The sequence below is a fragment of the Helcococcus sp. SA-HE-C1 genome, from assembly GCF_985670335.1.
Genome location: NZ_OZ484652.1, coordinates 346029 through 402330, shown reverse-complemented (window position 1 = coordinate 402330; position 56302 = coordinate 346029). Strand labels below are relative to the sequence as shown.

74 protein-coding genes, 2 tRNA genes, 6 pseudogenes and 1 other annotated feature (2 of these 83 only partly in view) are annotated in these 56302 nt (G+C 29.3%); of the genes and pseudogenes, 13 read left to right on the top strand and 69 right to left on the bottom strand.

The features are described 5' to 3' along the window. The 54 genes and pseudogenes from AC4KN9_RS02220 to AC4KN9_RS01955 all read right to left on the bottom strand — a co-directional run. Positions 1-285, bottom strand: partial view of an energy-coupling factor transporter ATPase gene (locus AC4KN9_RS02220; protein ID WP_491017036.1) — the 5' portion only. The gene continues 525 nt to the left of window position 1, outside the view; the window shows 285 of its 810 coding nt (coding positions 1-285); the start codon lies at positions 283-285; its stop codon lies beyond the left edge, outside the window. Between the two features lie 6 nt (positions 286-291). Continuing rightward, complete coding sequence (locus tag AC4KN9_RS02215) at positions 292-1713, bottom strand: L,D-transpeptidase family protein (RefSeq protein WP_491017035.1); 1422 nt, start codon at positions 1711-1713, stop codon at positions 292-294. A gap of 104 nt (positions 1714-1817) precedes the next feature. Continuing rightward, positions 1818-2158, bottom strand: a pseudogene (gene rplQ / locus AC4KN9_RS02210) (50S ribosomal protein L17). A gap of 8 nt (positions 2159-2166) precedes the next feature. Further along, positions 2167-3133 (bottom strand): annotated as a pseudogene (locus tag AC4KN9_RS02205) (DNA-directed RNA polymerase subunit alpha). Between the two features lie 25 nt (positions 3134-3158). After that, positions 3159-3746 carry a 30S ribosomal protein S4 gene (rpsD, locus tag AC4KN9_RS02200; RefSeq protein WP_491017034.1) on the bottom strand — a complete coding sequence of 196 codons (588 nt, stop codon included), beginning with the start codon at positions 3744-3746 and terminating at the stop codon, positions 3159-3161. Positions 3747-3761: 15 nt separating this feature from the next. Then, positions 3762-4168, bottom strand: a pseudogene (rpsK, locus tag AC4KN9_RS02195) (30S ribosomal protein S11). Between the two features lie 10 nt (positions 4169-4178). Beyond that, the gene (gene rpsM, locus AC4KN9_RS02190; RefSeq protein ID WP_491017033.1) at positions 4179-4523 is read right to left on the bottom strand and encodes a 30S ribosomal protein S13; all 345 of its coding nucleotides are present in this window, start codon (positions 4521-4523) and stop codon (positions 4179-4181) included. A gap of 12 nt (positions 4524-4535) precedes the next feature. Continuing rightward, positions 4536-4649, bottom strand: coding sequence for a 50S ribosomal protein L36 (rpmJ, locus tag AC4KN9_RS02185; RefSeq protein ID WP_005398614.1), 114 nt, complete (start codon positions 4647-4649; stop codon positions 4536-4538). 8 nt (positions 4650-4657) lie between these two features. Next, positions 4658-4876: a translation initiation factor IF-1 gene (infA, locus tag AC4KN9_RS02180; RefSeq protein ID WP_491017032.1), complete on the bottom strand. Its 219-nt coding sequence runs from the start codon at positions 4874-4876 to the stop codon at positions 4658-4660. Beyond that, a complete protein-coding gene (locus AC4KN9_RS02175) occupies positions 4866-5165 on the bottom strand; it encodes a KOW domain-containing protein (protein WP_491017031.1) in 300 nt (99 codons plus the stop codon). The genes infA and AC4KN9_RS02175 overlap by 11 nt, the downstream gene beginning before the upstream one ends. 5 nt (positions 5166-5170) lie before the next feature. Next, positions 5171-5812, bottom strand: coding sequence for an adenylate kinase (locus AC4KN9_RS02170; RefSeq protein ID WP_491017030.1), 642 nt, complete (start codon positions 5810-5812; stop codon positions 5171-5173). 12 nt (positions 5813-5824) lie between these two features. Further along, positions 5825-7111 (bottom strand): preprotein translocase subunit SecY, encoded by a 1287-nt coding sequence (gene secY / locus AC4KN9_RS02165; protein WP_491017029.1) that lies wholly within the window; start codon positions 7109-7111, stop codon positions 5825-5827. Beyond that, positions 7112-7561: a 50S ribosomal protein L15 gene (gene rplO / locus AC4KN9_RS02160; RefSeq protein WP_491017028.1), complete on the bottom strand. Its 450-nt coding sequence runs from the start codon at positions 7559-7561 to the stop codon at positions 7112-7114. It abuts the gene before it with no gap. A 10-nt stretch (positions 7562-7571) separates the two neighbouring features. Continuing rightward, positions 7572-7754 (bottom strand): 50S ribosomal protein L30, encoded by a 183-nt coding sequence (gene rpmD / locus AC4KN9_RS02155; RefSeq protein ID WP_491017027.1) that lies wholly within the window; start codon positions 7752-7754, stop codon positions 7572-7574. 9 nt (positions 7755-7763) lie between these two features. Next, complete coding sequence (gene rpsE, locus AC4KN9_RS02150; protein WP_491017026.1) at positions 7764-8264, bottom strand: 30S ribosomal protein S5; 501 nt, start codon at positions 8262-8264, stop codon at positions 7764-7766. A gap of 12 nt (positions 8265-8276) precedes the next feature. Continuing rightward, entirely contained in the window at positions 8277-8639 is a 363-nt protein-coding gene (gene rplR / locus AC4KN9_RS02145) for a 50S ribosomal protein L18 (protein WP_491017025.1), read from the bottom strand. A 13-nt stretch (positions 8640-8652) separates the two neighbouring features. Continuing rightward, entirely contained in the window at positions 8653-9189 is a 537-nt protein-coding gene (gene rplF, locus AC4KN9_RS02140) for a 50S ribosomal protein L6 (RefSeq protein WP_491017024.1), read from the bottom strand. 21 nt (positions 9190-9210) lie between these two features. Then, positions 9211-9603, bottom strand: coding sequence for a 30S ribosomal protein S8 (rpsH, locus tag AC4KN9_RS02135; RefSeq protein ID WP_491017023.1), 393 nt, complete (start codon positions 9601-9603; stop codon positions 9211-9213). A gap of 15 nt (positions 9604-9618) precedes the next feature. Continuing rightward, positions 9619-9804 carry a type Z 30S ribosomal protein S14 gene (locus AC4KN9_RS02130; RefSeq protein ID WP_491017022.1) on the bottom strand — a complete coding sequence of 62 codons (186 nt, stop codon included), beginning with the start codon at positions 9802-9804 and terminating at the stop codon, positions 9619-9621. A gap of 13 nt (positions 9805-9817) precedes the next feature. Beyond that, complete coding sequence (gene rplE, locus AC4KN9_RS02125) at positions 9818-10360, bottom strand: 50S ribosomal protein L5 (protein WP_491017021.1); 543 nt, start codon at positions 10358-10360, stop codon at positions 9818-9820. A gap of 12 nt (positions 10361-10372) precedes the next feature. After that, the gene (gene rplX / locus AC4KN9_RS02120; protein WP_491017020.1) at positions 10373-10684 is read right to left on the bottom strand and encodes a 50S ribosomal protein L24; all 312 of its coding nucleotides are present in this window, start codon (positions 10682-10684) and stop codon (positions 10373-10375) included. Between the two features lie 10 nt (positions 10685-10694). Then, positions 10695-11063, bottom strand: coding sequence for a 50S ribosomal protein L14 (gene rplN / locus AC4KN9_RS02115; RefSeq protein WP_491017019.1), 369 nt, complete (start codon positions 11061-11063; stop codon positions 10695-10697). Between the two features lie 28 nt (positions 11064-11091). Further along, entirely contained in the window at positions 11092-11346 is a 255-nt protein-coding gene (gene rpsQ / locus AC4KN9_RS02110) for a 30S ribosomal protein S17 (RefSeq protein ID WP_491017018.1), read from the bottom strand. Between the two features lie 13 nt (positions 11347-11359). Further along, positions 11360-11557, bottom strand: a pseudogene (gene rpmC / locus AC4KN9_RS02105) (50S ribosomal protein L29); the annotation flags it as partial. After that, on the bottom strand, positions 11557-11991 hold the full coding sequence (gene rplP / locus AC4KN9_RS02100; RefSeq protein ID WP_491017017.1) for a 50S ribosomal protein L16: 435 nt from the start codon (positions 11989-11991) through the stop codon (positions 11557-11559). The pseudogene rpmC and the gene rplP, both read right to left, overlap by 1 nt. A gap of 41 nt (positions 11992-12032) precedes the next feature. Then, positions 12033-12749 carry a 30S ribosomal protein S3 gene (gene rpsC / locus AC4KN9_RS02095; protein WP_491017016.1) on the bottom strand — a complete coding sequence of 239 codons (717 nt, stop codon included), beginning with the start codon at positions 12747-12749 and terminating at the stop codon, positions 12033-12035. A gap of 12 nt (positions 12750-12761) precedes the next feature. Continuing rightward, positions 12762-13097: a 50S ribosomal protein L22 gene (gene rplV, locus AC4KN9_RS02090; protein WP_491017015.1), complete on the bottom strand. Its 336-nt coding sequence runs from the start codon at positions 13095-13097 to the stop codon at positions 12762-12764. 9 nt (positions 13098-13106) lie between these two features. Beyond that, positions 13107-13394, bottom strand: a complete 288-nt coding sequence (rpsS, locus tag AC4KN9_RS02085) for a 30S ribosomal protein S19 (RefSeq protein WP_491017014.1) — start codon at positions 13392-13394, stop codon at positions 13107-13109. 16 nt (positions 13395-13410) lie between these two features. After that, positions 13411-14244 (bottom strand): 50S ribosomal protein L2, encoded by an 834-nt coding sequence (gene rplB, locus AC4KN9_RS02080; RefSeq protein ID WP_491017013.1) that lies wholly within the window; start codon positions 14242-14244, stop codon positions 13411-13413. A gap of 16 nt (positions 14245-14260) precedes the next feature. Further along, positions 14261-14554 carry a 50S ribosomal protein L23 gene (gene rplW, locus AC4KN9_RS02075; RefSeq protein ID WP_491017012.1) on the bottom strand — a complete coding sequence of 98 codons (294 nt, stop codon included), beginning with the start codon at positions 14552-14554 and terminating at the stop codon, positions 14261-14263. After that, positions 14554-15176, bottom strand: a pseudogene (rplD, locus tag AC4KN9_RS02070) (50S ribosomal protein L4). Before rplD ends, rplW begins: the two are co-directional and overlap by 1 nt. A gap of 14 nt (positions 15177-15190) precedes the next feature. Further along, positions 15191-15823, bottom strand: a complete 633-nt coding sequence (gene rplC / locus AC4KN9_RS02065; protein ID WP_491017011.1) for a 50S ribosomal protein L3 — start codon at positions 15821-15823, stop codon at positions 15191-15193. Positions 15824-15873: 50 nt separating this feature from the next. Continuing rightward, positions 15874-16185: a 30S ribosomal protein S10 gene (rpsJ, locus tag AC4KN9_RS02060; RefSeq protein ID WP_491017010.1), complete on the bottom strand. Its 312-nt coding sequence runs from the start codon at positions 16183-16185 to the stop codon at positions 15874-15876. Positions 16186-16579: 394 nt separating this feature from the next. Then, the gene (rplL, locus tag AC4KN9_RS02055) at positions 16580-16960 is read right to left on the bottom strand and encodes a 50S ribosomal protein L7/L12 (protein ID WP_491017009.1); all 381 of its coding nucleotides are present in this window, start codon (positions 16958-16960) and stop codon (positions 16580-16582) included. A gap of 17 nt (positions 16961-16977) precedes the next feature. Beyond that, entirely contained in the window at positions 16978-17511 is a 534-nt protein-coding gene (rplJ, locus tag AC4KN9_RS02050; protein ID WP_491017008.1) for a 50S ribosomal protein L10, read from the bottom strand. A 38-nt stretch (positions 17512-17549) separates the two neighbouring features. Beyond that, positions 17550-17672 (bottom strand) — a sequence feature (ribosomal protein L10 leader region). Positions 17673-17706: 34 nt separating this feature from the next. After that, positions 17707-18405 carry a 50S ribosomal protein L1 gene (gene rplA / locus AC4KN9_RS02045; protein WP_491017007.1) on the bottom strand — a complete coding sequence of 233 codons (699 nt, stop codon included), beginning with the start codon at positions 18403-18405 and terminating at the stop codon, positions 17707-17709. A gap of 38 nt (positions 18406-18443) precedes the next feature. Next, a complete protein-coding gene (rplK, locus tag AC4KN9_RS02040; RefSeq protein WP_491017006.1) occupies positions 18444-18869 on the bottom strand; it encodes a 50S ribosomal protein L11 in 426 nt (141 codons plus the stop codon). Between the two features lie 60 nt (positions 18870-18929). After that, the gene (gene nusG, locus AC4KN9_RS02035) at positions 18930-19478 is read right to left on the bottom strand and encodes a transcription termination/antitermination protein NusG (protein WP_491017005.1); all 549 of its coding nucleotides are present in this window, start codon (positions 19476-19478) and stop codon (positions 18930-18932) included. 12 nt (positions 19479-19490) lie between these two features. Beyond that, positions 19491-19676, bottom strand: coding sequence for a preprotein translocase subunit SecE (secE, locus tag AC4KN9_RS02030; protein WP_491017004.1), 186 nt, complete (start codon positions 19674-19676; stop codon positions 19491-19493). Positions 19677-19685: 9 nt separating this feature from the next. Next, positions 19686-19835, bottom strand: coding sequence for a 50S ribosomal protein L33 (gene rpmG / locus AC4KN9_RS02025; protein ID WP_491017003.1), 150 nt, complete (start codon positions 19833-19835; stop codon positions 19686-19688). A gap of 219 nt (positions 19836-20054) precedes the next feature. Next, complete coding sequence (thiD, locus tag AC4KN9_RS02020) at positions 20055-20846, bottom strand: bifunctional hydroxymethylpyrimidine kinase/phosphomethylpyrimidine kinase (protein WP_491017002.1); 792 nt, start codon at positions 20844-20846, stop codon at positions 20055-20057. Positions 20847-21241: 395 nt separating this feature from the next. Further along, positions 21242-22624: an LPXTG cell wall anchor domain-containing protein gene (locus tag AC4KN9_RS02015; RefSeq protein WP_491017001.1), complete on the bottom strand. Its 1383-nt coding sequence runs from the start codon at positions 22622-22624 to the stop codon at positions 21242-21244. Between the two features lie 28 nt (positions 22625-22652). Further along, complete coding sequence (locus AC4KN9_RS02010; RefSeq protein WP_491017000.1) at positions 22653-24164, bottom strand: hypothetical protein; 1512 nt, start codon at positions 24162-24164, stop codon at positions 22653-22655. Between the two features lie 305 nt (positions 24165-24469). Then, on the bottom strand, positions 24470-25708 hold the full coding sequence (locus AC4KN9_RS02005; RefSeq protein WP_491016999.1) for a shikimate kinase: 1239 nt from the start codon (positions 25706-25708) through the stop codon (positions 24470-24472). 57 nt (positions 25709-25765) lie between these two features. Then, positions 25766-26284, bottom strand: a complete 519-nt coding sequence (locus AC4KN9_RS02000) for an adenine phosphoribosyltransferase (RefSeq protein ID WP_491016998.1) — start codon at positions 26282-26284, stop codon at positions 25766-25768. 61 nt (positions 26285-26345) lie between these two features. Continuing rightward, entirely contained in the window at positions 26346-27167 is an 822-nt protein-coding gene (locus AC4KN9_RS01995) for a metallophosphoesterase (protein ID WP_491016997.1), read from the bottom strand. 11 nt (positions 27168-27178) lie between these two features. Further along, positions 27179-27526 carry a type II toxin-antitoxin system PemK/MazF family toxin gene (locus tag AC4KN9_RS01990; protein ID WP_491016996.1) on the bottom strand — a complete coding sequence of 116 codons (348 nt, stop codon included), beginning with the start codon at positions 27524-27526 and terminating at the stop codon, positions 27179-27181. A 10-nt stretch (positions 27527-27536) separates the two neighbouring features. After that, positions 27537-28643: an alanine racemase gene (gene alr / locus AC4KN9_RS01985; RefSeq protein WP_491016995.1), complete on the bottom strand. Its 1107-nt coding sequence runs from the start codon at positions 28641-28643 to the stop codon at positions 27537-27539. Between the two features lie 19 nt (positions 28644-28662). Further along, positions 28663-29025 (bottom strand): holo-ACP synthase, encoded by a 363-nt coding sequence (acpS, locus tag AC4KN9_RS01980; RefSeq protein WP_491016994.1) that lies wholly within the window; start codon positions 29023-29025, stop codon positions 28663-28665. 95 nt (positions 29026-29120) lie between these two features. After that, positions 29121-29369: a hypothetical protein gene (locus AC4KN9_RS01975; RefSeq protein ID WP_491016993.1), complete on the bottom strand. Its 249-nt coding sequence runs from the start codon at positions 29367-29369 to the stop codon at positions 29121-29123. A gap of 63 nt (positions 29370-29432) precedes the next feature. Continuing rightward, positions 29433-30548: a tRNA 2-thiouridine(34) synthase MnmA gene (gene mnmA, locus AC4KN9_RS01970; RefSeq protein WP_491016992.1), complete on the bottom strand. Its 1116-nt coding sequence runs from the start codon at positions 30546-30548 to the stop codon at positions 29433-29435. Positions 30549-30551: 3 nt separating this feature from the next. Further along, on the bottom strand, positions 30552-31637 hold the full coding sequence (locus tag AC4KN9_RS01965) for a cysteine desulfurase family protein (protein WP_491017923.1): 1086 nt from the start codon (positions 31635-31637) through the stop codon (positions 30552-30554). A 550-nt stretch (positions 31638-32187) separates the two neighbouring features. Beyond that, complete coding sequence (locus AC4KN9_RS01960) at positions 32188-32502, bottom strand: hypothetical protein (RefSeq protein WP_491016991.1); 315 nt, start codon at positions 32500-32502, stop codon at positions 32188-32190. Between the two features lie 123 nt (positions 32503-32625). Then, on the bottom strand, positions 32626-32838 hold the full coding sequence (locus tag AC4KN9_RS01955) for a hypothetical protein (protein WP_491016990.1): 213 nt from the start codon (positions 32836-32838) through the stop codon (positions 32626-32628). 323 nt (positions 32839-33161) lie between these two features. On the opposite strand from AC4KN9_RS01955, the gene AC4KN9_RS01950 reads away from it, so the two are divergent. Both AC4KN9_RS01950 and AC4KN9_RS01945 read left to right on the top strand, forming a co-directional pair. After that, entirely contained in the window at positions 33162-33770 is a 609-nt protein-coding gene (locus AC4KN9_RS01950; RefSeq protein ID WP_491016989.1) for an NADPH-dependent FMN reductase, read from the top strand. A gap of 136 nt (positions 33771-33906) precedes the next feature. Then, positions 33907-35052, top strand: coding sequence for a PAS domain-containing protein (locus tag AC4KN9_RS01945; protein ID WP_491017922.1), 1146 nt, complete (start codon positions 33907-33909; stop codon positions 35050-35052). A 96-nt stretch (positions 35053-35148) separates the two neighbouring features. On the opposite strand, the gene AC4KN9_RS01940 is transcribed toward AC4KN9_RS01945, so the two are convergent. Both AC4KN9_RS01940 and AC4KN9_RS01935 read right to left on the bottom strand, forming a co-directional pair. Further along, the gene (locus AC4KN9_RS01940) at positions 35149-35673 is read right to left on the bottom strand and encodes a DUF1836 domain-containing protein (protein WP_491016988.1); all 525 of its coding nucleotides are present in this window, start codon (positions 35671-35673) and stop codon (positions 35149-35151) included. A 24-nt stretch (positions 35674-35697) separates the two neighbouring features. Further along, complete coding sequence (locus tag AC4KN9_RS01935) at positions 35698-36195, bottom strand: pentapeptide repeat-containing protein (protein WP_491016987.1); 498 nt, start codon at positions 36193-36195, stop codon at positions 35698-35700. Between the two features lie 164 nt (positions 36196-36359). Here AC4KN9_RS01935 and AC4KN9_RS01930 point away from each other — a divergent pair. Further along, positions 36360-36436, top strand: a tRNA-Pro gene (locus tag AC4KN9_RS01930). 131 nt (positions 36437-36567) lie between these two features. Here the strand turns inward: AC4KN9_RS01930 and AC4KN9_RS01925 are convergent. From AC4KN9_RS01925 to AC4KN9_RS01890, 8 genes are all read right to left on the bottom strand, one after another. After that, positions 36568-36732 carry a hypothetical protein gene (locus tag AC4KN9_RS01925; protein ID WP_491016986.1) on the bottom strand — a complete coding sequence of 55 codons (165 nt, stop codon included), beginning with the start codon at positions 36730-36732 and terminating at the stop codon, positions 36568-36570. Positions 36733-36993: 261 nt separating this feature from the next. Beyond that, positions 36994-37431, bottom strand: a complete 438-nt coding sequence (locus AC4KN9_RS01920; RefSeq protein ID WP_491016985.1) for a type II toxin-antitoxin system HicB family antitoxin — start codon at positions 37429-37431, stop codon at positions 36994-36996. Between the two features lie 54 nt (positions 37432-37485). Continuing rightward, the gene (locus tag AC4KN9_RS01915) at positions 37486-37629 is read right to left on the bottom strand and encodes a type II toxin-antitoxin system HicA family toxin (RefSeq protein ID WP_491017921.1); all 144 of its coding nucleotides are present in this window, start codon (positions 37627-37629) and stop codon (positions 37486-37488) included. A 250-nt stretch (positions 37630-37879) separates the two neighbouring features. Continuing rightward, complete coding sequence (locus AC4KN9_RS01910; protein ID WP_491016984.1) at positions 37880-38077, bottom strand: hypothetical protein; 198 nt, start codon at positions 38075-38077, stop codon at positions 37880-37882. Between the two features lie 680 nt (positions 38078-38757). After that, the gene (locus tag AC4KN9_RS01905) at positions 38758-39123 is read right to left on the bottom strand and encodes a WDGH domain-containing protein (RefSeq protein ID WP_491016983.1); all 366 of its coding nucleotides are present in this window, start codon (positions 39121-39123) and stop codon (positions 38758-38760) included. A gap of 68 nt (positions 39124-39191) precedes the next feature. Then, positions 39192-39386: a hypothetical protein gene (locus AC4KN9_RS01900; protein ID WP_491016982.1), complete on the bottom strand. Its 195-nt coding sequence runs from the start codon at positions 39384-39386 to the stop codon at positions 39192-39194. After that, entirely contained in the window at positions 39386-40408 is a 1023-nt protein-coding gene (locus tag AC4KN9_RS01895; RefSeq protein ID WP_491016981.1) for a minor capsid protein, read from the bottom strand. The genes AC4KN9_RS01900 and AC4KN9_RS01895 overlap by 1 nt, the downstream gene beginning before the upstream one ends. Before the next feature lie 80 nt (positions 40409-40488). Then, positions 40489-40752: a terminase large subunit gene (locus tag AC4KN9_RS01890; RefSeq protein WP_491017920.1), complete on the bottom strand. Its 264-nt coding sequence runs from the start codon at positions 40750-40752 to the stop codon at positions 40489-40491. Positions 40753-40901: 149 nt separating this feature from the next. Between AC4KN9_RS01890 and AC4KN9_RS01885 the strand changes: the two genes are divergently transcribed. From AC4KN9_RS01885 to AC4KN9_RS01845, 9 genes are all read left to right on the top strand, one after another. Further along, complete coding sequence (locus AC4KN9_RS01885; protein WP_491016980.1) at positions 40902-41996, top strand: metallophosphoesterase family protein; 1095 nt, start codon at positions 40902-40904, stop codon at positions 41994-41996. Next, positions 41993-43819, top strand: coding sequence for an ATP-binding protein (locus AC4KN9_RS01880; protein ID WP_491016979.1), 1827 nt, complete (start codon positions 41993-41995; stop codon positions 43817-43819). Before AC4KN9_RS01885 ends, AC4KN9_RS01880 begins: the two co-directional genes overlap by 4 nt. A gap of 179 nt (positions 43820-43998) precedes the next feature. Next, a complete protein-coding gene (locus AC4KN9_RS01875; protein WP_491016978.1) occupies positions 43999-44229 on the top strand; it encodes a hypothetical protein in 231 nt (76 codons plus the stop codon). Continuing rightward, positions 44213-44455, top strand: coding sequence for a hypothetical protein (locus AC4KN9_RS01870; protein ID WP_491016977.1), 243 nt, complete (start codon positions 44213-44215; stop codon positions 44453-44455). Before AC4KN9_RS01875 ends, AC4KN9_RS01870 begins: the two co-directional genes overlap by 17 nt. 94 nt (positions 44456-44549) lie before the next feature. Beyond that, complete coding sequence (locus AC4KN9_RS01865) at positions 44550-44738, top strand: hypothetical protein (RefSeq protein ID WP_491016976.1); 189 nt, start codon at positions 44550-44552, stop codon at positions 44736-44738. Between the two features lies 1 nt (position 44739). Continuing rightward, entirely contained in the window at positions 44740-44862 is a 123-nt protein-coding gene (locus AC4KN9_RS01860) for a hypothetical protein (protein WP_491016975.1), read from the top strand. A gap of 161 nt (positions 44863-45023) precedes the next feature. Next, positions 45024-45221, top strand: a complete 198-nt coding sequence (locus tag AC4KN9_RS01855) for a hypothetical protein (RefSeq protein WP_491016974.1) — start codon at positions 45024-45026, stop codon at positions 45219-45221. Positions 45222-45336: 115 nt separating this feature from the next. Continuing rightward, positions 45337-45738 (top strand): hypothetical protein, encoded by a 402-nt coding sequence (locus AC4KN9_RS01850; RefSeq protein WP_491016973.1) that lies wholly within the window; start codon positions 45337-45339, stop codon positions 45736-45738. A gap of 88 nt (positions 45739-45826) precedes the next feature. Then, positions 45827-47041 carry an IS256 family transposase gene (locus AC4KN9_RS01845; protein ID WP_491016972.1) on the top strand — a complete coding sequence of 405 codons (1215 nt, stop codon included), beginning with the start codon at positions 45827-45829 and terminating at the stop codon, positions 47039-47041. A 187-nt stretch (positions 47042-47228) separates the two neighbouring features. On the opposite strand, the pseudogene AC4KN9_RS01840 reads toward AC4KN9_RS01845, so the two are convergent. The 3 genes and pseudogenes from AC4KN9_RS01840 to AC4KN9_RS01830 all read right to left on the bottom strand — a co-directional run. Beyond that, positions 47229-47507 (bottom strand): annotated as a pseudogene (locus tag AC4KN9_RS01840) (DDE-type integrase/transposase/recombinase); the annotation flags it as partial. A gap of 117 nt (positions 47508-47624) precedes the next feature. Further along, positions 47625-47780 carry a hypothetical protein gene (locus AC4KN9_RS01835; RefSeq protein WP_491016971.1) on the bottom strand — a complete coding sequence of 52 codons (156 nt, stop codon included), beginning with the start codon at positions 47778-47780 and terminating at the stop codon, positions 47625-47627. A 50-nt stretch (positions 47781-47830) separates the two neighbouring features. Continuing rightward, entirely contained in the window at positions 47831-54241 is a 6411-nt protein-coding gene (locus tag AC4KN9_RS01830; RefSeq protein WP_491016970.1) for a G5 domain-containing protein, read from the bottom strand. 349 nt (positions 54242-54590) lie between these two features. On the opposite strand from AC4KN9_RS01830, the gene AC4KN9_RS01825 reads away from it, so the two are divergent. Next, positions 54591-54666 (top strand) — tRNA-Thr (locus tag AC4KN9_RS01825). A 4-nt stretch (positions 54667-54670) separates the two neighbouring features. Here the strand turns inward: AC4KN9_RS01825 and AC4KN9_RS01820 are convergent. Together AC4KN9_RS01820 and AC4KN9_RS01815 are read right to left on the bottom strand one after the other, a co-directional pair. Continuing rightward, on the bottom strand, positions 54671-55720 hold the full coding sequence (locus AC4KN9_RS01820; RefSeq protein ID WP_491016969.1) for a rod shape-determining protein: 1050 nt from the start codon (positions 55718-55720) through the stop codon (positions 54671-54673). Positions 55721-55728: 8 nt separating this feature from the next. Continuing rightward, positions 55729-56302 carry the end of an AI-2E family transporter gene (locus AC4KN9_RS01815; RefSeq protein ID WP_491016968.1) on the bottom strand. The gene runs 581 nt beyond the window's last position, so only the last 574 of its 1155 coding nucleotides appear in the window; the start codon falls outside the window, past its right edge; the stop codon is at positions 55729-55731.

Below are 56302 nucleotides of genomic sequence, written 5' to 3'. Positions count from 1 at the left end.
TATTGTTGCAACAATTTGATTATCAGGATTTTGAAATACCATACCTACTTTTTTTCTTATTTCATAAATATCTTCTAGATTAGTTTCCATATCATCTATTGATACAACACCTGAATCAGGCAATATCTGTGCATTCATTAATTTTGCCATGGTTGATTTTCCTGATCCATTACTTCCTAATATTGATAAAAACTCTCCATCTTTAATTTCTAAATTTATATTATCTAAAACTAAAAAGTCGTCTTCTTTTTCATATTTAAAGCTAACATTCTTAAATTTAATCATAGTTTATTAATTCCCGCTGTGAATTTGTCTATATCTCTCAAAGTCTGTTGGTGAGTAGTTTGTTGTAGATTCATAAATAACTACAGCTGAATTCTCTGGGAGATTTTCAAAAATTGTTTTCATTACATCTGGTGGTGTATTAATACAGCTACTACTTCCGTTTTTTTTATAAATTTCTCCACCAAATTTATTTCTTACAGAGTTGTCATGGATTCCCGCTGATGTATATCCAAAAGGTATAAAATATTTTGTTGGAAACTGATAGGCTTGTCCTGTTACCGCATTATTTCCTCTTAATGTTTTATTTCTTATTTTTGCCCACGCCATTCCTGTACCTACTGGTGTTGAGCCGGTTTCACCTCTTAAATCACCTGATACAATAGGTGTATCTACGAGTAATTTCCCATTTTTGTACATCCACATATGCTGTCTAGATAAATCTATCTCTACATATGTACCACCAATATCATCTTTTCCTCTTTGTTTTGCAGTTTGAAGGTATTCAATTTCAACATCTCCTTCTTCACCATTTTTTATTTTCTTAAAAAGCTTTTCTGCTGTATCTACTACATTCATTCTCCAACCATATATTCCCGGAGGAACTGTAACTTCTCCTATTCCTGTAGCATTAAATTTTCTTTCTTTTGCATACGTATTCGTCTTAGAAGCTAATTCTTTCACATATTTAGTTACAGAATCTTTATTTAATTCAAGTTCATTTTCTTTAATTTCAAACATATTGTACAATTCTTCACTAGACAACTCAAATTTTCTATCTTCAAAATCAAACTTGTATTTTTGTGAGTATATTTTATTTGCTTTTTCTACTTTTTCAAGTAAATTTTTATCATCATTTTTTACCGTTGGATTTATATATTCTTCATCAGTAAGTACAATTTCTTTTTTATTATCTTCTAAGGCTTTTTTGACAACATTATAGAGTTTATCTTTTTTAATTTTGTCACCTATATTTCCATCTTTGATATATACTTTATCCTTATCTTTCACTAATTCTGAATTTACAGGCTCAGTAACATTTTTAAAAAATATTGAATTATCAATTAAACTTTTTACTTTTTCTTCGTTATAAGTTGTTTTTATTTTGAAGGTATAATTATGAATCTTAAAAATTTCTATCGGCCATAATAAATTATTTTTATTTATATCCGATTTTTCAACTATTTCTCTATTAAAATCAACTTTTTCTAAAGGTAATTCTAATATTTTATTGTTTCTACCTTTTACCTTAAGGTTATAATCTTCTTTATCAATAGCATATAATTCATTATATTTTTTCATTCCTTTTTGAGTATCATTTACAAAAGTACGTGGATATGTAAATTTTGAAAAATAAACTACTCCACTTATATATACTACAATAATTATAGAAATAATTGATATTAAGATTTTCTTTAATATTTTGTTCATATTTCCTCCTTTAACTTATATGATATGATATATTATATCATATTATTGAAGATAAACTCGTATTTTTATATAAAGAAAAAAGGACAGATACCCTGTCCCATTGACTAAACTAATTCTAAGATTGCCATTTCTGTGGCATCACCTCTTCTTGGCCAATTTTTAATACTCTGGTATATCCACCATTTCTATCTTGATATTGTGGACCGTATTCGTCAAATAATTTCTTTACTACTTCATCTTTGTAGATAAAAGCTAACGCTTGACGTCTCGCATGTAAATCACCTCTTTTAGCTAATGTGATCATTTTATCTGTTAATCTTTGAGCTTCTTTAGCTCTTGTTACAGAAGTAATGATTCTTCCATTTTCTAATACAGATTGTACAAGATTTCTTAACATTGCGTTACGGTGGTCAGTTCTTCTACCTAATTTTCTTAAATTTGACATACTGCCTCCTAATTTTCCTCTTCTTCATCTATAAACGTCAGACCTAAGTCCTCGATTTTTTCCTTTACTTCATTAAAGGATTTTTCACCAAAATTCTTGATCTTAGCTAATTCATCAATTGGAATTTCTAAGATTTGACCAACTGTATTTAGGCCAGCTCTCTTCAGACAAGTTAAATGCTCTTAAGCTTAAATCTAACTCTTCTAAAGTGATTTCTAATAGTTGATCACTTTCATCTTCCTCGTCTTCTATCTCTACTACAGTCTCTTCTTCGTCAAGATTTGGTAGTTCAGTAAAGAAGTCTAAATAGTTTATAAGAATTTGAGCACCTTCAGAAACCGCTTCTTGCGGAGTTAAAGTCCCGTTTGTTGTTACTTCAAGTATAAGTTTATCATAATCGATAGTTTGTCCTACCCTTGTTTTTTCAACAATATAATTAACTTTATTTACTGGTGTAAATGATGCATCTATTGAAATTTCACCTATAGGAGCATTTTCTTTTTTATGTTGATCTGCAATTGAATAACCACTACCATCTACTACAGTTAATGTTAAATGTAATGAACCTTCATCATTCACTGTTGCAATATAATGATCTTTGTCAACTATTTCTATATTTACATCTTCAGATATATCACTAGCTGTCACAATTTTAGGTCCTTCAACATCAAGTCTTAATTCAATTGGCTCTGAACTTTCATCTAATTTTTTAATAGCAATACCTTTTAGATTAAGAATAATCTCAGGAACATCTTCTATTACACCTTTTACTGTTGTGAATTCATGTAATACACCTTCATCGAATTTTATGCTTGAAATCGCACTACCTGGTAAAGATGACAAAAGTACTCTTCTCATGCTATTACCAAGAGTTGTTCCGTAACCTCTTTCAAGTGGTGAGATTACAAAACGACCCATATTGTTATTTTCGTCAATTTCTAAAATTTCTATCTTTGTATTTAGATTTTCTATCACGGATTAACCTCCTGTGCTTTAACTATTATCTTGAATACAACTCTACTATCAATTGATCATTTATTTCAAAATCGATATCTTCCCTTTTTGGTAATGATTCAACTTTACCTTGTAATTTTTCGATATCTACACTAACCCATTTAGCTTGGTTCCAAATTTTGTCCTCTGTGTTTTTAAATACACCATTTCTTTTTGATTTTTCTCTAACTGATACAACATCACCTATTGCCATTCTATATGAAGAAATATCTACCTTGCTACCGTTAATTAAGAAATGTCCGTGTGAGATTAATTGTTTTGCTTCATTTCTAGTTTTTGCAAAACCCATTCTATATACAACATTATCAAATCTTAGTTCTAATAATTGTAATAAATTGTCACCTGTAATACCTGCCATTTTTTCAGCATCATGGTATAACTTTCTAAATTGTTTTTCTAACATTCCGTAGATAAATTTAGCTTTTTGTTTTTCTCTTAATTGCAAACCATACTCGCTTAATTTTTTTCTACCTGCGTTAGGATTTTTATTTGATTTTTTATTAATTCCAAGTACTTGAGGAGCAACTCCTAAAGCTCTAGCTTTTTTAAGTACTGGTCCATTATATTTTGCCATTATCTTATCTCCTCCCTATACTCTTCTCTTTTTAGGTGGTCTACAACCATTATGAGGGATTGGAGTAACGTCTTTAATCTTCACAATTTGTAAACCTACTGTTTCTAATGCTCTGATTGCAGATTCTCTTCCTGATCCTGGTCCTTTAACATAAACTTCTACAGATTTTAATCCATGTTCCATAGCTTTTTTAGCAGCTTCTTCAGATGCTTGTTGTGCAGCAAATGGTGTTGATTTTCTTGAACCCTTAAAACCTAATTGTCCAGCAGAAGCCCAAGAAATAGCATTACCGTTCATGTCTGTCAACATAACCATTGTATTGTTAAAAGTTGAGTTGATATGAGCTTGGCCTTTTCGATTTGCTTTCTGTCTCTTCTTCTTACACGACCTTGTTTACCACGTGTATTTTTCACTTTTGCCAAAGTCTACCCCCTATTTCTTTCTACCTTTACGAGTTCTAGCATTATTTTTTGTGTTTTGCCCTCTAACAGGTAAACTCATTTTATGTCTACGACCTCTGTAACTGTTGATTTCACGAAGTCTTTTTATGTTCATGCTGATATCTCTTCTTAAATCACCTTCTAAAGTGTATTTTTCAATTTCATCTCTTATAGCTGATAATTCGCTTTCTGTAAGATCCTTAACTCTTGTGTCAGGATTTACTCCAGCATCAGTCAATATTGTATTTGATCTTGATCTACCAATTCCAAAAATATATGTTAAACCGATTTCGATTCTTTTTTCTCTTGGTAAGTCAACTCCTGATATTCTTGCCAAAGTCTAGCCTCCTTAACCTTGTTTTTGTTTGTGTTTTGGATTTTCACAAATTACCATTACTTTACCTTTTCTTCTGATAATTTTGCATTTTTCACACATTTTTTTTACTGATGGTCTTACTTTCATAAACCCTCCTATTTTTTTCTCCAAGTAATTCTACCCTTTGTTAAATCGTAAGGTGACATTTCAACTGTTACCTCATCTCCTGGTAAAATTTTTATATAATTCATTCTTAATTTTCCTGAAATGTGAGCTTGTACTTCATGTCCATTTTCTAGTTCTACTATAAATATTGTATTAGGCAAAGCTTTTACAACTTTTCCTGTTACTTCAATTACATCACTATTTGACATTTGGCCTCCTATAATTATTTTTTATTATCCTTTTTATATCTAAATCTTTAATCTTTTCTTCGATTATATCTCTTTCAAAGTTTTTTACATTTTGATTAATTTTTTGTAAATGTTTTACATTCTTTTTTTTAGGATTATTTATTGTTTTATTTTTTCCGTTAACAAGTAATACACTATCCTCATTTACAATTTTATAAACAATATATATATTACCTTTGTCTCTACCTGATTTTGATATACAAAATTGGCCAACTAACAAATCACATTTATTATCTATTTTGAAATTCATATGAACTACTTCAGAGATTTTTTTATTTCTTTATAAACATCGTCAATTTCAAGATTACCATCATATCTGTGTAATTTTTCTTTTTCAGTATAATAATCTATCAATGGAGATGTTTGTTGTTCGTAAACTTCAATTCTTTGTCTTGCAGTTTCTTCATTATCATCTGATCTTTGAATTAATTCAGATCCGCAAACATCACAAATTCCTTCTTTTTTTGGTGGGAAATTTGTCACATGATAAGTTGATCCACAGTTTTTACATACCCTTCTACCAGATATTCTTTTAATTAAAACTTCTGTATCTGCGTCAATGTAAATAACTTCTGTTAAATCATTATTAGTATCTTTTAACCACTTATCTAAAGCTTCGGCTTGATTAATATTTCTTGGCCAACCATCTAGCATAAATCCATTTTTAAATTCTTCGCTAGATATTTTATCTATTACTAAGTTATTTGTTAACTCGTCTGATACTAATTCACCATTAGATATTATCTCTTTAACTTTTAATCCTAACTCTGTTTCTTCCTTAATATTTTTTCTAAAAATATCTCCAGTTGAAATGTAGGCAACACCAAAATCTTGAATGATTCTCTTAGCTTGTGAGCCTTTACCTGCTCCCGGTGGTCCTAATAATATTAATATCATTTTTCAATCCCCTTATTTATTTAAGAATCCTTTATAATGTCTCATTTGCATCATTGCTTCTAATTGTTTAGTTGTTTCTACAACAACACCAACTGCAATTATTATTGATGTACCACCAAGTAATAACTGAACATTTAGGAAATGACTAAAGAATCTTGGCAATGCTGCGATTATACCTAATCCTAAGGCACCAATTAAAGTTATTCTGCTTACAATTCCACCTAAGAAATCTGTAGTTGGTTTACCTGGTCTGATACCCGGAATAAACCCACCATTTTGTTGTAAATTTTTAGAATATTCATAAGGATTAAATTGTATTGAGTTATAAAAGTAAGCAAATAAGATAACTAATATTGATTGCACTAATACAAATACTATTACACCTAATGTTGTTGAAGGGGTAAAGTATTTTTGTACAAAATCTCTAACTCCTCCACCTGCTATTAGTGCGATTGTCTGAGGAAGCGCTAGTAATGATGAAGCAAAAATTACTGGCATAACACCACTCATATTTACCTTAATTGGAATATGTGTTGATGACCCACCATACATCTTTCTTCCTACAACTCTTTTTGCATACTGAACTGGAACTCTTCTCTCACCTTGTGTTAGTAATACAACAAATACTACTGATGCTATAATTATTACTAATAATAAAAGTGATTTCCACCATTCGTATCCCTTTGCACTAGTAAAGGCACCTTTAACTGCCTCAATTACTGCTTCAGGTAATCTAGAAATGATACCTAAGAAGATTATCATTGAAACACCGTTACCAATACCTTTTTCTGTTATCATTTCACCTAACCATACTACAAATTGTGAACCCGCCACTAAAATCATTATAACAACAAATTTAGGGAAGAATCCTTCACCTTGTGCTATAGCCGTACCAAAAATACCTACTACTACACCATAAGCTTGTAAAATAGCTAGTACTAATGCTAGATATTTTGTAATCTTTTGTATTTTTTTTCTACCTTGATCACCTTGTTTAGAAAGTTCTTCCAAAGAAGGGATGGCAAATGTTAATAGTTGCACTACGATTGATGATGTGATGTATGGACCTACCCCCAAAGCAAATACTGATAGGCTGGCCAATCCACCACCTGTTATTGAGTTAAGTAATCCTAGTATTGAGCCAGCAGCTCCACTAAAGATTGCTTTAACAACTTCTGGTTTAACAAATGGAAGTGGTAATGCGTTACCTATTCTAAATACTACCAACATCCAAAATGTAAATATTAATTTTTTTCTTAATTCTTTAACTTTCCAGGCATTAGCAAATGTTTTTAACATCTAGATCACCTCTGCCCTTCCCCCTAGAGAAGTTATTTTCTCTTCTGCAGATTTTGAGAATTTATGGGATTTTACTACAAGTTTCTTTTCTAGTTCACCTGATCCTAGAATCTTAATACCGTCTTTAGCTTTTCCCTTTTTCACAATCCCAGATTCAAATAATAATTCTGGTGTTACTTCTGTTCCGTCTTCAAATCTATTAAGTTGATCCAAGTTCACAATTGCAAATACTTTCGCAAATTTATTTGTAAAACCTCTTTTTGGCAATCTTTGGAATAGAGGCATTTGACCACCTTCAAATCCTGGTCTTACTCCACCACCAGATCTTGCCTTTTGACCTTTTTGTCCACGACCAGATGTCTTTCCCCATCCAGAACCATGTCCACGACCAATTCTTTTCTTTCTTTTTACTTCTCCACCTGGTGCCGGTCTTAAATCATGTAATTTCATCGTACACCTCCTATTCAACTTCTTTAACTTCTAGCATATAATCTATTGATCTTGTCATTCCTAAGATTGCTGGAGTAGCTTCTTTAACTACAGTTTGTCCAACTTTTCTAAGACCTAAAGCTTCAACAGTTTTAATATGTCTATCTAATCTACCAATTGTACTTTTTACAAGTTTAATTTCAATTTTAGCCATCATATCCTCCTAGTTTAGTATTTCTTCAACACTTTTACCACGAAGTCTAGCTACTTCTTCAACTGTCTTTACGCCTCTTAGTCCAGCCAATGTTGCATTAACAACACTCTTAGCATTTGAAGAACCTAGTGATTTAGCACGAATATTTGAAATACCTGCTAATTCGCACACTGCACGAACTGGGCCACCTGCGATAACTCCAACCCCTTCTACAGCTGGTTTTAATAATACTAATCCTGCACCCTTTTCACCGTAAATTTCATGTGGTATTGTACCATTTACAATATTTACTTCAACTGCATTTTTCTTAGCGTCTTCAACACCTTTTCTGATTGCTTCTGGAACTTCGTTAGCTTTACCAATACCTACACCAACTGTGCCTTTTCTATTTCCAACAACAACTAGTGCTGAAAATCTCATTGTTCTACCACCTTTAGCTACTTTTGTAACTCTATTGATAGCAACAACTTTTTCTTCAAATTCTGAATTGTTTCTTCTATCTCTTGCCATTTTTCCTCCCGACTAAAATTCTAAACCAGCTTCTCTTGCTGATTCTGCTAGTTCTTTTACTTTGCCGTGATAAATATAACCAAATCTATCAAATACTACTTTTTTGATATCTTTATCTAACGCTCTTTTAGCAACCAATTCACCAACTTTTTTAGCTGATTCAATATTAGAACCTAAATTTTCACCTGATAAATCTTTATCTAATGTTGAGGCACTAGCTAGTGTTACACCATTGATATCATCAATAATTTGTGCGTAAATATTTGCATTACTTTTATATATATTTAATCTTGGTCTTTCAGGAGTCCCACTTAGTTTTTTTCTAACTCTTAAATGTCTAGCTTTTCTACCTAAATTTTTATTGAATTTTGACATAATTCACTCCCTCCTATTTACCAGTCTTACCAACTTTTCTTCTAATGTGTTCGCCTTCATATTTTATACCTTTACCCTTATATGGTTCTGGTGGTCTATATGCTCTTATCTTAGCTGTATAGTTACCAACTTTTTGTTTGTCGATACCACTTACAACAATTACTCTCTCATTAGGAACTTCAGTTGTTATTCCTTCTGGATCACTTAGAATTACAGGATGTGAAAAACCTAAACTTAAGTTTAATTTATCGCCTTGTTTTTGAGCTCTATACCCTGTACCAACTATTTCTAATTGTTTTTTATATCCTTCTGTTACGCCAATAACCATATTTTGAATTAATGTTCTATATAATCCATGTAATGATTTATGTTTTTTTGTATCTGAAGGTCTATCTAAAACTGCTTCTTTTTCTTCTATTCTTAATACGAAATCTTTGCTAATCTCTTGACTTAAATTTCCTTTTGGTCCTTTTACTTCTACTAAACCATCCGTAAATTTAATTTCAACACCAGCAGGGATTTCGATTGGTTTTAGTCCAATTCTTGACATATCTTCCTCCTTGTTGAAATATTACCAAACGTAGCAAATAACTTCGCCACCTACTGCTTCTTTTCTTGCGTTTTTATCACTCATAATACCTTTTGATGTAGAAATGATTGCTGTACCCAAACCATTTAATACTTGAGGAACATCTTGTGAAGAAACGTAAACTCTACGTCCTGGTTTTGATATTCTCTTTAATCCTGATATAACTCTTTGTTCATCAACGTACTTAAGATCTATAGTAATAATTCCTTGTTTTTCATCTTCAGTAACATAAAATCCTTTAATATATCCTTCATCTAGTAATAATTGTGCAAGGTCTTTCTTTATGTTAGAAGCAGGGATTTCTACTGATTTGTGTTTTGCTAAATTTCCATTTCTAATTCTTGATAGCATATCTGCTATTGGATCAGTCATCATTTTACATACCCCCTTTTACCAACTTGATTTTTTCACACCAGGAATTTCACCTTTGTATGCAAGTTCTCTGAAACATATACGACAAATTCCGTATTTTTTTAATACTGAATGAGGTCTACCGCATAGACTACATCTAGTATACTCTCTAGTAGAAAATTTTTGTTTTTTCTTTTGTTTTGCGATCATTGACTTTTTAGCCATATTTTCTCCTTACTTACTTCTTAAAAGGCATCCCTAGTTTGCTTAGTAATGCTCTACCTTCTTCATCAGTTTCAGCAGTTGTTACTACAATTATATCCATACCTCTTATTTGTTCGATTTGATCAAATACGATTTCTGGGAAAATTAATTGTTCTTTAATTCCTAAAGCATAGTTTCCTCTACCATCAAAAGCGGTCGATGAAACACCTCTGAAGTCTCTAACTCTTGGCAATGCTACATTAACCAATTTGTCAAAAAACTCTTCCATCTTTTCTCCTCTTAAAGTTACTTTACAACCAATTGGTTGTCCTTCTCTTAACTTAAAATTAGAAATAGATTTTTTAGCCTTAGTTATTACAGGCTGTTGTCCTGTAATTGTTCTTAATTCTTCTACAGCTGATTCTAATAATTTAACATTGTCTTTTGCTTCACCTAAACCGACGTTAACAACGATTTTTTCTAGTTTTGGTGCCTGCATAACATTTTCGTATCCGAAATCTTTGATTAAAGCAGGTAAAACTTCGTTTCTATATTTTTCTTTTAATCTAGAAGCCATTGTGTCTCCCTTCTACTTATCTAGTTTATTGCCAGATTTTGTTGAAACACGAACTTTTTTACCATCAATTAATTCAGTTCTTGTTCTAACACCTCTACCTAGCTTTTCATCATATAACAATACATTAGAAGCGTGGATTGTTCCTTCTGTTTCTAATATACCTCCTTGTTGTTGTGGTGATGTTGCTTTTTTATGCTTAATTTGAACATTTACACCTTCAACTATTACTCTATTTTTCTTTGGGAATACTTCTAAAACTTTACCAGTTTTCCCTCTATCTTTTCCTTTAATTACTTGAACTTTATCACCAGTCTTAATGTGCATTTTTACCTCCTTATAAAACTTCTGGAGCTAGTGAAATAATTTTCATAAATCCATTTGCTCTAAGTTCTCTTGTTACAGGTCCAAAAATACGTGTACCAGCTGGGTTTTTATCTTCTTTTACAATAACTGCTGCATTATCATCAAATTTAATGTATGATCCATCTGCTCTATCGATACCAGATTTTGTTCTAACTATAACAGCCTTTACAACAGAACCTTTTTTAACAACTCCACCAGGAGTAGCACTTTTAACTGAACACACTACTATGTCACCAATGTTTGCGTATTTTCTTTTTGATCCGCCTAAAACTTTTATAACTAGTAGTTCTTTTGCACCTGAGTTGTCTGCAACTCTCATACGTGTTTCTGCTTGAATCATTTGATCCTCCTTATTCCAGAAATAAAAGTTATTTAGCTTCTTCTAATACTTCAACAAGTCTAAATCTTTTTGTTTTTGATAAAGGTCTTGTTTCCATCAGTAATACTCTGTCACCTTTTTTAGCAACATTGTTTTCATCATGCGCTTTAACCTTTTTACTTCTTACTATATATTTTTTATAAATTGGGTGCTTTACTGATTTTGAAACTTCAACTGAAATTGTTTTATCCATCTTATCAGAAACAACCAAACCGATAAAGGTTTTTCTTTGTTTTCTTTCCATATATTAAGCCCCCCCTATTTAAGTTTAATTTTCTTTCTGTAATTATTGTTTTAACTCTAGCAATGTCTTGCTTGATTTTACCGATTGAATTTAGATTTTCAATTTGTCCAGTTGCTGCCTGGAATCTTAAGTTGAATAATTCTTCTTTTAGGCTAGCTAATTTATTATCTAATTCTTGATCTGATAATTGTCTAATTTCTTTAGCTTTCATTAATTGTTGCCCTCACTTTCTGTAGAACTTGTACGAGTAACAAATTTTGTTTTTATCGGTAACTTAGCACTTGCTAGTCTCATAGCTTCTCTTGCTACATCCTCAGAAACACCACCCATTTCAAACATAATTCTACCTGGTTTAACTACTGCTACCCAATATTCTGGAGCACCTTTACCGGAACCCATTCTAACTTCTGCAGGTTTCTTTGTAACTGGTTTATCTGGGAAAATCTTAATCCAGATATTACCACCTCTTTTAATATATCTTGTCATAGCTCTTCTGGCTGCTTCAATTTGATTTGAAGTTATCCAGTGTGGCTCTAATGCTTGTAATCCATACTCACCGTATGCAAGTTGGTTACCTCTTTGCGCGTTACCTCTCATTCTTCCTCTATGAACTCTACGACGCTTAACTCTTTTAGGCATTAGCATAGTGTATCCTCCTTCTACCAATTTTATAATTGGAGTAAAAATTATCTATTGTTGTTATCTCTTCTATTATTTTTTCTACCCTTTGGACTTCTTTTTTTAGATGGAGCTGGTTGGTCAACTGCTTTTTGTCCTGGTAGAATTTCACCTTTATATATCCAAACTTTAACACCTATTTTACCGTATGTTGTATTTGCTTCTGCAAAACCATAATCAATGTCTGCTCTTAAAGTTTGTAGAGGTATATTACCTTCTGAATAACCTTCTGATTTAGCCATATCAGCACCACCAAGTCTTCCTGAAACCATTGTTTTGATACCTTTTGCACCTGATTTCATCGTTCTTTGGATTGCTTGTTTCATAGCTCTTCTAAATGTAATTCTTTTTTCTAAATCTTCAGCGATTTTTTCTGCAGTTAATTGAGCATTATATGCTATATCTTTAATTTCTTCTACATTTATAATTACTTGTTTACTTGTTATTTTTTCAACTGAATTTTTTAATTCTTCAACACCAGCTCCACCTTTACCTATAATCATACCAGGCTTAGCTGTGTAAACTGTAACTTTAACTCTATTTAATGTTCTTTCTATATCAATTTTAGAAATACCAGCTTGATATTGTGATTTTTTGATAAACTTTCTAATTCTATTATCTTCAGCTAATAATTTTCCAAAATCTTTTTTATCTGCAAACCATTTGGAATTCCAATCTTTGATAATCCCAACTCTCATCCCATGTGGATTAACTTTTTGACCCATAAACTATTCCTCCTATTCTTGTTCTCTTACAACAACACCAATATGTGATGTTCTTTTAAGTATTGGATAAGCTGAACCTTTTGCTTTAGGTCTAATTCTCTTCATGGTTGGACCATCATTTGCCCAAGCTTTTTCTACAACCAATAAGCTTCTGTCTAGATTGTGATTATTTTCAGCGTTTGCGATAGCTGATTTTAATACATCTTCTAATAATTTAGCACCTTTTTTAGGTGTGAATCTCAAGATATTTAATGCTTCATCAACACTCTTACCAACTATTTCTCTACAGATAAAATGTACTTTTAACGGAGAAATACGCACGTATTTTGCTTCTGCTCTTGCTTCCATTCTATCCTCCTATTTTCTCTTAACTTTGCTTGTTTTGTCGTTTTTATCGTGTCCTCTGTATGTTCTTGTTGGTACGAATTCACCTAATTTGTGTCCTACCATATCTTCTGTAACGTATACTGGAACATGTTTTCTACCATCATGTACAGCAATTGTATGCCCTACAAATTCTGGGAAAATTGTTGATCTTCTTGACCAAGTTTTTATAACTTTTTTATCGTCTTTTTCGTTAAGTGCATCCACTTTTTTCATTAAGTGGTCATCACAAAATGGTCCCTTTTTTAGAGATTTACCCATTTTCTACCTCCTAGATCTATTTAGCTTTTCTTCTTCTTATAATATATTTATTTGATTTTTTCTTAGTATTTCTAGTCTTAACACCACGAGATTTTTTACCCCAAGGTGTCATAGGTTGCGGTCTACCAACTGGTGCTCTACCTTCACCACCACCGTGTGGGTGATCAACTGGGTTCATAGCAGAACCTCTAACGTGTGGTTTTCTACCCATATGTCTTGTTTTACCAGCTTTACCAACTGTTACAAGTTCATGTTCAATATTTCCTACACGACCAATTGTTGCCTTACATCTAATATCTATTCTTCTAATTTCACCAGAAGGTAATCTAACGATACCAAATTTTCCTTCTTTACCAGCTAATTGAGCTTGTGCACCAGCTGTTCTAACTAGTTGAGCTCCTTTTCCTGGCTTCATTTCAATATTGTGGATTGTTGTACCAACAGGAATATCTTTTAATTGTAGTGCATTCCCTACCACTATATCCGCTTCAGGTCCAGCTTGTACTGTATCACCAATTTTTAATCCTAATGGAGCTAAAATATATCTCTTCTCACCATCTACATAGTGGATTAGAGCAATATTTGCTGTTCTATTTGGATCATATTCAATCGCTGCTACTTTACCAGGTATCCCCTCTTTATTTCTCTTGAAGTCTATAATTCTATATTTTCTTTTATTTCCACCACCTCTAAATCTTAGAGTTGTTCTACCTTGGTTATTTCTACCACCAGATTTTTTAAGTGGAGCTGTCAATGATTTTTCTGGAGCTTTTTTTGTTATTTCAGCATAAGATAACACTGACATTGAACGAAGCCCAGCAGAAGTTGGTTTATATTTTTTTATAGCCATTTTATCCTCCTAACTATTAGATACTATCAAAGAATTCAATTGTTTTAGAATCTTCTTTTAATGTAACTATTGCTTTTTTCCAGTCAGATTTTTTACCTAATGTTCTTCCTGTTCTTACTGTTTTTCCAAGAACATTTATTGTGTTTACTTTTTTAACCTTAACACCATCAAAAATCTTTTCAATTGCTTCTTTAATTTGTGATTTATTTGATCTTTTATCTACTTTAAATACATATTTTCTTGATTCCATTAAATCCATAGATCTTTCAGTAACTACTGGAGATAATATTATGTCATAAGGTGATTTCATTACGCAAATACCTCCTCTGCTTTATTTATCGCAGCTTCTGTGATGATTAATGAATTGTGTTTAATCAAATCATATACATTCATATTGTTTACAACAACAACTTCCACTCCTGGAATATTTCTAAATAATCTATAAACATTTTCATTCGCTTCATCTACAACAACATATGCTGTCTTATCTGCTTTGATTGCTTCTAAAACTTTTTTAGCTGTTTTTGTGCTAATTTCTTCTAATTTTAATTCGTTTAATACGATAATTTCTTCTTCTAATACTTTAGATGTTAGAAGTGATTTTAATGCTAATCTTCTAACTTTCTTTGGTACTGAGTATGAGTAATCTCTTGGTTTTGGTGCAAAAACTGTACCACCACCTCTCCATTGTGGAGATTTATAGATCCTTGTCTTGCTCTACCTGTACCTTTTTGTCTCCAAGGTTTTCTACCACCACCTCTAACTTCTGCTCTTGTTTTAGCTGATTGTGTACCTTGTCTTTTGTTTGCTAATTGATTTTTAACTACTTCATAAACAACATGTTCGTTAACTTCAACACCAAATAATGATTCTGGTAAGTCAATGCTACCAACGCTGTTACCTTTAATATCTAATACATTAACATTAGGCATTTACTATCTCCTTCCTATTTAGAAGCTTTTTTCGCTTCTTTTACAGTAACTAGTCCACCCTTAGGTCCTGGGATAGCACCTTTAATAAGTAGAAGATTTCTTTCAACATCTACTTTAACGATTTCTAGATTTTGTACTGTTACTCTATCATGCCCCATTTTACCTGAGCCTTTTCTACCTTTGAATACTCTTGCTGGGTCAGAACCTGCTGATCTAGCCCCTGCCACTCTGTGTGATTTTGAACCATGTGATTCAGGTCCTCTACTGTAATTATGTCTTTTTATTGAACCTTGTGTTCCTTTACCTTTTGAAGTACCCATAACATCAACCACGTCATTCACTTCAAATAAATCTGCTTTGAATTCTTGTCCTAATTCGAAATCATCTGTGTTTTCTACTAAGAATTCTCTTAAATATCTCTTCAACTCAACATTAGCCTTTTCAAAGTGTCCTCTCATTGGTTGGTTTGAATGTTTTTCTTTTCTTTCCTTAAAACCAACTTGGATTGCGTTATAACCATCATTTTCTAAAGTTTTGATTTGTGTTACAACCATTGGACCCGCTTCAACTACTGTCACTGGTATTACTTTACCAGTTTCATCAAATAACTGAGTCATACCCAGTTTTCTTCCTAAAATACCTTTCATTATTCCCCCTTCTTACAGTGGATTACAACTACTTGTAATCATACTAAGTCTTACAGCTTGATTTCTATATCTACACCAGCTGGCAGATTTAATTTTTTAAGAGCATCCAAAGTTTTAGCATTTGGATTTACAATATCTATCAACCTTTTGTGTGTTCTTTGTTCAAATTGTTCTCTTGAATCTTTATATTTGTGAACAGCTCTAATGATTGTTACTTTTTCAATTTCTGTAGGTAGTGGGATCGGTCCTGAAACTTCTGCTCCACTTCTCTTACATGCATCTACGATTTTAGCTGATGAAGTATCGATTACTTCATGATCATAAGCTCTTAATCTTATTCTGATTTTTTGTTTTGTTGCCATGTTTCCTCCTATATTTGATAGCCATACTCTCTCCCGGGTGTACAAATCCCTTTCATAAAAAAAGCGATGCTATCTCGCCCAAAATTTTTCCTGAACTAACTCTGTGTGAATTCCCTTGAATCGCTTAAGAAGTAGCGGTTCAAGCAACCTCTCACTTCATTGCTATTTTAAGTACTCGATAATAATACTAAATCGAAATAAATATTTCAAGTATATTGCAGTATTTTCTTTATTTTTTTTCTTAAAGTATATATTTTGTTACGTTTTTTTTATATTTAGCTGTAATTGTTGGCTTCTACACTTTAGCTAAGTTATGAATGAAATGACTCGACTAACAAAAAAACGTAAACACTAATCACTTAATGTTTACGCTTAATATTATTTGTAAATTAAACTATTTAACTTCTACTGTTGCTCCAGCTTCTTCTAATTTAGCTTTTGCATCTTCAGCTTCATCTTTAGAAACTTTTTCTTTAACTACTTTAGGAGCACCGTCTACTAATTCTTTAGCTTCTTTTAATCCTAAACCTGTTAATTCTCTAACTACTTTTATTACTTTGATTTTACCAGAACCTGCTGATTCTAATACTACGTCAAATTCAGTTTGCTCTTCTGAAGCTGCTGCTTCTCCACCTGCTGCTGGTCCAGCTACTGCTACTGCTGCTGGAGCTGCTGCTGATACACCAAATTCTTCTTCTAATGCTTTAACTAATTCTGATAATTCTAATACTGTTAATGCTTTTACATCTTCAATTAATTGTTCTACTTTTGACATTTTGTCCTCCTAAATAATTAAGCTTCTTGCTCTTTTTTTTCTTTTACTGCGTTTAATGCATATACAACTTTTCTGATTGAACCTTGTAACACATTCGCAAATCCTGCTATAGGTGAATTCAATCCACCTAATACTTGAGCTATCAATACATCTCTTGTTGGTAGTTTAGCTAATGCCTTCACACCATCTGCGTCAACAACTTGACCGTCAATAATTCCCGCTTTTACAATAAGTTTTTCATTTTCTTTTGCAAACTCTACAGTAACTCTTGGTCCCGCAACCATATCGTCATTACTAAATACAAAACCATTTGGTCCTGATAGGTATTCTTCATAACCTTCGTATCCTAGGTCTTTAAGTGCAATATTTACCATAGTGTTTTTATACACTTTATAACTTACACCTTCAGCTCTATATTTACTTCTTAAATCAGATACTTCTGTTACGTTTAAACCACGATATTCTACGATTGAAACAGATTTAGAGTTTTGAATAGCTTCTTTAATCTCATCTACCACTTGTTGTTTTAGTGTCAATGCTGATTTACTCACTTTCACCTCCAAATTTTCTGTGGCTACTTGAACAATAACTTTACATAATAAAATCTCCTTGATCATAAAGACGCAAGGAGAGTTAAAATCTAATTCATCGCTCCTATATAGGTATATTAAGGTTGCCCTCCTATAGTCTTTGGTAGCCTATTAATTTACTTGTATACTATAACATAGCAAAATTATATTGTCAAATTAAATTTCCATTAATTTTGCTGGATTTAATTTAATTCCTGGTCCCATTGTTGATGTCAATGTAACTGATTTTAAATATTTACCTTTAGCAGATGCTGGTTTATCTTTAATAACAAATCTTAATAAAGTTACTATATTTTCGTTTAGTTCATTAGCATCAAAACTTGCTTTTCCTACAGCTACGTGTAAAATATTTTGTTTATCAGTTCTATATTCTACTTTACCGGCTTTTGCTTCTTTAACAGCTTTTGCTACGTCCATTGTTACTGTACCAGTTTTAGGATTCGGCATTAAACCTCTTGGTCCTAAAATTCTTGCAACACGTCCAACAGCACCCATCATATCAGGCGTTGCAACGGCAACATCAAAATCTAACCAGTTTTCTGTTTGAACTTTTTGTATCAATTCTTCTCCCGCAAAATCTGCACCAGCATCTAAAGCTTCATTAACTTTTTCACCTTTTGCAAACACTGCAACTTTAACTTCTTTACCTGTACCATTTGGTAAAACTACTGTATTTCTAACTTGTTGATCTGCATGTCTTGAGTCTACACCTAATTTAATGTGTAATTCAATAGTTTCATCAAATTTAGCTGTCGCTACTTTTTTTACTAATTCACAAGCTTCCGCAACTTCGTATAAATTCTCTTTATCTACTAATGCTCTAACTTCCTTAAATCTTTTTCCTACTCTTGGCATTTATTCCTCCTTGTGGTATTAACGGATAATTCCTTCCACTAATCTTCTACTGTGATTCCCATTGATCTTGCTGTACCAGCAATCATTCTTTCAGCCGCCTCAATAGATGCTGCGTTTAAGTCTGGCATCTTTGTTTCTGCAATTTCTCTAACTTGAGCTTTTGTTAATTGACCAACTTTTTTCTTGTTTGGTTCACCTGAAGCTGAATCTAATTTTAATGCTTTTTTGATTAAAACTGGTGCAGGTGGTGTTTTTGTTATAAATGTAAATGATCTATCTGCATAAATTGTAATAACAACTGGGATAATCAATCCAGCTTGTTCTTGGGTTTTTGCGTTAAATGCTTTTGTAAACTCCATAATATTGATACCTGTTGGTCCCAATGCTGTACCAACTGGTGGAGCTGGTGTTGCCTTTGCTGCAGGTATTTGTAGTTTTACTAATTGTTGTACTTTTTTAGCCATTGTATCCTCCTAAATAACTAATGTGGTCTATTCGGCTTTACTTCCTCCCACTCAAAATAACTATTGTTTAATACTTTCAAATGCGATTTCTGCTACTGTATCTCTACCTAAGATGTCAATAGTAGTTCTAACGAATTGTTTGTCCGTGTTAATTTCCTGAACAATACCATTAAATCCATTAAATGGACCCGATACGATTTCGAACTCATCACCGATTTTCAGGTTGATATTTTCAATTTTTGGTTTAACCTCTATTGATTCATCACCCTCTATACCAAATTCTCTAATTTCCTTTGGTGTTAAAGCTACTGGGTCACCATCTGGTCCTATAAATCCAGTTACACCTCTAGTATTTCTTATTAAATACCAGTTTCTGGTGTCAATAATCATTTTTAGTAAAACGTAGCCTGGGAAGATTTTTCTTTCCTTAGTCTCTTTTTTCCCATTTTTTTCGACTTCATATTTTTCCATGGGAACTTTCACGTCAAATATATTTTGCGCCTTCCCATTTTCCATCATATTTTCTATTTTACTTTTAACTTTATTTTCATGTCCGGAATAAGTATGAACAACATACCAATTCGCTTGTTCTATACTTTTGTTTTCCATCATATCTCCCAATTAAACTGCAAATGATAGTAAAAAACGTAATAAAGAATCTAGCACAAATGTTAGTGTTGATATTATAATAATCGCAACAATAACTACTAATGATGTATTTATTAATTCACTACCAGTCGGCCAAGTAATTTTCTTAAACTCTTTTGCGATTCCTCTAAAGAATCCTTTTTTATTTTCTGAACTCATTCTTGACTCCTATTTAGTTTCTTTATGGATTGTATGTTTGTTACAGAATTTACAATACTTCTTTAATTCGATTCTTTCAGTTGTGTTTCTCTTATTTTTCTTAGTATCGTAGTTTCTTTGCTTACATTCTGAACATGCAAGTTTTACCTTATCTCTCATATTTTACCTCCTACGTTAGATTATCAGACGGTAACTCTGATACATCGGTATAGTGTATATTATTTACCGTTTAAAGTCAATACTTCCTAATGACTTTGAGTGTAGTTCTTTACTAAAAAAACGCCTACTTTATAGCAGGTCGTCCTTGTTTTATTATATCACTTTATATATTCAAATTCAAATTTAATTTTAATTATTTTTTATGTTTTAATTTTTATTTTAGTATTCACCATTTATATTAAAAGAATGTTTTATTGGACCACGACCTTTTCCAATTTGAATATTCGATTCTAGTCCTTTTGCAACATATCTTTTAGCTTGAGTTACTGATTCTTCGATAGACTTACCTTTTGCAAGATTCGAAATAATCGCTGCCGAAAGTGAACATCCAGTACCTCTTGTATTTTTTGTATCTATCAAATCGCCCTTTATCCACTTATAACCATCTTCGGTATGTAATAAATCATCTGCATCATCTTTTGATATACCGCCTTTAGTAAATACAACACAACCAAATCTATCAAATATTTTTTTGGTAGCTTTTATCATATCTTCTTTATTTTTTATTTTCATACCCGAAATTATTTCAGCCTCACCTAGATTAGGTGTAATAATGTCAGCTAAAGGTATCAATTCATTGATCATTGTTTCCTGAGCATCATCATCTATAAGTTTTATAGTTCTATGAGCTACCATAACAGGATCAACTAAAAGATTTTTTGGGTTATATTCTTTTAGTTTTTTTGCTACTAATTTTATAATTTCAGAAGATAAAAGCATGCCTGTTTTTGTCGCATCCGGTATAACATCTTCAAAAATTGAATCTATTTGCTTTTCTAATAAATCTTGACAAGTAGCTTTTACCTCATAAAATCCAATAGAATTTTGAGCACTTAATAATGTTATAGCCGTCATCCCATAAACATCATGTGCCGTAAATGTTTTTAAATCTGCTTGTAATCCCGCCCCACCAAATGGATTGCTTCCTGCTATTGTTAATACTGTTTTCATACATCCTTCTTTTTCAAATTATATTATTCTTATTATAGCAAAAAGAAATATACTTTATCATCAAATTTTTTCTCATGTAAATATACCACCACATATTCTTCTTGCAAAATAGTAATTTTTTCTATCTAATCTATTCCAATCTTATTTTATAAATAGTATTTAATTTAACTATTTATTTTTAAGGTAACGAAAATGCCTTAATTTCAAATTATATAATATAGATTCAACAATACGTTTCAAAGAAAATATCCCCAATCGATATTATTGAACCCATATTTTCCAAAAATCAAAAAAAAGTATGCCTAGATTCTATACTTTGAACCTAGACATAATTTATATATTATCTTAGCAACATTTTCTATTTCCTAAGATTATTTATTATTTTATTATATCTTTTATTTTGTCTTTTTTTTACCTAATACAAATGCTGCTCCACCAGCTAATACTATTGTTGCTATTGACATTACAATACCTGCATCACCTGTTTTAGGATTTTTAGATTTCCCTTGTGATGGTTTTTGTTTCTCTGGAGATGGCTTCTTAGCATCATTATCCTTTTTGTTAGGAATTGATGGCTGAAGTTTTGTCCAAGGAATAGTTTGCTTATCTTCTTTAGCAATATTCGCTTTATAGATATCATAAATTTCTTTTAAGATTTTATTAATTTCATCAACTGATTTAGCATCATCAATTCTCTTATTATAAGCATCTCCTTCTGCAGATGTTATATTTTTTGCTTCTACATTATTTTCTACAATTTCTTTAGCTTTTGTTTTTGCGTCTGATAATGTTTTTTCTGCTAATTGATTTGCTACATATTTTTCATGAATTTCTTTTAAGATTTCATTAATTTCATCAACTGATTTAGCATCATCAATTCTCTTATTATAAGCATCTCCTTCTGCAGATGTTATATTTTTTGCTTCTACATTATTTTTCACAATTTCTTTAGCTTTTGTTTTTGCAGCTGATAATGTTTTTTCTGCTAATTGATCTGCTACATATTTTTCATGAATTTCTTTTAAGATTTCATTAATTTTATCAACTGATTTAGCATCATCAATTCTCTTATTATAAGCATCTCCTTCTGCAGATGTTATATTTTTTGCTTCTACATTATTTTTCACAATTTCTTTAGCTTTTGTTTTTGCAGCTGATAATGTTTTTTCTGCTAATTGATCTGCTACATATTTTTCATGAATTTCTTTTAAGATTTCATTAATTTTATCAACTGATTTAGCATCATCAATTCTCTTATTATAAGCATCTCCTTCTGCAGATGTTATATTTTTTGCTTCTACATTGTTTTCCACAATTTCTTTTGCTTTTGCTTTTACATTTGATAAAGTTTTTACAATTATAGTAGCTGCTTTCAGAGCTGTATATTCCCTTCCTAAAGCGTCAACAAGTTTCACCTTAAATATTATTGGATATATTCCAGCTTTATACTCATCAAAACCACTATCATCAAGTACTTCCACTTGATCTTTTAAATTATTTAATGTTTGATTTCCATTTCCATCATCTGAGAATTTATTTAACTCGTCAAACGCTTCAGTAACAAGTAAATCTTTTAAATCGTAATTTACAGGTCCTTCATTAGCTTCAGTTTTATATATTTCATGATTTTTAACAACTATTTTTGGTCTAGCTGGTGCTACAATATGAAAATCTGTATCATTTTTGAATTTTACACTTTCCTTAGAACTAGCATCTAACATAGAATACTTAACACCATTAATTTCATACTTACCATTTTCATCTGCGTAAACCCACACAAAATTTGAAGTATCTTCAGTATTATAATTATTTTTTACTAGAATCTTTTGTTATCTTTACAAGGTCAAAATGTGTATCATCAAAATTATATGTTTCACCACTAATAACTTTAATTGGTTCTTGATTAATTCTATTATCTTTGTTAAGTCTTGGATAGTAATTAAAGTTTATTGTAGGTGCCCATACATATTTTGAACCATCTGGATTTGCTTTGCTTACACTATATTCATAGTCACCTTTTAACTCACCATGCATATTAATTGTTTCAACTGGTTTTGTTAACTTAAATAGTGTTAATAAATCACCTGATGAGTTTTTTACCTTCTTGTTGTTTGGCAATGAAGCTTGATTATTTGCATGAACAGGAATATTCACTGATCCACCATGTACATTAACATCAGCAAATCTATTATTACTATCAAATTTATCTACTTTCAATACCGAGTTATCGAATAATGAAATATTGTTACTATCTGTAGCTCTTGGTCCTTTAGTGTCAAATCCCACTCTAAATGGTATGAAAGTTGAAGCATTTAACACTAGACTTGAGTTATCCATTTCATACCCAATACCTTTTTGTGCAATAGAAGGATTATCTCTTAAATCCGTGAATTTGTATGATGAATTATTAAAATTATAATCTGTATTTGAAGTTTGCAATCCTACACTAGTTCTTGGAAACGAAAACCCAAATCTAGTAGAAACAGGATTTGCATCTGCTTTTGTATAAGCTTCTACTACTGTATTATTGAAATTCACCACTTGTGGTTCATCATTGTTTTTATTTGACCTTCCATCATGGAAATTTAAATTGTAATGCCCTCTAGAGTATCCTATTAATTTTGAACCATTGAAATCCGCTTTTCTACCAGAGAATATAAGAGTACCTTGTACATCATTGTTCCCATTTTGAGTAAGATGGAAATTAGAATTTGAAACATTGAGCGTGCTTTCTGAATCTCCAGAGAAAATAATAGCTTCTTTAGAACTAACTTTATTTTCACCTCTAATGCTAATATTAGTAAATGATAAATTTCCCGCTAAAGATTCATTGTATATAGCAGATTGATTTACATTAAATACCAGATGATCTTTTTCATCAATTCCAGAACCGATAAATTCAACATTTTTATTTGCATTAGTTCTTGTGTAAATAGCTCTATTAAAGTTTGAAAATTCAATTTTACCTAAAATTTCAAATTTAAGATTATGATAAAAAGACTTAAAGGCAACCAATTTATTATTTTGTGTGCTAAAAGTTACATTGACACCGTCATTAACCTTTATCTTGAAATCTCTTTTGATTTCTAAAGTTTTAGTAAGTTCAAAATTAGCATCTTCTGTAAATACCATACCATTATTATTAGTATCATTAATTGCATTCAATATTTCCTGCTCTGTAGTGCTAGCAGTTATTTGAAAAAGATTTTCTTGTGCTTTAGTCGTACTGTTACCAAAAATATTAAAATTAAATAACATAGTAAATGTTATACAAAATATCATTAGTTTTTTGTAATAGCTTTTTGTATTCGAGTTCATTATTTCTCCTTTTAAGATTATTTTAAATTTAGAATAGCATATTTATAACTATATAACAACTATTATTTTTGTTGTTGAATTTTACACACATTCTCACTGTTGTTGAATTTCACACATATTCTCGCTATTCTTGAATTTTACACATATTCTCGCTGTTCTTGAAATTTTCTTATTGTTGTTAAATATTCTTAATAATTTTATATATTTATATTTATTAAAATTAATTAAAATTATATTTTAAATGTGAATTTTCATTAATTCTTTTATAATAATTATCAATATTCGACTACATAAACAATTTCTTTTCACCATATTTTTTTAACTATACTATTAAATTTATCTGCAATTATTATTGCCGTTTTATCAAAGTTCCCTCTATTTTTTACCATGAAATCTGTAAAGTATTGATAATTCTCTTCTCTTTCAGCCTTCATTTTGATTAATGTATCTATACCTCCTCTTGAAAGAGGTCGATTTCTAGTTGATAATTTATCTAAATCTCTATCAACTCTAAAGATTATCGAATTTTTCTTTAGATGGTGATAGTTTTCAAATAATTTTACAACTCCACCACTGGTAGATATAATTTTATTTGTCAATCTCCCAAGTTTTTCAACTACCAAGGATTCTTTCTCTCTAAATTTATCCTCAGATTCATATCTTAAATATTGTGATGGTGTAATTCCATATTCATAATAGAATTCTCTATCTAGGTCTACATGTTCTTTTTTTAGGATCTTTGACAATTTTTTGCCTATAGTTGTTTTTCCAGCTCCCGGCATTCCGACTAAAACTATATTTAATTTTGATTTCAAAAATTCTTCAAGTATATTTTCAAAAGCTTCGTCACTATATCTTTGCTTAGTCAATATTTCTATGCTCTTTTTTTCTTGATACAACAACTTGTATAATCCATTGTGATAATTTACTCTTTTTCCCTTAAATAGTATGAATAATTTCGAAAATAATGGATTAGAATTTAAGTCTATAACTTCTTTAACATTGTTGAAGCCTGAAATATTAAAATTATTTATGTTATCAAAGTTTGCAATATTTATAATAATCTCAGCATCAGTTTTAATATTTTCCGTGATATTTTTTATTTCGAAATTTGTACTTTTTAAGGATTTTAATACATACTCTAATGTATTTGTAGGTTTATCATCGGTCAATATTATTACTTTTTTATCTTCTAAATTGACATTATGTTTTTCAAGCGCTTTTATAATTCCAAAATATTCAGTATTAAATCCATAAAGCTTTTGTTTGTACTCTTGAACTAAATTTATCTCCCCTATTTTTCTAGCTTGATCTGTCATATTAGTTAAATCTTTTAGTATAGACTGTGTATATGGATACCCCACATTCATTCCACTGAAATTTTTGTATTCTAAAACTCTCTGTAATTCTTCCCTTTCCAAATCAAAAATAAGATAATATTCATTCATGAATTTCTTATAAATAAAGGAAATAAAATCATCGTCTCCTAGATTACCAATCTGTGAATATTTAATTTTTTTTGGTTTTTTTATTTTTCTATACATAAATCCCCTAAAAAAATATCCCTAATATAGTGAGCACTACACTAGAGATAAATTTGTTTAATGATCGTATTTAACTAGTGAAATTGTTTCATATTCACTAAATAATTCTTTTCCTTTTAAATCTTCTAATTCTATTAAAAACGAAACTGCTACAACTTCAGCTCCTAAATCTTCAATAAGCTTAATGGCTGCTTTTGCAGTCCCTCCTGTCGCTAATAGGTCATCTACTAATAAAACTTTATCTCCTTTTTTCAAAGCGTCTGCATTCATTTCAATTGTATTTGATCCATACTCCAAATCATAATCTTCAGATACAATTTCACCTGGCAATTTACCTGGTTTTCTAATTGGAATAAAGCCTTTATTCAACTTATATGCTAGTGGCATAGCAACTATAAACCCTCTCGCTTCAAGCCCTGCTATATAATCAAACTCTAAGTGCGAAATAGATTTTTCCATTTCATCAACCATTAACCTAATACCCTCTCCACTATTTATTAATGTTGTAATATCCTTAAAGCTTATTCCTTCTTTTGGAAATCCTTCAATCACTCTTATTCTCAATCTTAAGTCCATCTTATTATCTCCTTTAACCTATTTTCTTTCCATTAAATATTTTATAATATATTTTCTCATTCTACAAGTTACTAATCAATTTTAATTCTATTATATGTGGACGATTAAAAATTCTAAATGCCAATGGAAAATTATTTCCCAATCCCCTAGAGTTTATCATTGTAGTGTTTTTATCCTTAAAAACACCTCCAGTAAAACGAGCCAAAACACCTTGTCCAGATGCATATAATCCTCTATTAAAGATTTTTACTTGCCCACCATGTGAATGACCAGAAAAGACCAAATTAACTTCATGTTTAGCATATATTTCAAAATATTCAGGTCTATGCGACAATAGAATATTATATTTGTTTTTATTAATCAACTTGGATAATTCTTTATCAATAATAGAATTATAATCTTTTTTTATTTTAGTATTTATATTTTCATATTCACTGGGATCTTCCAATCCTATCAAATTTAAGTTTTCTATCTCTACATTGTCATTTTCTAATATTTTAGTACCAGCCGATATCAATTTATCTCTTAAAATATTATATTGTTCAGAGCCTTTTTCATGATTTCCTGTTGAAAAATATACTTTGTTAGGATATTTTTCGACTAAAAAGTAAATAAGTTCCATAGCTGATTCTATATTTGGATATCTTCTATCTATAAAATCTCCTGTAATAAAGATAAAATCATAATTATTTACTATCAATTTTTTTAATTTTTTCTGATTTGTGCCAAAATTATAATTGTGCAAGTCAGAAATATGTAATATTCTTAACTCTCTCGAAACGCTATCTTTTAATATCATTTTTTCTAAATACGGATTTTTATTCTCCCATATTTCATAACAAAAAAATAATATTAAAATTACTAAGATAAATAAGTATACCATTTAATAATACCTCAATCTATTTCAATCCCTATAGATAACACTAACGCTTCATTCACTTTTTTCATATTTTTTTCATTCAGCCTTCCTACTTTATCTCTAAGTCTTTTTTTATCAATAGTTCTGATTTGTTCTAAAAGAACTACAGAATTTTTAGGTAACTTAATTTCACTTGTAATTTTAGCGTGTGTAGGTAAATCTGCTTTATTAGTTTGAGATGTTATAGCTGCAGCTATAACGGTAGGACTATATTTGTTTCCTACATTATTTTGTATAATTACAACTGGTCTTACTCCACCTTGTTCAGAACCAACAACCGGACTTAAATCTGCGTAAAATACATCTCCTCTTTTTACATTCAAACTACACCTCTCATCTTAAATATACTCTCTTTACCCTATCTGAAATTGAAGTCATTATTTCATAGGAAATAGTTTCAGCCCATTTTCCGATATTATCGGCACTTAAACTTTCCTTTCCACTTTCTCCAATTAAAACTACCTCATCATGTAATTTGACATCTATTCCTGTAATATCAATCATAAATTGATCCATAGTTATATTTCCAATAATATTGGCTTTGTTTCCATTAACTAGCACATATCCTCTGTTGGATATTATTCTTTTATACCCGTCAGCATAACCACATGAAACTGTTGCTATTTGCATATTATCCTTTGCGACGAATGTCCTACTATATGAAACATATTCTCCTCTTGAAATCTCTTTTATATTAGAAACTTTTGAAACCCACTTGAAAGTTTGTCTTAAATTAATGTTGTATTTATTTTCTATAAATATAGATGGAAAATATCCGTACATTGAGATTCCTGATCTAATAGCATCGGAGTTTACGTCATACGCTATTCTTGCTGCATCATTAGATAAATGCTTAGTCCAATTTTTAGAAATATCTCCCAATAAATTAATCATTTTCCAAAATAAATTAGCTTGCAGATTAGTGTATTCTCTATTTTCCTCATCAGCACTTGAAAAATGAGTATATATACCTTCAATTTTTATGTTTTTAAATTTGCTTATTTTTTTTATTTCATTAAAGCTTCTCTCAAAACAATCATTGTTAGTCTGAAATCCTAATCTGTTATGTCCTGTTTCAAGCTTTATATGACTTCTAATTTTACTACCAGATAAATTAAGTTCTTTAGCAATTTTAAAATTATATATAGTTACTATCAAATTATATTTTTCTATGTATTTGTAATTTTCGGGGCAAATATATCCTAAAATTAATATATCTTTTTTTATTTCATTTTCTCTAAGTTGAATAGCCTCATTTATATTGGCCACACAAAACATATCGACATCTTTTTCTATATACTTAGAAATTTCTATAAATCCTAGTCCGTAGGCATTAGCTTTTACAACTGCATAAAATTTTTTACCCTCAACTTTTAATAAATCGATATTATGTTTAATTTTTGTTAAATCTACTAATAGTTTATTTGCATCTTTTAGCATATACTCTCCATATTCTTATTTATGAAAGCATTGAAATAGCTATCGCATAGTCACCATCATGACTTATACTAATTGATACATTACTTATTTTTTTATCCTCCATTATTTTTTTAATCTTATCTAAACTAGTATTTATGTACGGCGCTCTTTTTTCATCATACAAAATTTCAATATCCTTAAATCCTAATTCTTCAGAAATTCCAACTCTAAAAGATTTTGAAACAGCTTCTTTGCATGCGATAATACCAGCAATATGTTTGTTGCGATTAAATCTATCTTGAAGATATTTTTGTTCATTGATAGTAAATATTTTATTGAAGAAATTTTTCTTTTCTTTTAATTTATCTATTCTATCAACTTTAATCAGATCAATTCCTACCATTTTTCCCACTTTCATATCTTATAATTATATACCCATATTAAAAAATTGTAAATTAAGCATATAAAAAGGACTGTTACCACAGTCCTTTGTTAATATTACCTATTAAGACCACCTAATAAATCCCTAGCTTTATTAGCCATTCCTCCAACTATATCTTTTCCTAGAAATTCTCTAATCTCATCATTGACTGTACTTTTAGGTACTCCAAATTTTTCTTCAATTATTAAGCTTAATTTTTCAGGTGTTTCTTTAATACTTCTTATTTCGTCACCTGTTAACTCTCCAAATCTATCTTGAACAAAAGGGATAATTTTATCTATATTTTCTCTAGTTAATTCCAACATATTTCCTCCTTTATATTTAATTTTAGTATTTATTTAAATATACCCAAAATGTATCTTATAAAACTAAACTTTCAGTTTCTTCTCTCCATTATATACTTCATCAATTATTGCTGAACCTATACACAATTCACCGTCATAAAATACAGCTGATTGACCAGGTGTTACTGATTTTATATGTTTATAACTCACCTCTACCTTATCGTCTTTTAAGAACTTAACTTTAACTGGAATGTCTTTTTGTCTATATCTAAACTTAGCGACACATTCAAAATCTTCCTTTTTGAAGTCCTTTAATAATGTTGAAAATTTAGAAGCAATTAATCTATTTGAATATAGATGTTCATTTTCCGAACCTTGACATACAAGCAATTGATTTTTCGTTAAGTCTTTACCACAGACAAACCAAGCTTCTCCATCTCCTCCTATTCCAAGTCCTTTTCTTTGACCAATTGTATGATACATTAATCCTTCGTGTTTTCCCATTATTTTACCTGATTCAATATCTATCATTTGTCCAGGTTTTGCAGGTAAATAATTTGAAAGAAATTCATTAAAATTTCTCTCTCCTATAAAACAAATTCCTGTTGAATCTTTTTTAGTTGCAGTTACTAAATTATATTTTTTAGCAATTTCTCTTACTTCTGATTTCTTTAATTCTCCAATAGGAAATAAAACGTCTTTAATTTGTTCTTGACTTAATTGTGAAAGAAAATATGTTTGATCCTTGTTATCATCAATACCTCTGAGCATTTTAACATATCCATCTTTATATCTCTTAATTCTTGCATAATGTCCTGTAGCTAAAAAATCAGCTCCCAATTCTTTTGCAAAATTTAAAAAGGCTTTGAATTTTATTTCTTTATTGCACATTATATCAGGATTTGGTGTTCTTCCTTTTTTATACTCATCTAAAAAATATTTAAAAACATTATTATAATATTCCTCTTCAAAATTTATAGAATAATAAGGAATATCTAATTCGTTACATACTTCTACAGCGTCCTTAAAATCTTCTTCAGCAGTACAAAATCCATTTTCATCAGTTTCGTCCCAATTTTTCATAAAAACACCGATAACATCATATCCTTGCTCTTTTAGGAGAGCCGCTGCTACAGATGAATCAACTCCACCACTAACCCCTACAACAACTCTTATTTTACTATTTTCTTTTTTATTCATGTTTTATCTCTTTCTATCTCTATATATTTCGTGTAATATAGCTGCTAAATCATCTATTTGAGTAAAAGTATTTTTAAAACCAAAGCTAAAACGAACAGAATTGCTCGCTCTTTCCTTGCTATACATATTTTCAATAACATAGCTTGGTTCTAAAGATCCAGAATTGCATGCTAATCCCGCAGAGACATATATATCTTTTAAATCCAATTTAGCTATTAATAAATTAGACTTTATAAATGGAAAATATATATTAATTATATGATTTACTGATTTTTTAATATCACCATTAATTTCAAAGTCTATTCCTTGAATTTTTTCTATAAAATATTTTTTTAAATTAAAAATGTATTCTCTTTCTGAATTGATTTCTTTTATGGAATACGCCATTGATAAAGCTCCCATAACATTTGAAGTTCCAGCTCTAAAGCCTCTCTCTTGGTTTCCACCAAATATAAATGGACTTAGTTTTTGTCTGGTATATAGAACCCCAAAACTATTTAAACCACCAATTTTATGTCCAGATAAACTCAAAGAATCACAATTTAATTGATTTACATCCAAATCTAAATGTCCATATGCTTGAACAGCATCTACATGAAACCAGATATTTTTATCTCTTAGATATTCACCTATCTCTTTTACTGGTTGTATAATACCCGTTTCATTATTTACATACATAATAGAAACAAACTTTGTATTTTCATCTATTTTTTGATAAAACTCATCTAGAGAAACTTGACCATTTTTTTTAGAATTTAATAATACAATCTCTGAGTTAGTAGCTTTTAATCCCTCTAAAATTGATTTATGTTCTATTTTTGAGCTTATTATTTTTACAGACTTATCATTAAAATTTGATAAGACTAAATTATTAGATTCACTTGCACCACTTGTAAAAATAATATCTTTTGATTTAGCACCTATACTTTCAGCTATAATTTTTCTAGCTTTTTCTAAATTTTTTAATGAATTTCTTCCCATAGTATGCATACTGCTAGGATTTCCGTCGTTTTCCTCAATATTATTTAATAAATCTGTTAAAATTTTTTTTCGTTTTATCGATGTTGCCGCATAATCAAAATACATAATTTTTCCTTCCTCATTTAAATTATACTAGAAAAAATAAATGTTGTGAATAGTTTATATTTTAACTTAAGATAAATATGATTAAACACCATATATAACATAGTATTTTCTATTCATATTATTTATTTATACTTTTATACATCTTTGTATCTTATATTACTATATAAGATATACTTCGTTTATTCTTATAATATACATCATTTGCTAGGTAATAATAGATAAGTAACAAAAACTTTTTTCAATAAAAAGGCTATCTAGTAATGTAAGTTTAACGACAAACTAATTTTCAGAAAGGAATGCTTCCTATAAAAACTAGTATAACGAAAGAAATTAACTTTTTTAATATTATTAAATAAGATAAAAAAATATATTACTCTAATTGGACGAGAATGATTTAAAAGTTTTGTCTAATTCTGAACAGAGAACTTATATGTATAGAAATATGTAAAGAAATCTGAAAGATCAAAAGACTATCCTTAAGAATAGTCTTTTATTTTTTATTTATTTTTTATTTATTTTTTTTCAAATCTTTTTTCTTTTTTTTGTAAAATTATTATTCATATATAAAATAGTTTAATAATATAAAACAAATTATTGAAATAATAAAACCATCAAAAATAGGACTTATTAATAAATAATCTAATTTCTGATATATTTTAATAAAACTCGGAATAATCAATATTCCAGATAAAGTTAATAAATAAATTCCACTATTTTTTTTATACTTAGAATCCCTATTAAAAACCATTGAACATACAAATAATACTAAAAGTGAAATTGTACTCTTAAATGCAAAATCTAATTTATTCAATAGAAAATATGAAAAAATTATTAAAGAATATATTAAAGAATATGTTGTTTTTTTCATCATTTAACTCTTTCTATAATATTAAAAACTTTTGGATATTCTCCTTTTAGATTTTCATATATACATTGTTTGATAGCCTTTATTTTTCCTGTTTCTAGCAAATATAAATTTTCTGCCCAATATTTATTTTGAGCATTCACAAAAGATACAACTTATATAATCCAAATATATTTTGTCTTCAGCAAGATTCTTTGACATTGTAGTAGTGATAATCCTATCTTCATCCTCATATAGAGTTACTTCAACTTCTGCTATATCGTTACTTGCTAATGATGTAGCTGGAAATATGACATTGCTAGTTAATATAATATCTAAGAATAAACTAAAAATTTTCAATATTTTTTTATCTTTATTTTCCTTCTAAATTTTTTTGTTAAAAATATTATAGATTTTTTATTTAACAATGTCAACGTTTTCTTTACCCTTTACAAAAATATTCATTATTTATAGAAAACAGGTATGCTCTTTTGAGAATATTATTAGTTGGTTTTCTTATCTTATACTTTTGATAATCTTAGAGCTTATTCTTATAATACACATCATTTATTATTGACTTGTACTGTTATTTACTTTATAATAAATAAATAAATGTCAATGATTTGTTTTTATTATATAATTTAATTTTATAAAAAATCGAGAATAGAGAAAGGACTTTCAATATGAAAAATATCATCGGAATTATCGGAACAAATTCTGAAAATTCGACTAATCGTAGATTATTACAATTTATTCAAAAACATTTTAGTGAAGAAATTAATGTTGAATTATTAGAGATTAAAGATATCCCCCTATTTAATAAACCTTCAGACAAAAATATTCCTGATATAGTTAAAAACGTATCAGATAAAATAAAAGAAGCTGATGGTGTAATTATTAGCACTCCAGAATATGATCATTCAATTACTGCTTCACTAAGTAACGCTCTTGCATGGTTATCTTACGGTATTTATCCTTTTGTTGATAAACCTGTAATGATTACCGGTGCATCTTATGGTACATTAGGATCTTCACGTGCTCAACAACATCTTCGTCAAATTTTAGATTCACCAGAATTAAAAGCTCGTATTATGCCAAGTTCAGAATTTTTATTAGGACATTCACTTGAAGCTTTTGATGATAATGGAAATCTTAAAGACGAAAAATTAATATCAAAATTAGAAAATCTCATTAAAGATTTCTTACAATTTATTGAAATCATGAAAAAACTTTCTAATTCTTATCAGGAAAATAAACGTGAAGCTGAAAATTTTAATTGGGAAAATATTTAACAAAAATAAAGGAGAATTATTATGTTAAAAATAGTAGGTTTAATAGGATCAAACGCTGATTGTTCGTATAATAGACTATTACTTAAATATATAAAAAAAAAGATTTGGGGCACTTTTTAGATTTGAATTACTCGAAATAAAAGATATACCAATTTTTAATCAATCTGATGATCAAACAAATTCTAATGAAATTCAATATTTAGCAGAGCGTATCTCAAGTGCAGATGGTGTAATTATAGCTACTCCAGAACATAATCGTACAATACAACCTGCATTAAAAAGTGTAATAGAACACTTATCTTTTAAAGTTCACCCTTTTGAAGAAAAACCAGTAATGGTAATAGGTGCTTCATACTATGATCAGGGTACATCTAGATCACAATTACATTTAAGACAAATTCTTGAGGCTCCTGGTGTTGGCGCTCACGTAATGCCGGGAAATGAATTTTTACTAGGGAAAGTAAAAGAGGCATTTGATGATAATGAAAATCTTAAAGATCAATCAACTATAGATTATTTAAGACTTTGTCTTGATAAATTTGTTAAATTTATCAAAGTTAATAAATCAATGAAGAAAAAATCTAACTTACCAAAAGAAGATTTATGGGCTACCTCTTCTATTGAAACAACTATTGACGGTGTTGACAAATCAGATCCTGAATGGGTTGAAAAAGCTGCAAAACTAGTTGGGGCTGCAGAAGGAAATGATTATGTCAAATTAGATAGAGGAATTCTTACAGTAAATCAGTTGAATATGTTTTTACGTTCAATGCCTATGGAACTTACATACGCCGATGATAACAATCAGTTCCTATATTATAATCGTGTACTTATGGGAGACGATATGCTAGCTTCTCGTTATGAGCATCAAGTTGGTTTCTCTTTAGCTGAATGCCACCCTGAAAGAGCTCGTAAAGGTGCAGAAGCAGTTATTCAACAGATGCGTGCAGGTAATACTGATATTATTCGTATCCCTATTACACATCATGGTCCTGATAAATATGTAGTACATAATTATCAAGCTATGTATTATGATAATGGTGACTATGCAGGTATAAATGAGTATATACTCGATTTTAAACCAATCGTTGATTTTTACTTAGAAAAAACTGGCCAAAAATTAGTTCAAACCTCAGATGCTACAACTGGTGCAAGTAGTTCTAATAACTCTACAGATGCCACAACTGGTGCAAGTAGTTCTGATAACTCTACAGATGCTACAACTAGTGCAAGTAGTTCTGATAACTCTACAGATGCTACGACTGGTGCAAGCGAGAAATAAACATTAAATATTAATTAATAAAAAATGGTACTGTAATATTCTATTAAAAATATTACAGTACCATTTTAACTTTTTGAATTCATTATTCTTAAGTTTTTATAGTAAGTTTTTAGTTCCTTTCACTAAAATTATATTTTTAGTCAAAAGCTTAAATACAAAAGATATAACAACAGACTCTATACCTAAAGTTTCGATTTTAGCAATATGTTCTCCAAACTTTATAGTATCTTTATTTTCTTTTAGTAGGGGTTCAAAAACAACTTTTATACAATTTTCTAAACTCTTTGCAAGTATATTATAAGCTGAAGGAATATCCATAAGCTTATTTTGAAGATTTACACCGTCAACTATATCTTGTATAGTAATTACTTGCTTAAAAATACAAATTACAATAATTCTAGCTATTTGTTCTTTACTGTATTTTCGACCTTTAGGTGCAGGTATCATTTTCCACTTAACATAATTTTGTATCATACTTTTTGTTAATATATCTTCATCTGTAAAAATTGGATTAAACTTTTCCTCAAAATATTCAATAATTTCTGAGCTGAATATATTATTTGGTAATTCTTCCCATTTTGGGCACTTAAATTCATATATTTGCTTTAATTTATCATTCATTTATATTATTCCTATAATAAAAAATTAGTAATCTCCATCTAATCTGTCTTTTAAAGAATCAAACTCGTAATCATCATCATAATTTTCTTCATAATTTTCTACAAGATACGCATCCTCATCAATATATGATTTATTTTCATCCAGATTTTTTTCATCATCTTCATCAAATTCTTCTTCAATAAAATAATCTTCTTCATCAAATTCTTCTTCATCAAAAGGGTCGTGATTATATTCATCTTCGTCAATATCTAACTCATTTTCTAATAAATCATAGTCAAATTCTTCAAGTTCTTCTAATTCAAAATCTTCTTCTAAATTAATATCTTCTAAATCAATATCTTCTAAATCAATATCTTCTAAATCAATATCTTCTAAATCAATGTCTTCTAAATCAATGTCTTCTAAATCAATGTCTTCTAAATCAATATCTTCTAAATCAATATCTTCTAAATCAATATCTTCTAAATCAATATCTTCTAAATTGAAATTTTTATCTTTTAAGATATACAATTTTTTTTTCACTTATACCTCCCATAATTTCCTATAAATATATTATATAAAAAAACACAAAAAATATACAGAGTAAATTATATATTTAATCAAAATATTGGTATTTTCAGTACAAATAAATATAATAAAAAAAAATTGACATTTGCTTTTTATTATTATATACTTATAAAGGTTGACGGAGTGTGGCTCAGCTTGGTAGAGCACTCGGTTTGGGACCGAGGGGTCGAAGGTTCGAATCCTTTCACTCCGACCATGTATTTTTAAACGATTACAATGAATTATATTACATTACATTTGTGTATATTTCAACGTAGTCGTTTTTTTAGATTTTAATATTAATACATTGATTTACATTATTTTTTCTCAAATTTTTCTCAAATTTAATTAATTAAGTCGGTCGAACCTAAATATAGCCACCCTTTTTTCTTCTTCAGTAGTTTCTACATTTTCTCTTAATTCTTCTGGCATATTTTTCTCCTTTTCTTGTTTTGAGTCATGTCTGACTATATTCTCTTGCACAGTTTTAAGCCTTAAGCATGTTTTGGGCATAAAAAAAGCAAGGTCTTATCCTTGCTTAAAGGTCATAAGGTAGCGAAATTCCTTGTTGACTTTATTTATTTTTAATTATTATATAAATACACGATCCTATTAAAGCTAATACGTAAAGTATAAAAGGTCTAAATATTATTAACCATGATAAATTGATATATCCTAATAGTTTTAACTTTGTTAATATTGTAACCATTAATTACCTTTCTTTATACTAAAAAAGCACTCTATTAAGAGTGCTTAATTTATCCTTTTTTTCTTCTATTTTGTAGCTAATTCTTCAATGGCATTTGTTAACACTTTTGAAAAGTTTAAATTTTTTCTGTTCCCATAATCATTTGCCCATTGTGGAATTGATAATGTTTTTTTTATCAACTTATTATAATCTAAATAACTTTCAACATCTACAAAAACCATAGATATAAACGAATCTTTAGAAGTATAATAATTTTTCAATTCATCATCATCCTTAAATGGATTATCATTATCTAATGATAAATCATTTATCCTACTGGCTTTTGGAAAATCTTCACCTTCTTCTAATTTGTCAGATAAAGTAATCCCTAACCAATCGCTAGCCATAAACATAGCATCTGAAATGTCATCTCCCTGTGTTCCAGGACTATCAAAATCTGGGAAATGAATAAAATATCCTCCTGCAGGATCTTTGTAAAATAATGCTGGATAACTTGATAACATACATACCTCCAATTAGTTATTAAAAGTTGCAAGGCTATATCAGTCCTGCTTCTTTTAATATTTGTCTTTCCGTCCCCTTTTTAAGTTCACCTTTGGGAATCGGAATTGATTTAAACCCCTTTTTTTCATTTTGATATGTGAGCCTTTACCTTCGCTCTTTACTTCTTCATATCCATGTTTCTTAAGAAGTTTAATCATTTCTCTTTGTGTCATCGGCATGCGCACTTACCTCCTGACGACTATATTATACGTGTTTATACGTGTGTAGTCAAGCATTATTTTAAAAATAAACTGAAAAATGCAATCTCTTAAAAGTATCTTAAATAAGGAGGCATCAAAGACTGAATAAACTATAGTTAATAATAATTATAATAAGGAATTGCATGTTTGAAATCATCTTCAGTCTTTAATTTTCCACACTACTATAATATCATAGGTCAGTCGGACATTATCGGACATCTTTTAATTGTTTCTCTTTTTCATCTATTATTTTCCTAAATTCTTCTAGATCTTCTAATGTTGCGTGGTTTCTAATAAAGTTTAGTCCATTTGCCCTATATCCCTTTATAGTTTTATATCTTCTATTCTCTTTATCCCATTTACTAGAAGCTCTTCTTTGAGCTTTTGAAGTTTTATATCCACTCATTATTTCCTCCCTTTTAAAGCTATAATTAATGCAACTATACTTATAATTAAGGCTACAACACTAATCATTAATTTTAAATCTTGCATAATTTAACTGAAATAGGTTATAATATATAAATAGAATACCCTTAAAGGGGAGGGGATTTATTTATCCCCTTTATTATCTTTAGCCGACTTGTACATGATTATTGAAGTTATCAGATTTATCAATCCTGTTATCAAGTTGGCTATTATTATAACCAATTCCAAATTCTCACCCCCTTTCTATACTTATGTTATACGACACACTTATATATTTGTTAACTATTTTTGATGATTTTTACTAAATTTCCTATAGCTTTTTCATAGATTCATCTATTCTATAAGCTCTATTAAGCCAAATCTTTACTTCCTTTTCAGTCATTTCTGCTCCTAATTATCGATAATTTTTTTAGTTATATTTCCTTAAACTCAAAGAATGGTATATTTTCAATTTTATCAACTTCTTCAGTAGTTTCTACATTTTCTCTTAATTCTTCTGACATATTTTTCTCCTTTTCTTGTTTTGAGTCATGTCTGACTATATTCTCTTGCACAGTTTTAAGCCTTAAGCATGTTTTGGGCATAAAAAAAGCAAGGTATTACCCTTGCTTAAAGCTCATAAGGTATCGAAATTCCTTGTATGACTTTAATTTATTATTTTTATAATATACTATACAACCTTGTTATATCAGAAGGTTTATGGCCATCATATTCAGGTGCGAATTCTAATTCCTTTACCTGAAAATTATCCCAGTATTCTAAATTATAATGATATGTATACTGTCCTTCGGGTGTTTCTATCCCACAAATAAAACTATCATCTCCAAACATCGTTCCATCATGGTGTTTCTTTGCTTTCCACGACATATCTTTGTTTTGGTTTAAAATTATAGAAAACAAAACCATTCTGTGATAATACAATTCCTTAAAAGTGTGATAACCATCAGAAATACCCTTTCTACTAATACCAGCATCTCTCATTTTTATAAGTTCTTGATTTATAGCTTCTATACTATCTTTTATCATTATTAATCCTTTCCTTGTACTAAAAAAGCACATCCAACCTTTTACATCTGTAATTAGTTAGTGTGCATTTAGTATAATTGTGCTTTATATTTTTCTTCGCTTATATCTTCATAATAGATTTCTGACATTAAGATTTTTGAATAAAAATCATTCATTACTTCTTTTCCATTTTTTATTACATAAAATATCAAATCTTGACATTTCACATAAGCGTCATAATCAGGACAATAGAAATAACCTGTTTCAGCTCTTAAATCAATCATTATTTAATCCTTTCAATATTTTCAGGGTTTTCTATACTTTTACTTAACTCTATCATTTTAAATCTTAGTTTTTTCACTTTTTCTTTGTATTCTATTTTATCGAGTACTCTCGATTCCTCATACAGTTCATGAAGTTTACCGTTTTTTAATTCAAAAGAATCTTTTGTATGGAATTGAAGTTCAAATACTTCTTTTTCAGGTGTTTCAACTAAAGTATTAATTCCTTTATATGGGACTCCATCTTTAAATGTATTCTTAATTCTAATTAAATTATACCCTTTATTCTTCAAATTATCAATTGATTTTAATACGTTTTCAGTCATATTGTTGTAATCATACTGACAAGTGTACCTTAGAACATCATTTATACATTTAGCTGATGTTTCTAAATCTATACCAGCTTCTTTAGCATCACTGTATATTTTCCTTTTTAAACTGTCTATTCCCTTTAATCTGTATTCTAACCCAACTAATTTAGAATTCGATTTGTTTGCTACATCAATCATATCTTTAGTAACTTTAGGTTCTATATTCCTAAGAGATTTTAGCTTTCCTTTTGCTAGCTCTTCTAACTTTTTATCATCATCATACTCATAATAAGCAGAAACAGTACACCTACAAAACGGATGCCATATTGGAACATTCTTTCCCATTTCAGCTTTGTCTATATCTACTATATTTCCATCATGTGGTTTACAAAGTTTACATGCTCCAGGCTCGGTTATAACAATTACTTTATCATATCCATTTTCTTTAGTACTTAATAAACCAGCCTTAGTTTGTGCTATTGCTGTTTCTGTTACTGCAAGTCTTCTCACATAAAATTCAGCCTTTTTCACATTACTCTTAAAGTGCTTGTATAAGTCGCTTTTCCATACATTAGGATTTTGTCCTCTTAATATCGACCTGTTAAGTCCATTTTGTAAATCATTTCTTAGTTCCTTTAAGTTAGTCCATATATAATATGAAAAGTGTGCAGATACATGAGAATCATTTACGATTTGTTGTGCTATAGTTTTCATCTTACTATCACTAATTAAGTTCTTACCTATTCCTTAGAAAAAGTAAATATGTAGTTTTCCATCGCTTCTCCTTTTTAATATCAAAATATACTTTTGAATATTTTTACTTTTATCTTTTCTTGAGTATAATCTTCGACTGCATATCTCATTTCATCTATCAGGTGGTTAAAATTATCAACAGGCTTATTTAATCTTTGTCCAAACTTATCTTCTACCCGCTGATAGTTATTTTTTTCGGTTAAAAAGTTATTACACATAGTGTGGATTATAAGCTCTAAGTTTTGTATCCACTTAATACCATTTAAAATACTGTCTTTTCCTTTTTTAGCTACTTTTATCCTAATATAATTCTTGTTAATACAATATTAGTTGATTTATTCATTTTTAGTTCCAAACTACTTAATTAATATTTGGGAAATCTCATTAAATTTAACATCTCTTGATACTATAGGTAACAAATGTCTGAATATGTTACAATTATAATGAGGTGAATATGAAAAAAGTTAGAATTGCACATATGGCAGATTTCCATATAGGCGGAGTAATTAATGAAAAAAATATTTTAAGTGAGGAAATTAATAAAAATTTAATAACAGCATTAGTAAATATCGTTAAAGTTCTCAATCTTTCAAAAGTTCAGATATTACTCATTGCTGGTGATTTTTATGAAACTTCCTCTATAGATGGGAAACTTTTAGATAATGTTAAAGAAATATTATCACAATTTAATGGAAAAATTGTAATATCTCCTGGAAATCATGACTATGTAAGTTTAGAGTCTGTGTACTGTGGAAAATGGCCAGAAAACACATATATATTTCTAGAGGAAAAAATAAGCTATATAGAATTTTCAGAATTAAAAACTCGAGTATATGGTTTTGCATTTAATCAATCTCATATACAGACTCCAATGATATCAAATATATCAAATATTGATGATCAATACATAAATATAGGGGTGTTCCATGGCCAAATTGACTCCAAACTAAATGAGTATCATCCAATATTTTTGAATGATATAAAAAATTCAAATCTTGAATATATTGCTTTGGGGCATGTTCACAAAAAAAGTGAAATAAAACAAGAAGGAAAAACATATTACGCATATAGCGGAAATCCTATGGGACGTGGCTTTGATGAAACTGGTGAAAAAGGATTATATTTAGGTGATATTTCTAAATATACCAATTCATTAAATTTCTATAAATTTGATAATTCACAATTTGAAATTGTTAAGATTGAAATTACGAATTTTGAGAGTCAAATAATAATTGCGAATCAGATTAGAGAGCATTTAAGAAATATTTTCGGATTAAATTTTAAAAAAAATTATTATAGAATTATTTTAACCGGTTATATAAAACATGATGAAAATATAAACTTAGAAATAATTCAATCTTATCTTTCTGATTTAAGATATTCAGAAATTTTAGATGATTCAAGATTATATATCGATAAAGAAGAATTACGCAACCAAGAAAATATAAAAGGAAAATTTATAGATAGTGTCTTAAATAGCAATTTAAGTGAATGTGAAAAAGAAGATATAATAAACTATGGGATTAAAGCATTTGAGGGGTTATTATGATTATTAAAGATATATATATAAAATCTTTCGGTAAATTTAATAATTTTTCCTTAAAATTTAATGATGGATTAAATATAATTTACGGGGATAATGAATCTGGAAAAACTACTATTTTAAATTTTATAATAATGACATTATATGGTAATACAAGTAGATCAAAAGATATATTACAAAATGAAAGATTAAAATACAGCTCATGGGCTTCAAAACACATGGGTGGCTACTTAATTTTAGAAAAAGATAGTGTTGATTATAAAGTTGAACGTATTTTTAATAAAACTAATTCCAGTGATGAAATTAAAGTGTATGAATATATTACTGGAAAAGAGGTTCAATTAGAAATCAATCAACAACCTGGAGAATATTTTTTTGGAATATCGTCTGAAAGTTTTAAGAAATCCTTATTTATTTCTTCAGAAGCTATGATTATAGATTCCGACAAAGGAAATGATGAAATTTCTAAAAAACTACTAAATTTAGTTAGTTCAGGAGAAGAAGATATCTCTAAAAATCTCGCTATAACTAATTTAAATAAAAAAATCGAATCTTTTATTTCTAAAAGCGGAAAAAAAGGAAAAATTATAAATATTCAAACTAATATTGATGATTTATATTTAAGAATAGAAGAAACTAAACAAGATGAAAAAGAAAAAATAAAGTTTAAGAATCAAATAGATATTCTAAGTCAAAAAAAAGATGAAAAAGAAAAGGTTCTAGAAAAACTTATAAAAGCATTAAATCTTTCTAATGAAAAGAATACTGCTCTAATAAATAAAAAAGATTTAGAGATTAATTTCAATAACAAAAGTGAAATTTTACTATTAGAAAATGATATAAATAATTTAAAGAGTAAAAAAAGTAATATTGAGAATAAAAATTTATTTTCTGAATTTAATGTTTTGGATTTTTCTATTTTTTTCTCAATAATAATTTTAATTATAGCAGTATTTACATCTAAATATTTACTAGTATTTTCAATTGGATTATTAGGTATATATCTTTTTAACCACTATAATAAAAAAAATCTACATAATGAATTACTTGATAATATTAATTCTGAAATACGTTATAAAACGGATAAGCTTATCGCCTTACAAAATAAGAAAAATGAAATTAAAGAGGAAATATTTTATACAGATGAGGCGATTAAAGAATTAAATTCTCAAATTATTGATATTATCGGTTTAAATGATGATTTTTCTAATAAAGATATCGAATTAATTAAAGAAGAAATCTTTAATATACAAAAAGAAATTACAGATATCAGCTCTACTGTAAAGGAAAGATATAAAGGAAAGAAAAATTTATCTACACTAGAATATGAACTAAAATCACTAAAAAAAGATTTATATGAAGCTAATCGAGAGTATATGCTTCTATTAAAAACACGAGAGTATATAATTGACGCATTTAAAGAGTTTGAAACCGGATTTTCTCATCTACTAAATAGACGTACTTCCAATTTAATTTCTAAATTAACAAATGGTAAATATGAAAAACTATTCATCGATAATTCATTTAATGTTTCTATACAAGATGAAGATACTAAAAACAACAAAAGTTGGAAATATCTAAGCAGTGGTACAATAGATCAAATTTATTTAGCACTTAGAATTATAATTTCAGAAACTATCCTAGAAAATAGTCGTGATAGAATTTTTCTTCTAGATGATGTTTTAATTAGATTTGATGAAAAAAGAGCATTAGAAACTATAAGGCTATTAAAAGACTTACAAAATGAATATAGTCAAATACTATTATTCACATGCCATAAATTAAATATTTTTAAGGAAGAAGGTTTGTGTATTTACAGCTTAAAATAATATTAAATTTAGTCCGTGTTTATGGTTTCAGTACAATAACTAAAAAAATATTGATTTTTTATTTTTAGTTGTGTATTATAAACTTAAACATGATGAATATATATATTCATTTTAGACTTTAATAATCTCAAATTATTTATATATAATAAGCTAAACTTAGCATTGATAGGAGATTATAAGTGATTTTAGAAAACCAGAGATTAGAAATACCTAATGTTATAAGTTTTAGAGCAAAAATGTCTATTAATGATTTTAATAATAGAGTGATAGAATTTCAGAATTATATAAGAGATAACAACTTACAAGAAACTGGATATCGATTTTCTTCTGTATATTCGCTTGAAGGTGAATATATAGATATGAAAGTATTTGTATCCGTAGATAGAAAAATAAATGTTCCAGATATATAATTTTAATGAAAATTTTGTTTTAGAAAATGCATTAAAATATAAAGTGATTGGTAATCCTAATAACCAAGAGAAATTTAATGAACTAAATAAATATATTGATGATAACGGATTTATCCAAAAATCACCAGTATATACAGTCACCATAACGGATTTAACAAAAATAAGCACAATTCAAGAGTTAGAAAATGTAAAGATAGACATATATGTTGAGGTTAAAAAAATATAAAACTTCAATATAAATAAAAATTTATTATAGTATTAAACTCAATAGATTAGGTCGACATAATTTATTGTTTAATATAAAAAAAGGAAGGAATATTATGGAAATAAATTTGAATATGGGAGTTTTTAATGCTCTTGAAGATAACGAAATGATGGAAATAGATGGTGGCGGTTGCTCTTGGAAAGGAGCTGATTCTGGTATAGTGCAAGGAGCCGTTGGTGGTGGCGTATTAGGCGGTGTAGGCGGAGATTTAGCCTATGCGGCAACTTGTTGGTGGGGTGATTAAAATGCCCGAAGTAGAATTTGGTTGGATATTTTATATGATCGTCGGCGCTATTTCTGTATTAATTTATAAAAAAATTGAAAAGAAGATTTTTAAAAAAGATGACAAAAATAATTCTGAAGAATAATTTTATAAATTACTAAAAGTATCTATACTAGGCTAACTTTGTAGTTAGTCTAGTATAGATAGAATATTCTAAAAAATTTTAGATAACCAAGCAATTTAGCATTAATGAATCTAACAATAAAGTATTAGTGTTTCATAGATATGTATTTTTAGGAGATTTAAATGGAACTATTATTAGAAGAAGATTTAGTACTGATTGATGGCGGAAAGAATTGGTTTAAAATTGTAGGTGGAACAATTATTACAGTCGCTGGAGTAACGGGAGTTATTACTTATCCAACTCTGGGTGGTAAAGTAGGTACTTTTGGGGTTACTCTTGGAGGTATTAATACAATAGCTGAAGGGTGGTCTGCTGATTAATTAGTAAAGATGAGTTAGTTATATGTTAAAACCATTTGTTTAGGAGAACTTTAATTTAGTGTTTAACTATATTTGGTTCTTGTTAATAAGGTTTTATTCTAAAAAGGAGAATAATTTGAAAATTCGTGTTATGTATAAGACTAATATGTTTTTTGCATCTATTTTATTTATTGTAGTCCTATTAACTACGCTTACATCTATAGTTGGTGGTAATATTAATTTAAATAATATTATTCTAAAATCGTTATTATGTATTATGTTCACTTTAATAATGATTGTAGATAGTTATATAAATTTTAAGAATGGTAAAGATTTTTATGAAAAAATTATAAGAACATCTTTACTTAAAATAGCTATAATTTTATATTATATATACGTTATACATTCATGTGTATTATATGTATACGAAACTATATATAAGGTAGAAAATAATGGGGCAACTATGATGATTATGGGTGCAGCGGTGATGTTGAATTCAATTAATAATTCTATTCCCAAAATGAAATTAAATAACTAATTTAAATCTTTTAACCGAGACTGTGTAAAATTTTGTGTATAGAAACCTCCTGATTAGGGTAAAGAAAAACTAATTAGGAGGAATTTTTATGCCAAGAAAAAGACCAGAAACAAGACTAAATAAAATAACTAAAATGTTACTAGAAGAATATCAACCAGAAACTGCTCAGGATTTACAAAATGCACTTAAAGACCTTTTAGGTGATGCAATAGAACAAATGCTTAAATCTGAACTTGATGAGCATCTAGACTATGAATATGGACAAGTTCCACTATCACTAAACACTAGAAATGGATCAAGTAAAAAGACTGTTAAATCTTCATATGGAAATATAGATCTTAATATCCCAAGAGATAGAGATGCTTCATTTGAACCACAAGTACTTAAAAAATATGAAAAAGACATATCAAATATAGAGAATCAAATAATATCAATGTATGCAAAAGGTATGACTACTAGAGACATATCAGCTCATATTAAAGAAATTTATGGTTTTGGATTATCAGAAACTATGGTAAGTAAAATAACTAACAAGATACTTCCAACAATAGAAGAGTGGCAAAACAGACCACTAGATAAAGTCTATCCAATGGTGTTTTTAGATGCAATCCACTATCATGTTAGAGAAAATAATATTGTAGTTAAAAAAGCTGTTTACATAGCTTTAGGATACAATTTAGAAGGCTTTAAGGAAATACTTGGTATGTGGGTTGGAGAAAATGAATCAAGTAAATATTGGCTTTTAGTATTAAATCAATTAAAAGAACGTGGGCTAGAAGATGTATTAATCTTCTCAACAGACAATCTAGCAGGATTTACTCAAGCAATAGAAGCAGTCTATCCAAAAGCAGAAATACAAAAATGTATAATACATCAAATAAGAAACTCTACTAAATATGTATCATACAAAGATATTAGAGAGTTGATGAAGGACTTAAAGTCAATATACAAAGCACCTACAGAAGATTTAGCACTAACCAATTTAGATGTATTTGAAGATAAGTGGGGTAAGAAATATCCTACATGTGTATCTTCATGGAGAAATAATTGGGCTGAATTATCAACATATTTTAAGTATCCTGAAGGTATTAGAAAGATGATATACACAACAAATGCTATGGAAAACTTTAATAGACAGTTAAGAAAAGTAACTAAAAATAAAGCAATATTTCCAAATGATTATGCATTACAAAAAAGTCTTTATCTAGCTATGGCAGATGCTTCAGCTAAGTGGACTAGTAGAATAAGAGGTTGGGATAAGGTGTTATCACAATTATCAATATATTTTGAAGGGAGGATATAATAAAAAAAATAGAAAGCAATAGTAAAAAATATCTGCAAATTTTTAACAAAATTTGACAGTGTATTAATAATGTGTAAAATTAAGTTAAGCTTCATTTCTTAAGAAATGAATATCTATTGATACAAAAAATGTATCAACCCATACCCTTTAATATCAGGAAATAGGTTGATACACAAAATTATTTACAGACCCTTTTAACCCACGATATATGTTGATAGTGAAATCCTTGATCTGAATGAATTACTAAACCATCTAGTAGTTTATATCTTTCTAAAGCATCATCTAACGCCTCATTTGTGAAGGCTGTGGTCGAATTTTCACTTATTGAGTATGATATTATCTCTCCATTAAAAACATCTAGAATTGGAGATAGATAAAGTTTATCTTATCTACCACTTAATCTAAACTCTGTTACATCTGTTAACCATACTTTGTTTGGTTTACTTACATTAAAGTTTCTATTAAGCTAAGTACTATTTTTGCCTTCTCTTTGTTTTTAGCTCTTTTTCCAAGAGATAGGATTCTAGCTTTTTTTCATAAATTTTCTTTAATCTAAAATGTTCATTCTCTTCTCTTAATCTAATTAGTTCTTCACCATTTCTATTGAACCAATTAATCCAATTTTGCAATGTACCACCAGGGATATTATATTTTTAGAAACTAAACTTCTTCCTCCTGACTTACCATTTAAATATTCTTTTACTACTTTTATTTTAAAATCTAAACTATATTTTGGCATGAAAAAACCCCTCCATCCGTTTGTCCGGATTTTGGGGTTCAGTTCATTATTTAGGAATTATTTTCTTTTTTTGTTTTATTTATTACAAAAATCATAGATGTCGCAAACAATAACAGTACTAATGATACTGTAATTCCAGAATCTCCAGTATCTGGATTCTTATTTGATAAATCTTTATTATCTTTTGGTTTTCGACTCTCTTTTTCTGTTTCCTTTGATGTTTCACCTTTTGTTTTTTCAGGTGTTTCCTTTGATGTTTCGCCTTCTGTTTTTTCAGGTGTTTCTTTTGATGTTTCACCTTCTGTTTCTTCAGGTGTTTCTTTTGATGTTTCACCTTCTGTTTCTTTAGGTGTTTCTTTTGATGTTTCACCTTCTGTTTCTTCAGGTGTTTCTTTTGATGTTTCACCTTCTGTTTCTTTAGGTGTTTCTTTTGATGTTTCACCTTCTGTTTCTTTAGGTGTTTCTTTTGATGTTTCACCTTCTGTTTCTTTAGGTGTTTCCTGAGTTTCTGGTTCTCCCTTACTTGATTCAAATGTTCCAACTGCAACTACTTCATCTTGTGCTTGTTCTAACACTTCTCTTTCAAGAACTTCTCTTCCAGTAAATTTCCCTGTACTTGGATTTACCACATATTTATATGTGTATTTTACAAGTCCATTTTTACCAGTTTGGATTACTTTTCTTTCTCCCTTAGCTAATAGGTTATCGGTAGTTTCTTGATGTCCGTGATTTAATGTGACTTCTTCTACCTTTTTAGAACCTACACCAATTACTTTATCTATAGCTTTTTCTGTTTCACGTAATTGTTCTCTCTTATTGCTTAGTGAACCATCTTGTGGGTTTACATCGTATTGGTATTTAATTGTTTCAGTCCCTGTTTTCCCTTCTACTAATACCTTCTTTTCACCAAATGCTAAATCTTCTTTTGGTTGATAAGTTGTATTAAAGTCGATTGGGGTTTTTGTGGTTTCAATGTTACCTATACCAACTACTTTTTGTTCTAAAGCTTGATTTTCAATTGTAATCTTCTTAACTTCAGATAGTCCGTTTATATCTTTTTTATTTGGTGATTCTTCAGGCTTAAATACACTACCTTTATCATCCATTAGATATATTTCATAGTATTTGTTAATACGATTTTTACCTTCAGTCTTTGTTTTTTCTTGTTTGAAGTCTAGTGTATCATCTGCTTCATAGCGTGTTGTAAAGTTGTCAGTTTCATTAATCATTTGACGATTGTTTACATACTCTATTCTATGATTTGTAGTTTCACTTATTACTTCTTCTCTAGGATTTGTAGTTTCACCAGTTTTTGGATTTACTTCATAAGTTACTTTAAGTTTCTTTGTTCCTTCACTTCCTTCATTTTTCACATAGCTTTGTCCAAATGCTAAGTCTTCTGGAAGTTCATCTTTAGTAATGCCATCTGCTAGTGTACCATCTTGTTTGTATAGCTTTTTGTAGATAGTTTGCATTGGTATCGCTTCAGTTTTATTTTCTACATTACCTACACCAACTACTTTTTCTTCTAAAGTTTGATTTTCAATTGTAATCTTCTTAACTTCAGATAGTCCGTTTATATCTTTTTTATTTGGTGATTCTTCAGGTTTAAATACACTACCTTTATCATCCATTAGATATATTTCATAGTATTTGTTAATACGGTTTTTACCTTCAGTCTTTGTTTTTTCTTGTTTGAAGTCTAGTGTATCATCTGCTTCATAGCGTGTTGTAAAGTTGTCAGTTTCATTAATCATTTGACGATTATTTACATACTCTATTCTATGATTTGTAGTTTCACTTATTACTTCTTCTCTAGGATTTGTAGTTTCACCAGTTTTTGGATTTACTTCATAAGTTACTTTAAGTTTCTTTGTTCCTTCACTTCCTTCATTTTTCACATAGCTTTGTCCAAATGCTAAGTCTTCTGGAAGTTCGTCTTTAGTAATACCATCTGCTAGTGTACCATCTTGTTTGTATAGCTTTTTGTAGATAGTTTGCATTGGTATTGCTTCAGTTTTATTTTCTACATTACCTACACCAACTACTTTTTCTTCTAAAGTTTGATTTTCAATTGTAATCTTCTTAACTTCAGATAATCCGTTTATATCTTTTTTATTTGGTGATTCTTCAGGCTTAAATACACTACCTTTATCATCCATTAGATATATTTCATAGTATTTGTTAATACGATTTTTACCTTCAGTCTTTGTTTTTTCTTGTTTGAAGTCTAGTGTATCATCTGCTTCATAGCGTGTTGTAAAGTTGTCAGTTTCATTAATCATTTGACGATTGTTTACATACTCTATTCTATGATTTGTAGTTTCACTTATTACTTCTTCTCTAGGATTTGTAGTTTCACCAGTTTTTGGATTTACTTCATAAGTTACTTTAAGTTTCTTTGTTCCTTCACTTCCTTCATTTTTCACATAGCTTTGTCCAAATGCTAAGTCTTCTGGAAGTTCGTCTTTAGTAATACCATCTGCTAGTGTACCATCTTGTTTGTATAGCTTTTTGTAGATAGTTTGCATTGGTATTGCTTCAGTTTTATTTTCTACATTACCTACACCAAATACTTTATCTCTAGCTTTTTCTTCTGTTTCACGTGATTGTTCTCTCTTATTACTTAGTGAACCATCTTGTGGGTTTACATCGTATTGATATTTAATTGTTTCAGTCCCTGTTTTCCCTTCTACTAATACCTTCTTTTCACCAAATGCTAAATCTTCTTTTGGTTGATAAGTTATATTAAAGTCGATTGGGTTTTTTGTGGTTTCAACATTACCTACATAAGTTATTAAATTACCAGCTTGATTTCTTTCAGTGGTTTCATTTTTTTGATTAAATTCTATATCTTCTTTTGGTAAGAATACTCTATCTGCTTCTAGTACTTCAAATGGTACTGTTAGTTCTGTAAATTTATCAGTCATATGCTCATCAACAATCTTAAATGTCACGCTATATCCACTTCCAACTTTTGTTGCTTTATTGTCAGTAAATGGATTGTTATCGTCCTTAAATGTATGTGTCACACGTGATAAATCGATATCTCCAGTATTTTTATCATTTGCATAAAGCATTTGTTTTAATTCATCAAGAGTTGTCCCATATTTTAATTGTAGGGCGTTTATTTCTTTGTCAACTACTTGACCAGCTTCGTCATAGAATTTAACGCTTGTTTTTTGAGTATTTGCATCATCAACTTTTACACTTACTTTGTTTGTAGCATCATTTACATAGTCTTCTTTTACGGCAAGTGTTGGTAGTACCCCTGTACCATTTACTATTTCTTTAGCAACTGGATCTTTTCTTACTGGTTCATCTACTCTCACTGGATTATTTTCATCAACTATTACACCATTTCTTTGTTTGTAGTGTTTTGTTGTTTGGATATTACCATCACGACCTTCAGTTACTCTTTGTTCACCTTCTGGTAGTGATGGATCTTCAGTTACATTTTCTCCCTGAGGTATCGAAACATTAGTTGTAACTGCTTTTAATGGTGCAATCTTAAATGTAGATACATTTGGAGCTGATACCACTTTTGTTTTTGTATCATACAAGCTTACATATGACTTAAAGTCTACATCATATCCAATATCTTCATTAGGTGTTAATACTTTAAGTTTAATCTCATCAACTGTATATGCTGGAAGTGAGGTTTTTCTCTCTAGTTTAACTGCTGTAATATCTTGTAAATTAACGGCATCGTTTTGCTTGGTAACTTGTGTCCATGTAGTGTTATCATGCGTACTACTTGCACTTAGTGTATCTGTTGTATAGTACACATTGTAGTTATCATTTTGTGGCAATTCTTTCAAATACACATCATGCTTATTTGTCTGAGAGCCACTGAATGTATATCCATTTTTTCTTGGTAAGAAGAATATAAATCCTTTATTTTCTTGTACTGTACCATCTAGGTTAATAAGTGATGCTTTTAGATAGACATCTTCATTGTGAAGTACCGAACCTACAGTATCAGTATTTTTGTAGTTTTCATCTTGTGATGTTGAGAATGAATGCTCTACACTTAGTCCTTGTGGCATTATAATTTGACCAGTAAATGTCAGAGATGATTCGCTACCTTTTTTTAGTGTATCAGGCACTTCAAGTTTATCAGGAGTACCTTCTACAAATACGCTATATTTGGCTTCCAAATTTACTGATGAATATTGTTTCCCCTTAAATATACCTTCTGTAGCAGTGATAGGTGCTCTTAAAATCTTTCCTACTAAATTACCATCAACGTGATCATCAGAAAACGCTTTATATGCATCTACATTAGATAATGTAGCGGTGTATACAGTTTTATCGCCTACAGTTTCTTTTGTATATGAAAATCCTTCGACATTCTTAAATTCAGAATAGTCAATTTCAATACCTGGTGTTACTTCTGCTTTCATGGTTACTTTACCAATATTATATTCATCTTTATAATGTTCTTTATCTTTATCATGAAATCTAAATGAATCAGTATAGCTTCTTGATTTATCTTGAGCTCTAAAACCAACGTCTAAAGCATCTTTATGAATTTGTATAGTTTGATTCAACTCATTAAATGATAATTTATTATGTGTATCGTAATCTTTCGTTCCACTTCTTAAATCTTGTAATTTCCCTGTTCTTATTAGTAAAGATAATATATTTGTAGAATCGTCATCCTCTTTTTTGTCGTTATTATATACAGATGATCTATCGACAATTATCTTTTGAAAAGTCTCTTTTTTTGTAGGATTATCAAAGAATTGTTCAGCTTTATCTATGTCGACTACATCATAATCCACTCTAATATATCTTAAATAATCATTATCTTTAGATTTAGGGAAATTTATAGGTTCTACAAATTTTATGTCAATAGTATAACTTGATACATCGTCACTCAATGTATTTTCATAAAAGGCTTCTTTTTCAGTAGATTTATTTAATACTATATCATTTATTTTTACAATAACATCTTTATCTTTAATTTTATCTTTAGCCTTGTCAACAAAAGATATACTTTTCACCTTAAATAGTGGTTTATTTTCACTATCTGTAGGCATGGTAATTTCTTTTTTAATATTAGTAAGTGTAAGTTCATTATTTCTACCTTTTTTAACATATATTTGACTATAGAATCTATCTGATAGTATCTCTGGATTTTTTTTATATTCTTTTTTTAGTCTTTCTATAGATGGAAATACTATATCATCATCAACATTTGCGTTTTCAATTTTATTGGGTTCTTTTAGACCTGTATTTCTGAATAGCCAATAAAATTTATCTTCATAATTTATAGTTTGTCCAAAAATTGATGCTGACACGCTAAGTGTTTTATATTTGTTTCTTGGAGGCGATGAATATGAATGCAGTCTATCCCTATTAACATATTGTTCTGGATTTTCAACTAATGGATCCGTTCCCGAATGTTTAATATCAGAGATAGTTAAATCTAACTCATATTCTGAAGAATCGTTTTTATGCACTATTTTACTAAATTCTACATTGTATGTTGTTGCATTTATTTTTTTTGTATTATATTCCGATGTTAAATTTTCTATTGTAACTTCCTTCAATTCAGAAGGAAATCTTATTTCAGATTCAATATTAGATACATATGCTGGTCCTTTATGAGTATCATTACCTCTAAATCTTGAATTGAAATCTAAGCGTAAATCTACACGTTTTATAGTAGGGTCATCTGGATTTAAATCTTGATATCCAAGATAGTTTAGTTTTAAATTCTGAAAGGCAGCATAACCATAAAATTTTAAGGTAGTGTTAATTAAATCTGCTTCTGTTAATTTAAGCAGTCCTTTTTGTTCCACTTGCATTTTAGTGTCTATAAGTTTATCATCTGCTGTGCTTAGTGTTACTCTTAGGTTCTCAACTAATTTAGCATATGAATCTGTCTTAAACTCAAGAGGAATTGAACGGCTATAAACACCGGAAGTTATATTTTTTTCATTTATTTCAATATACTGATTATTCTCATTAGTATAAGATTTAGTATCTTCCACATTATTCAATCTAAAGTCAATATTATTTGAGTGACTTTCATTTTCTTTTTTATTAGATACTTCTGTAGGAAGTGATAATTTTAATGTAGCGTCTTCAATATTTTCATTACCTGTATAACTTATATTCAATCTCTTATGACGATATTCACTAACATATTCTCCGTTATATCTTTCTTTTTTATTAGCTTCAACATCATCTATTAATTCAAATCTAAATCCGTCTTTTTCAAAAACTACTTTTCCATCTCCATCAGGTTTTTGTACTGGGATGTCAGCATCAGCTTGATTGGTGTTTTCTACACCTTGGGTAGCTTGTCTATCTACCCCCCCCCTTGATTCTTGGGCATTTACCGTGAATGCACTTGAATTAATTAAAGTTGCACCCACCAAAGCACTAACTGTAAATTTCTTGATGGTATTTAAAATAAATTTTTTATTTATTTTTTTCTTACCTGCCATTTTTCCTCCTATTAAAATAAATTACTAATTTTTATCAAAATTAAATATATTAATTTGTTAGTTGTATATTACTACAAAAATACATATTTGTAAATGTATTTTCTTTGTTATGCTATATTTACATTCTATATTATACAAACAAAAAAGGTCCTAGAAATTAAATCTAGAACCTTTTTAGATGATTAAAATTCATCTTTATTTATTAAACAAAAACTTGCGTCAGTTTATGAACTGAGCCTCAAAATCCGGACAAATGGATGGAGGTGTTCAGTTCAAATTTTTAGAGTTTTTTATTTTTTTATTACTTTAATTTGACATTTATTATAATTATTATATAATATCTTTATCTGCTCCTTTAGCTCAGTCGGTAGAGCAATACCATGGTAAGGTAGAGGTCGCTGGTTCAATTCCGGCAAGGAGCACCATTTTTTATCTACGTCTTAATTTTTCGTTATTTTCAACTATTCTTCTGGTTAATTCTAATTTTGAATTTTCAATTTTTTCTAATCTATTCATCCAATTTAGTGATTTACCTGTACCTCTTATAACTGCATGAATAGGGTCTTCGGCAATCTCTATTTTTAATTTTGTGATTTCTTCAATTTTTTCCTTCAAACCTCTAATTAAAGATCCCCCACCAGTCATTATCGCACCATCTTCAAATATATCTGCAACTAATTCCGGAGGCGTTACGGATAAAACTCTTTGCACTGCACTACTAATTTCATGTTTTATATTTTCTAATGCTAAATCAAAATCTCTCGTAGTAAACATAATTTCTGATGGCAATCCATTTTGTAGATTTCTGCCTTTTGCCTGGTAACTATCTTGCTTAGAAAGAGTTGTTCCAACAGAGTGTTTAATTTCCTCTGCCGTCTTCTCGCCTATTATAGTATTTATATTTTTTCTGACATAATCAATAATTGCTCTATCACAATCATTACCAGCAATTCTTAAAGATTCTGCAACTACAATTTCACCTTTTGATATTACAGCTATATCTGTTGTACCACCTCCAATATTTACTATAATGGAACCTCTCGCATCTTCCATATTAATACCACTTCCAATAGCTGCTGCCAAAGGTTCTTCAATCAAATGAACCTCATTCGCTCCAGCTTTGATTCCTGCTTGTTTTACAGCTCTTTTTTGTACTTGTGTTGACCCTGTAGATACACATATAATCAAATCTGGTCTTATAAATGATTTATTTATAGTTTTCTTTATAAAGTGTCTTAACATCCTTTCTGTAGCTTCATAGTCATTTATAACTCCATCTACTAATGGTTTTACTGCAATAATATGCCCAGGTGTTCTTCCAAGCATTTTTTTTGCTTCAGCACCAACTGCCAATACTTTATTAGAAAATCTATCTATCGCTACTATAGAGGGTTCATCTATTATTACACCTTTTGGTCTAGTGAATACTTGTACAGAAGTTGTCCCTAGATCTATTGCTATTCTTTTTCTAAAATTCATTATAACTCCTATTTATTATCAATATCTATATTTTTTTCACTTAATTTTTTATTTGTAAATTCTCTAGTTAATACATAAATTGTGGCAGTAATAGGTATAGAAATAACCATACCTATTATCCCCATTAAGGCACCTCCCATTGAAAGTGCTATCAAAATCCAAAATGAGGGAATCCCCATTTTTGAACCTACTAAATGTGGATAAAGATAGTTACCATCTAATTGCTGCACAATCAATATATATACTAAAAATATTAAGCCTTTTGTAGGATTGGTAATCATAATTAGTATTGTAGAAATAATCGCTCCAGCCAAAGCTCCAAAAAATGGTATAAAATTAAGTACACCAGAAGTCACTCCCAGCATTAAGGCATATGGAGACCCTAATAGATAAGCGCCTAAAAATACCATTGTGCCTAAAAATATCGCTTCTAAAGATTGTCCTACAAAAAAATTATAAAAATTTCTATATAATAGTCTTATTATTTTTATTAATTTATCAGCAATGTTTTCAGATAAAACGGAATAAAGTACTTTTTTGGAATTTCTAGCAAGTCTATTTTTGCCTGAAACTATATATACG

Coding starts and splice junctions, on each gene's coding strand:
- rpsJ (WP_491017010.1), bottom strand. CDS start 16,185: ATGGCAACAAAACAAAAAATCAGAATAAGATTAAGAGCTTATGATCAT.
- AC4KN9_RS01950 (WP_491016989.1), top strand. CDS start 33,162: ATGAAAAATATCATCGGAATTATCGGAACAAATTCTGAAAATTCGACT.
- rplB (WP_491017013.1), bottom strand. CDS start 14,244: ATGGCTATAAAAAAATATAAACCAACTTCTGCTGGGCTTCGTTCAATG.
- AC4KN9_RS01870 (WP_491016977.1), top strand. CDS start 44,213: ATGTTCCAGATATATAATTTTAATGAAAATTTTGTTTTAGAAAATGCA.
- infA (WP_491017032.1), bottom strand. CDS start 4,876: ATGTCAAATAGTGATGTAATTGAAGTAACAGGAAAAGTTGTAAAAGCT.
- rplP (WP_491017017.1), bottom strand. CDS start 11,991: ATGCTAATGCCTAAAAGAGTTAAGCGTCGTAGAGTTCATAGAGGAAGA.
- alr (WP_491016995.1), bottom strand. CDS start 28,643: ATGCTAAAAGATGCAAATAAACTATTAGTAGATTTAACAAAAATTAAA.
- rplO (WP_491017028.1), bottom strand. CDS start 7,561: ATGAAATTACATGATTTAAGACCGGCACCAGGTGGAGAAGTAAAAAGA.
- rplA (WP_491017007.1), bottom strand. CDS start 18,405: ATGCCAAGAGTAGGAAAAAGATTTAAGGAAGTTAGAGCATTAGTAGAT.
- AC4KN9_RS01960 (WP_491016991.1), bottom strand. CDS start 32,502: ATGAAAAAAACAACATATTCTTTAATATATTCTTTAATAATTTTTTCA.
- rpmJ (WP_005398614.1), bottom strand. CDS start 4,649: ATGAAAGTAAGACCATCAGTAAAAAAAATGTGTGAAAAATGCAAAATT.
- AC4KN9_RS01895 (WP_491016981.1), bottom strand. CDS start 40,408: ATGAAAACTATAGCACAACAAATCGTAAATGATTCTCATGTATCTGCA.
- AC4KN9_RS02130 (WP_491017022.1), bottom strand. CDS start 9,804: ATGGCTAAAAAGTCAATGATCGCAAAACAAAAGAAAAAACAAAAATTT.
- AC4KN9_RS01915 (WP_491017921.1), bottom strand. CDS start 37,629: ATGATTAAACTTCTTAAGAAACATGGATATGAAGAAGTAAAGAGCGAA.
- AC4KN9_RS01995 (WP_491016997.1), bottom strand. CDS start 27,167: ATGGTATACTTATTTATCTTAGTAATTTTAATATTATTTTTTTGTTAT.
- AC4KN9_RS02175 (WP_491017031.1), bottom strand. CDS start 5,165: ATGAATTTCAAAATAGATAATAAATGTGATTTGTTAGTTGGCCAATTT.
- rpsQ (WP_491017018.1), bottom strand. CDS start 11,346: ATGGAAAGAAAACAAAGAAAAACCTTTATCGGTTTGGTTGTTTCTGAT.
- rplW (WP_491017012.1), bottom strand. CDS start 14,554: ATGAAATCACCTTATGACATAATATTATCTCCAGTAGTTACTGAAAGA.
- AC4KN9_RS02215 (WP_491017035.1), bottom strand. CDS start 1,713: ATGAACAAAATATTAAAGAAAATCTTAATATCAATTATTTCTATAATT.
- AC4KN9_RS01885 (WP_491016980.1), top strand. CDS start 40,902: ATGAAAAAAGTTAGAATTGCACATATGGCAGATTTCCATATAGGCGGA.
- rpsC (WP_491017016.1), bottom strand. CDS start 12,749: ATGGGTCAAAAAGTTAATCCACATGGGATGAGAGTTGGGATTATCAAA.
- AC4KN9_RS01860 (WP_491016975.1), top strand. CDS start 44,740: ATGCCCGAAGTAGAATTTGGTTGGATATTTTATATGATCGTCGGCGCT.
- rplN (WP_491017019.1), bottom strand. CDS start 11,063: ATGATTCAAGCAGAAACACGTATGAGAGTTGCAGACAACTCAGGTGCA.
- AC4KN9_RS01830 (WP_491016970.1), bottom strand. CDS start 54,241: ATGGCAGGTAAGAAAAAAATAAATAAAAAATTTATTTTAAATACCATC.
- AC4KN9_RS02000 (WP_491016998.1), bottom strand. CDS start 26,284: ATGGACTTAAGATTGAGAATAAGAGTGATTGAAGGATTTCCAAAAGAA.
- rpsS (WP_491017014.1), bottom strand. CDS start 13,394: ATGGGTAAATCTCTAAAAAAGGGACCATTTTGTGATGACCACTTAATG.
- AC4KN9_RS01835 (WP_491016971.1), bottom strand. CDS start 47,780: ATGCCAAAATATAGTTTAGATTTTAAAATAAAAGTAGTAAAAGAATAT.
- AC4KN9_RS01855 (WP_491016974.1), top strand. CDS start 45,024: ATGGAACTATTATTAGAAGAAGATTTAGTACTGATTGATGGCGGAAAG.
- rplX (WP_491017020.1), bottom strand. CDS start 10,684: ATGCACATTAAGACTGGTGATAAAGTTCAAGTAATTAAAGGAAAAGAT.
- rplE (WP_491017021.1), bottom strand. CDS start 10,360: ATGGCTTCTAGATTAAAAGAAAAATATAGAAACGAAGTTTTACCTGCT.
- nusG (WP_491017005.1), bottom strand. CDS start 19,478: ATGGAAAACAAAAGTATAGAACAAGCGAATTGGTATGTTGTTCATACT.
- secE (WP_491017004.1), bottom strand. CDS start 19,676: ATGAGTTCAGAAAATAAAAAAGGATTCTTTAGAGGAATCGCAAAAGAG.
- AC4KN9_RS01820 (WP_491016969.1), bottom strand. CDS start 55,720: ATGAATTTTAGAAAAAGAATAGCAATAGATCTAGGGACAACTTCTGTA.
- secY (WP_491017029.1), bottom strand. CDS start 7,111: ATGTTAAAAACATTTGCTAATGCCTGGAAAGTTAAAGAATTAAGAAAA.
- rplK (WP_491017006.1), bottom strand. CDS start 18,869: ATGGCTAAAAAAGTACAACAATTAGTAAAACTACAAATACCTGCAGCA.
- AC4KN9_RS01845 (WP_491016972.1), top strand. CDS start 45,827: ATGCCAAGAAAAAGACCAGAAACAAGACTAAATAAAATAACTAAAATG.
- rplL (WP_491017009.1), bottom strand. CDS start 16,960: ATGTCAAAAGTAGAACAATTAATTGAAGATGTAAAAGCATTAACAGTA.
- rplV (WP_491017015.1), bottom strand. CDS start 13,097: ATGGAAGCAAGAGCAGAAGCAAAATACGTGCGTATTTCTCCGTTAAAA.
- AC4KN9_RS02170 (WP_491017030.1), bottom strand. CDS start 5,812: ATGATATTAATATTATTAGGACCACCGGGAGCAGGTAAAGGCTCACAA.
- rpsE (WP_491017026.1), bottom strand. CDS start 8,264: ATGGCAAGAGATAGAAGAAACAATTCAGAATTTGAAGAAAAAGTTGTT.
- AC4KN9_RS01865 (WP_491016976.1), top strand. CDS start 44,550: ATGGAAATAAATTTGAATATGGGAGTTTTTAATGCTCTTGAAGATAAC.
- rpsH (WP_491017023.1), bottom strand. CDS start 9,603: ATGATGACTGATCCAATAGCAGATATGCTATCAAGAATTAGAAATGGA.
- rpmG (WP_491017003.1), bottom strand. CDS start 19,835: ATGAGAGATAAGGTAAAACTTGCATGTTCAGAATGTAAGCAAAGAAAC.
- rplC (WP_491017011.1), bottom strand. CDS start 15,823: ATGAAAGGTATTTTAGGAAGAAAACTGGGTATGACTCAGTTATTTGAT.
- AC4KN9_RS01975 (WP_491016993.1), bottom strand. CDS start 29,369: ATGTTGGAATTAACTAGAGAAAATATAGATAAAATTATCCCTTTTGTT.
- rpsD (WP_491017034.1), bottom strand. CDS start 3,746: ATGGCAAAATATAATGGACCAGTACTTAAAAAAGCTAGAGCTTTAGGA.
- rpmD (WP_491017027.1), bottom strand. CDS start 7,754: ATGGCTAAAATTGAAATTAAACTTGTAAAAAGTACAATTGGTAGATTA.
- AC4KN9_RS01880 (WP_491016979.1), top strand. CDS start 41,993: ATGATTATTAAAGATATATATATAAAATCTTTCGGTAAATTTAATAAT.
- AC4KN9_RS01905 (WP_491016983.1), bottom strand. CDS start 39,123: ATGATAAAAGATAGTATAGAAGCTATAAATCAAGAACTTATAAAAATG.
- acpS (WP_491016994.1), bottom strand. CDS start 29,025: ATGGTAGGAATTGATCTGATTAAAGTTGATAGAATAGATAAATTAAAA.
- AC4KN9_RS01900 (WP_491016982.1), bottom strand. CDS start 39,386: ATGATTGATTTAAGAGCTGAAACAGGTTATTTCTATTGTCCTGATTAT.
- AC4KN9_RS01925 (WP_491016986.1), bottom strand. CDS start 36,732: ATGCCCAAAACATGCTTAAGGCTTAAAACTGTGCAAGAGAATATAGTC.
- rplR (WP_491017025.1), bottom strand. CDS start 8,639: ATGTCAAAATTCAATAAAAATTTAGGTAGAAAAGCTAGACATTTAAGA.
- AC4KN9_RS02005 (WP_491016999.1), bottom strand. CDS start 25,708: ATGTATAGAAAAATAAAAAAACCAAAAAAAATTAAATATTCACAGATT.
- mnmA (WP_491016992.1), bottom strand. CDS start 30,548: ATGAATAAAAAAGAAAATAGTAAAATAAGAGTTGTTGTAGGGGTTAGT.
- AC4KN9_RS01940 (WP_491016988.1), bottom strand. CDS start 35,673: ATGAATGATAAATTAAAGCAAATATATGAATTTAAGTGCCCAAAATGG.
- AC4KN9_RS02010 (WP_491017000.1), bottom strand. CDS start 24,164: ATGAACTCGAATACAAAAAGCTATTACAAAAAACTAATGATATTTTGT.
- AC4KN9_RS01910 (WP_491016984.1), bottom strand. CDS start 38,077: ATGAGTGGATATAAAACTTCAAAAGCTCAAAGAAGAGCTTCTAGTAAA.
- AC4KN9_RS01920 (WP_491016985.1), bottom strand. CDS start 37,431: ATGTTATCAAGTTATCCAGCATTATTTTACAAAGATCCTGCAGGAGGA.
- thiD (WP_491017002.1), bottom strand. CDS start 20,846: ATGAAAACAGTATTAACAATAGCAGGAAGCAATCCATTTGGTGGGGCG.
- rplF (WP_491017024.1), bottom strand. CDS start 9,189: ATGTCAAGAATTGGACTAAAACCAATCGAAATCCCTGCTGGTGTTGAA.